Source organism: Rickettsia tamurae, assembly GCF_000751075.1.
In the GTDB taxonomy this organism is placed as follows: Bacteria; Pseudomonadota; Alphaproteobacteria; order Rickettsiales; family Rickettsiaceae; genus Rickettsia; species Rickettsia tamurae.
In genome coordinates, this window is sequence record NZ_CCMG01000008.1 from 57,672 (window position 1) to 114,356 (window position 56,685).

The window sequence follows — 56,685 nt, forward strand, 5'->3', positions numbered from 1 at the left end:
ATAATATACAATATAAAACCATCCAAAAAATCCATGAATGATAGCCTATAATATTGATTTGTTAACATTAAACAATATTACTATTGCAAGGTATTGTTCCAAGAGAAATACCACCGTATCCTAAGTAATTCATATATTTTACCCTTAATATTTTTTAATATTATTGTAGGATATTTATTATGTTTTATTAAGATATTTTATGAATTAAAAATAATTAATTTATATATTATTGCTTAAAAACTACTTTATGGGACTGTTAACAAAATAGCTTTAATTGATAATTAATAAGATTTTTGAGAGGATATATCCTATTTTAAAAAAATCTTATAATTTGCAGCTAAAAAGAACAAGGAATCAACAAGACGAGGAACGACAGCGGTTATTAAATGTTCAGCATTCGAGAACTTAAAAAAACATTGCTGCCAATTTTTTAAGTTCTATCTGAATATATACGTCCCTTAAAAAAGCAGAACTTTATATATTAATTATTTTTTTGCAGTAAGATTCCAAATTTTCTCTGCTTTGCTTCCAAGCCACCAAAAGCTTATTCCTAGAATTGTAAAAAATACTGCTTTATGAGTTGTATTCCAAAAATATTCAAAAAATCTTGTATATAAATTAATAAATAAAAAAGTAACTCCAAATCCTTTAGTTACCGAATTATCTTGTTTTAAACCGTGATAAATAGCTGCTCCGGACATTAAGGCAAATAATAAAGACCAATGCAATAATTCTATCGGCTTTATCGACTTCAAGTAATAATCTTCAGGGTCATAATTTCCAAATATTGATAATAACCACATTGCAATAAATGAATATAATAAACCAATTACAAGAGTTACTTGAGTAAAGTGATTGAATTTTTTATTTTCCTCTAGTGCAAGAGCAGAGAATGTTAAGATTCCTCCAAATAATATAAAACGTAATGGATAATTCATACCTAAGTAATAGCTCCCCATCCTGACATATACCCGGTTTCTGCTCCCATCCAACTACCTAGTGAAATTAAAGCAAAGCACCAAATTAAATTTGATTTAGAGAAATATCCTAATATGGCATAAACAATAAAAGATAAAAGCAATAAAATGGAAAAATGTCCACTCCCTGAATCAAATGCTTTTCCTAGTTGATAAATAGCACAAGCAGTGGTTAAGACCCCTAAAAATAATACTGCCCATCGCTAAAAATTTTCTCTAGTTTTTGTTGTTGTCTTTTAAAACCAACAAAATAAATTATTCCCGATAAAGTTGATAAGGTAATAAATTTCAGCAGATACGGGGCATTAAGAATATATTCTAATAATTCGCGTAGATAACGATCAGACAAAATAGCATTAATAGCAATAACTATACATATTAAAGAAACCCAAAAAGAATATCCAGCTAATTTCTTCCAATCAAAATTTAATATTTCTATATCGTTTTTAAGTAATATAGTCGTTATCGTCAAGTAAACCGGTGTTATTCCATTCATTTAATGCTGAAAAAAGTATCTTTGCCTGTGATTTAGAAATTTTCATAAGTTAATCTAAATATCTCCAAAATTTTAATAGAAAGATATTATTAATATAAAAATATGTCAAGAATTACTAGATTCTGTGGACAAACTATCTTTAGAAGGAGGATATGCAAGAAGTCTAATGAGTATATAAGCAAATAAGTTTTGTTACTCATTACTTTAATTCTTTCTTTAAAAAAGATAGTATTGTTTTTGAGAAGAGATATAGGAAATTGAAAAAAAGAAAATTATAGTCTTAAAAGCAAACAATTAGTTAAAGATAGTGACAGTAAATATTTGGACTGAGCAATTACTTATATAAATATAAGCAATATACTAATTTAGTCTTTAAGGAGGTAATCCAGCCGCAGGTTCCCCTACGGCTACCTTGTTACGACTTCACCCCAGTCGCTAATTTTACCGTGGTTGGCTGCCTCTTGCGTTAGCTCACCACCTTCAGGTAAAACCAACTCCCATGGCGTGACGGGCAGTGTGTACAAGGCCCGAGAACGTATTCACCGCGGCATGCTGATCCGCGATTACTAGCGATTCCAACTTCATGCTCTCGAGTTGCAGAGAACAATCCGAACTGAGATGTCTTTTAGGGATTTGCTCCACGTCGCCGTCTTGCTTCCCTCTGTAAACACCATTGTAGCACGCGTGTAGCCCAACCCGTAAGGGCCATGATGACTTGACGTCGTCCCCACCTTCCTCTGGCTTATCACCAGCAGTTTTCTTATAGTTCCCGGCATTACCCGCTGGCAAATAAGAATGAGGGTTGCGCTCGTTGCGGGACTTAACCCAACATCTCACGACACGAGCTGACGACAGCCGTGCAACACCTGTGTGTGGTCCAGCCGAGCTGAAGGAAAGCATCTCTGCGATCCGCGACCACCATGTCAAGGGTTGGTAAGGTTTTTCGCGTAACATCGAATTAAACCGCATGCTCCACCGCTTGTGCGAGCCCCCGTCAATTCCTTTGAGTTTTAATCTTGCGACCGTACTCCCCAGGCGGAGTGCTTAATGCGTTAGCTGCGAAACCGAAAGAGAATCTTCCGATATCTAGCACTCATCGTTTACGGCGTGGACTACCAGGGTATCTAATCCTGTTTGCTCCCCACGCTTTCGTGCATCAGCGTCAGTTGTAGCCCAGATGACCGCCTTCGCCACCGGTGTTCCTCCTAATATCTAAGAATTTCACCTCTACACTAGGAATTCCATCATCCCCTACTACACTCTAGATTAGTAGTTTTGAAAGCAATTCCGAGGTTAAGCCCCGGGCTTTCACTTCCAACTTACTAAACCGCCTACGCACTCTTTACGCCCAGTAATTCCGAACAACGCTAGCCCCCTCCGTCTTACCGCGGCTGCTGGCACGGAGTTAGCCGGGGCTTTTTCTGCAAGTAACGTCATTATCTTCCTTGCTAAAAGAGCTTTACAACCCTAAGGCCTTCATCACTCACTCGGTATTGCTGGATCAGGCTTTCGCCCATTGTCCAATATTCCCCACTGCTGCCTCCCGTAGGAGTCTGGGCCGTGTCTCAGTCCCAGTGTGGCTGATCATCCTCTCAGACCAGCTACAGATCGTCGGCTTGGTGAGCCGTTACCTCACCAACTACCTAATCTGACGCGGGCTCATCCATCAGCGATAAATCTTTCCTCCGTAGAGAATATACGGTATTAGCTTTTATTTCTAAAAGTTATTCCGTACTGATGGGTAGATTCCCACGCGTTACTCACCCGTCTGCCACTAACTAATTGGAGCAAGCCCCAATTGGTCCGTTTGACTTGCATGTGTTAAGCATACCGATAGCGTTCGTTCTGAGCCAGGATCAAACTCTCAAGTTTGATTCTGTCAGTTTTACTTTAAAAAATTGACAGGTTTAATTATCACTTTTGTGATATGTACATGTTTACTGTCACTATCTATATCTAATTATTTACTTTTAAAAACAGCTGCGACTTTTTTTCATTTATCGCTTTAGATTAGGTGTAGTTATATGCAATATAATCAGACCTGTCAACTACAATTTTGAAATTATTTTATTTTTTTATTAAGAGCCTGTTCACAATCTTATTTTAATTGATAACTAAACAGATTTTTAAGCGAAAATTAATAAGATTTTTGTAGGAATAGTACTCCTATTTCAAAAAAATCTTATAATTTGCAGCTAAAAAGATTTTCATTAGCTTTAAAATTAAGATCGTGAACAGGCTCTTAAGCTTATTTATTTAGCAAATCCTCTAACAATTTTTCGGATGGAGTGCTACCGTTTAATACTAAATTAGGATTATTTAAAACCTCATTATCTAAAGGGTTCAAACCTCCCTCCGAGATGTTTTGCTAAAAACCGTTCTGCAATAGCATAAAAGGAAAGTTTATTTGATTCATTTAAAAAGAAATGTATTTCATTTTTATATAAAGTATAAATTACCGGAATATTATGCTTGTTCATTGCTTCTACCATTTGGTCTGATTCAGCTTGCGGCACTCTTGTATCTTTTGCTTCTTGCATTACAAGTAAAGGCTTTGTGATATTAGTAACGTGCGTTAATGGAGAGTACCGGTATAATTTCTCAGCCGTTTCTAAAAGACTCAATTTTACTTTATCTAGCCTATCTAAACGAGCATCTTGAATAAAGTAATTTGAAATTGTTGCTAAATTAGGTGGACCGGCAATATCCACACTGCAAGCAAAAAGTTCAGGCGTAAAAGTTAATCCGGCAAGTGCCGCATATCCACCGTAACCGACTCCCATAATAGCAATTTTTTTAGGTTCGGCTATTTTATTTTTAATAGCCCAGTTAACGGCATCAATTAAATCGTCTTGCATTTTCTGCCCCCATTCTTCGTAACCACTACTTAAAAACTTCTTTCCGAATCCTTCCGAGCCTCTAAAATTAACGCTTAGAACCGCATAACCACGATTTGCAAGCCATTGATGATTGGTGTTCATACCCCCTTTATCTCTTTGATCAGGTCCATCATGCACTAAAAGTACTAACGGTAATGGATTCTTTGGATAAATTTGCTTATTTAACTCAGTATTTTTAGGGAAAGTAATATAACTAACTAAATCTAAACCGTCTCTAGATTTAATAATTACCGGATTGATAGAGAATATTACTCTAATGCTTTATAACGTGCAAATAAATGTTTTACTTCTTTGTTTTTCCTATCATATTTATAGTAGGGCGGGTATCACTATAAAACATTACAAACCAAGTTTTGTCATCTACTGTACGATGCATAATTTCTAATTCCCCTAAATTTAAGACCTCAAGGAATTTAATATCATCTCTAATAGCATTATCAATTATACGATATTTAGGTTCATCGTAATTAGTTATAACCGCTTGGACTTTATTGGTAATCGGATCAGAGGTAAAGCTGTAAGAATCTGTCTTTCCATCTTCAGCAATTAATTCTGATTTACCGTTTGCTAAATTGACTAATTTAATAGCTATATTATCACGGTCTCGACTATCATATAAATAAGAACTGTTATTTTGAGAATTACAATTAAAAATTTTGTATCATAACTATCCTTAAGAGGTATTTTGGTAAAAAGCTGCCATTCATTATCTCGCCAATATTCTTTTTCACCTTTCTCATTCATAGCCATCCCAAAACAAATTTGTAAATTATTATCAAAAAGAAAATTCCAAAATTTATCACTCTTCAATACTAATTTTTTACTGTAATCAGTAAGATTAAATGAATAAATATCAAAATATGTTTGATCAGTTTGTTTTAAGCCAATCAATACTTCATTAGGATTTTTAGTACTTGCTTCTCTTTCTAAGTAAAGTATATGATTATTATAGCCCCAAGCATAATTACAATTACCGCACTTTATATCTATGGTCGTTATAATATTGTCAGGATCATCACTATTATATATACGATTTATTATCTTTCTCTGCTATATAACTTATATATTTACCGTCCGGACTAAAATTTAATTCTTTATATTTAGATAAAGCAAATAACGCCTTTCTTGGTATAATATCATCCTTAACATCCATATCTGCTTTAATAGCGGGATTTATTATTATACAAAATATAATTATAGAGATAATTTTTGATAGCATAACAAATATCTTAAAATAATTTATGGTTATTTTGTCACTATAAACATAAAAAATTACTTTATGCAATAAATTTTATAAAATTATCTGGCACAGCATAATTCAGAAAGGTTCAAACAAGATGAGCTTATATGTCATTCCCGCTTCCACGGGAATGACATATAGGGTTTTTCAAAAATTGTCCGATACTATAATTCTAACCTCCCGAACGTCCGACTTTCAAATCTAGCTCTTTTAAATCGAATTTTATATCGATTATTGCTCCCTCTTCTTCTCTGTTCGCTATATCTAGAATGCCGCAATGTTCTTCGACTATTCTTTTGACTATAGCAAGCCCTACTCCCATACCTTTACTGCTGGTCGTAACATAGCTTTCGGTAGCTTTGCCTATTAGCTCAGGCGGGAATCCTTTACCGTTATCTATTACAATAACACTAATAAAATCGTCTTTAGCATCTATAGTAACTTCTATTTTTCCGGATTTTCGCCCTTCTATTGACTCTTCTGCATTTTTCAACAAATTTATCATAACTTGATTTATTTGGGTAGCATCACACATAAAATCAAATTGATCTACGTTAGACTCAAATTTATACAAAATATTATCATTAAGTAATTTACGTGCTTCAACAATATGCTTAACTAAATAAACTAATTCACTCTTCGTAAATTTAGGAGCAGGAAGACGTGCAAAAAGAACAAATTCGGATACTATATTTTTAATATCGTTAGTATGGCGAATAATCATTTTTAAATAACTTTCAAATTCTGCCCTTTCCTTAATTTCAGGACTAAATTTCTTAAGCAGCCTTTCAGAAGCAAGTAAAATAGGAGTTAACGGGTTCTTGATTTCATGGGCTACTTTTTTTGCAACATCCGACCAAGCCATAGCCCTCTGTGCTATAACTAAATCGCGCTGCTGGCGGGAAAGCTGCTTAATCATTCTATTAAATGCCGCATAAAGCGTTCCTATTTCGTCTTTATCTACTTCATTTTCAGGTACTTGCACCGTTAAATCACCGTCTTTAACTTTGTCGGTTGCAGTAACTAATTTTTTAATAGGTTTTACTATTTTAGCAGTAAATATAACCCCGAAACTTATAGCTACAAAAAGAAGTAATAAGGCAATAAAGATAAACATTATAGAGAACTTAATCTGTATATTATCTATTTCATTTTTAAGGCTATTATACTCGGCAGCTGCTCCGTTAGTTGCATCTACATGGTCGATAATTTTATTATCTACTAATCTACCGACTAATAAATACACATCATTATATTCTTTTAATTTAATCAGCATCCTTATTTTGGTTGGATCGGATTTTACTTCCACCGGTTCACCTAAATCCGCTTTTTTAATTAAATGTGCAGGGATAGTTGCAAATGATAATGAAAAACTTAAATAACTATTAGCTACTATAGTATTAGTAGATTTGTTTAAAACTATAGCTTCATCAAGCGAACGCATTTCTGCTTCAGTATTAAGTGTTTTAGTAAATAAAGCGGGATTGTGAATTAAATCGTAATACATATCGCTTAAATCTTCAGCAACGGCTAAAGCCGTTTCTTTTAGCTGTAATTTATGCTCAGCAATATAAGATTCTGCAACTATCACGGATTGGTCAAGAACTGTAGAAATCTTCTTATCAAACCAAGCTTGAACACTAAGATTAAAAAAATAAACAGAAAATACCGAAACAATTATAGTTGGAATAGCTGCAATTAAACTAAAGGCAATTACAATACGATTTTGTAATTTAGAACTATCATTATTATTATTATTTTTAGTAAAAAATTTTTGAGTTAGTAAAACACCTAAAATTAAAAAAATTGCTAAATCAACTAATAAAAATCCAATAATCGTACTAAAATTCTTCGATTCTAAAGATATCACATAAGAAGTAGCACAGGCAAAAATAACGGCAGCCGCTATTAAAGTAAAAATCAGCATTCTACTAGAAAAATAAGAATGTAAATTTTGTTTAAGATAACTAAGCATAGATACTGTTTATATGACTATAACCGTTCTTTATAACATAAAAAAAGTCAATTGGGAATATTTCAAGAAGTACCTTATTGTATTTCTGCGGAGGCGTTGCTGCGTGGGTACTTAATCGTCATTGCGAGCAGGCATTGTTGCGTGGACCGGTAAAACCCACTGTGTCACCTAGTTCGCTTAACCACGGGGTCCATAAAAACAATAAAAAATACTAATAATTTTAGTATTTTTAACTGGATCCCGTGGTCAAGCCACGGGATGACAGAGGTGAAATTGATCCACGCAACAATGCTTTGCGGGCAGCCGTAGGCTTCTGAGATTGCTTCAATTGCTATGCAATTTCCTCACAATGACGGAAAATTACGAAGCAATCTATAGTCAATTCAGCCCCATTTGGTGACAGGCGTGAGAGTAGAGCCTATAATAATAGGCGAAAGGGCGAACAACGTGCTACCTCGTTCAAATCAATTGACTATACATAACAAAAAAGCTAGAAGTATTAATATTTCTAGCTTTATATTTAGTATTTAAATAGTTTGAAATTTTATTCATCAAACATTTTTTTACGAGCAAATTTTCTCTGTCTTCTCGCTGCTTCTTGTGCTTTACGAACACGCTTCGCTGAAGGTGTTTCATAATAACGCTGTTCTTTCATCTTACGAAAATAAAGCTCTCTTTGTAGCTTTTTCTTAAAATTCTTAAGCGTATTATCACAATTACCGGCGTGAACATTTACTAGTATCACTAAAATTACTCTCCTTAAAAGATATTGTGGCTTATTGAACTATACCCTATAATTAAGTTATATGTCAAGGTTAAAAATATGAGCATTCAAGAAGAACACCATATCAAAAAAATAAGCTTCGTGCAATCTTTATTAGAATTATTACCGTTTAATGAATGGAATAATAAGCTACTCGAAGAAGCAGAAGAAAAATGCGGCTTTGCAAAAGGTTATGCTTTAATAGTTTTTCCGGAAGGTTTATCTGAAATAGTAGAATTCTTTGAAAGCTACTTAGATAATATTATGTTAGAAAGCTTAAACACAATAAAAGAACCAAAAAAAATAAGAGAGAAAATATTTTTAGCCGTAAAGATCAGAATCAAAACCGTGCTTCCTATTATTCATAGTAAGAATGCCGCTTATTTTGCATTAAACCCAATGCAAGGCACTCAAGTTGCATTCCGTAGTTGTGATGCTATTTGGCGTTATGCCGGCGATAAATCTCTTGATTTTAACTATTATACCAAAAGAGGCTTATTACTCTCGGTTTATGTCTCATCTATTCTTTTTTATATCCAAGACGAATCGGAAAATTATATTGAAACTGATAAATTTATTGAGACTGCCGTAGAAAATATAGTAAAAACTTTCTCACAGATGAAAAAATTACTTGATCCTTCAAATATCCCCATAGTTAGAATGTTTACGTAGATATACTTAAATGGGGTAAAATATATTTTTGTGTAATATTAATTATTTGGTAGGCTTTAAATAAATACATGATTAATAATTGACACTATATGTATATTATAATATTCTACTTTAGAATTTATTAAGTGATATAATTATGAAAGCTTTACATAGTAGCATTGATAAAAACGGTAGGTTATATTAATTCCTCATCAAATTAGAAACGCTATGAAACTTAAAGCCGGCGATTCTTTCATTATAAATAAAGTTAATAATGAACTACATTTAGTAACTCTTCATAAGGCTGTAAAAGAAGCTCAAGCATTGTTTAAACAACATGGCTCTAAATCAGAATTATTTGTTGATGAATTTTTAAAGCAGAAATATCAAGAAGCAAATAAAGAAAATTCTAAGTTTTAATTTGCGGTTCGATAATGTCTTCTCATAACGATAAATCTGTGATTCTAGATATCTCTTCCTTGATAGCTTTACTTGCTGAAGAAAAAGGACAGGAAAAAATTAGTACTGTAAATATTGCAGAAGTAGTAAAATTCTTGATAGACCGAAAAGGTTTAACAAGAGAGCAAACACATAAGCTAATACCAAATCTTATTCCAACAATTTTACCGTTTGATGAGGAGCAAGCTTTTTTAAGCGGAGAGCTAATAACTAAAACTAAACAACTAGGATTATCACTTGGTGATAGAGCTTGTCTTGCTCTTGCACTATCAAAAATTATCCCGTATATACAGCAGATAAAGCTTGGGCTAGCTTGCAATTAAGTTGCAATATTGTTTTGATTCGCTAATTTTTATCAAAAAAATATTTTTATAGAGCTTAAATGCTTCATTTAAAAAACTTTTCTGATTCTTTTGCTGATAACCACTGTAGTTGTTGTTCAATATTTGCCGCTGTTTTCCCCCAATAATTATCTTTAAGATTTTCTATCCAAGCTTTATCTCTTATTTCTTCAAAAGAAAGCTCATTATTTTTCTTATATTTTGAAAATATTCCTCCCACATCCAGAATAGGAGATAACATAGCTTGGTTATTATTAATTTTCTTATTAATAATATTAATGTTAAAAGGTTCTCTGATTTTCATTTGTTCATTAAAATTAAATAGTTTAGTACAAATTATGTATTTATCTCTTAGTCATTATCTATTATTATAGACCAAACTATTATAATAATTTCTAAAATAATGACAAATACTAAATATTATCCTGAAGTTAGTTCGAATGCTGATTTTGCAGGCTTAGAGCGAGAGATACTAAAATTTTGGCAAGACAATAATATATTCCAAAAATCTATTGACGATAGGAATGGAGAGGCGGAATTTATTTTTTATGACGGTCCACCTTTTGCAAACGGTTTGCCGCATTACGGTCACTTGCTTACCGGCTTTATTAAAGACGTGTATGCTAGATACCAAACCGTAAAAGGTAAGAAAGTCGAGCGTCGCTTTGGCTGGGACTGCCACGGTCTACCTGCTGAAATGCAATCAGAGAAAGAACTTGGTATTTCAGGACGTCTTGCAATAACTAATTTCGGTATAGAGAAGTTTAATGCACATTGCAGAGCTTCGGTAATGAAATATGCTAGCAATTGGGAAGAATATGTAACTAGTCAAGCAAGATGGGTGGATTTTAAAAATTCTTATAAAACGATGGATAAGAATTTTATGGAATCCGTCCTTTGGGCGTTTAAAGAACTATATAATAAAGGGCTATTATACGAGTCAATGCGGGTAATGCCTTATTCTTGGGCATGCGAAACACCGCTTTCTAATTTTGAAACAAGGCTTGATAATTCTTATCGTGAGAGAGCAGATAAAGCAATAACGGTGAGTTTTGTACTATGTCATCCCGTGGCTACGACCACGGGATCTTTTAAAGAATACCGTATACTCGCTTGGACGACTACGCCTTGGACATTGCCGTCGAACCTAGCCCTCACAGTCGGTAGTGATATAGATTATGCATTAGTCCCAAAAAATGGTGTTTGTTATATTATAGCTGCTTCTTCCGTCTCTAAATATGCTAAAGAATTAGGACTTAGCGGTGAGGAAAATTTTGAGATAATTAAAGGCTCAGAGCTTCAGGGATTAAGTTATAAGCCTTTATTCGACTATTTCGAGAATCATCCAAACAGCTTCAAGATATTTGCAGGTGATTTCGTGGTTGAGGGTGACGGCACGGGCGTTATTCATATGGCTCCAGGCTTTGGTGAAGATGACCACATACTTTGTGAATCAAAAGGGATCTCACTTGTTTGCCCTGTTGACAATAGCGGTAAGTTTACCAAAGAAATTCCTGATTTAGAGGGTTTGCAAGTATTTGACGCAAATGACAAAATAATTATCAAACTGAAAGAGCAAGGAAATTGGCTAAAAACCGAGCAGTATATTCATAATTATCCTCATTGCTGGCGAACAGATACACCTCTTATATATAAGGCTGTTCCGTCATGGTATGTAAAGGTTACACAGTTTAAAGATAGAATGGTAGAATTAAATCAGCAAATAAATTGGATTCCATATCACGTTAAGGATAATTTATTCGGTAAGTGGCTTGAAAATGCCCGTGATTGGTCAATAAGCCGTAATAGATTCTGGGGAACACCGCTGCCTGTATGGAAATCAGACGATCCAAAATATCCACGCATAGATGTTTATGGCTCTATAGAGGAATTAGAGAAAGATTTCGGAGTTAAAGTTACTGATTTACATCGCCCGTTTATCGACGAACTTACTAGGGCCAATCCTGATGATCCAACCGGTAAATCAACAATGCGTAGAATCGAAGACGTGTTTGATTGCTGGTTTGAAAGCGGCTCAATGCCATATGGGCAAGCCCATTACCCTTTTGAAAATAAAGAATGGTTTGAGGATCATTTTCCGGCTGATTTTATAGTTGAGTATTCAGCTCAAACACGCGGATGGTTCTATACTTTAATGGTGCTATCTACCGCTTTATTTGATCGTCCACCATTTTTAAATTGTATATGCCACGGCGTAATTTTGGATGCTACAGGTCAAAAACTTTCAAAGCGTCTTAATAACTACGCCGATCCGCTGGAGCTATTTGATAAATACGGCTCAGATGCCTTAAGAGTTACGATGTTATCTTCAAACGTTGTTAAAGGTCAGGAGCTATTAATTGATAAAGACGGTAAGATGGTGTTTGATACGCTTCGTCTATTTATCAAACCTATATGGAATGCTTACCATTTCTTTACGATGTACGCTAATGCCGATTCACTTAAAGGCGAGCTTAATTTTGCTTCCGAAAACGTGCTTGATGTTTATATATTATCCAAGCTTAAAATAGCCGTACAAAAAATTGAAGAGAGCTTAGATAATTTCGATACGCAAACGGCTTATCATGCAGTTTCAGAATTTTTTGAAGTATTGAATAACTGGTATATAAGGCGAAGTAGAGCTAGATTTTGGAAAAGTGAAAAAGATACAGATAAGCAAAATGCTTATAATACTCTGTATTCATGCCTTGAAACTATGGCTATTGCGATGTCAGCACTAGTGCCTATGATTTCGGAGGCGATATATAAGGGATTACGTCATTGCGAGGACACTCTGTCATCCCGTGGCCCTAGTGGCTTGTCATCCCGTGGCTTGTCCACGGGATCCAGTAAATCAATAAACAACAACACTACAAGTTGTTTTTTGGATCCAGTGGTCAAACCACAGGATGACACCCCATCAGTGCCTCGTAATGACGAGATTAGTGTGCATCTCTGCAACTACCCTACTCTCTCAGACTTTGAAATAAATCACGAGCTAGTTGCTACTATGGATAATGTGCTTGATATTTGCAGTAATAGCCTGTTTATCCGAAGCACTGAAAATATCAGAGTAAGGCAACCACTAGCTAGTATAACTACCATTAGTAAACATAATGATAACCTTAAAGATTTTGAAGATTTAATTAAAGATGAAATTAATGTTAAGGCGGTAATTTATCGTGACGACCTAGAGAATTACGCAAGCAAAAAACTATCGATTAATTTCCCAATGCTTGGTAAACGTTTGCCGCATAAAATGAAAGAGATTATAGCCGCTTCTAAAAAAGGTGAGTGGGAAGCTATCGCAGGCGGTTTAGCTATATGCGGTGAAACCTTAAATAGTGACGAATATAAGCTAGTTTTAGAACCATATTCACATATTAAAGGAGCAGCAAGTTTTGAGAATAATAGTAGCTTGTTAATACTTGATTTAGAGCTAACACCTGAGTTAATAGAAGAAGGATACGCAAGAGACATTGTACGCTTCATACAACAGGCTCGAAAAGATGCCGATTTCTCTATAACTGACAGGATTTTAATTGAGATAATAAGCGAGTTTGATTTATCCAAGATAATTGATAATTATGGAGACTTTATTAAAGAACAAACTTTAGGCGAGTTTGCTAAAAATTTCACGCCTGATTATGTAAGTAAAGTAGAATTAGAGAACCATCAAATACAACTTAAAGTTAAGAGATCGTAAATTATTTTACTATCAATTAAGATATTGATAATTTACTTAGATTAATCTATAGTACGCACGCTATAAATTAATTTAAGGTAAATTATGCATAAAAGCTTCTCTTTTAAAGCTCTAAGAGATTCTTTGAAAACTGAAAAACAAAAATGATAGTCTTTATGAAGAGGTTCTTCAAGGTCGTTTAGATTTAGTTAAATATTTTAAAAGGGTTTGATGTTAATACTACAATTGATGATCCCTATATTAAGTATTGCTACTATGGAGGAGCATACTGATGTAATGGATTACCTCTAACAAAAGGTGCTATCCCATCTCAAGGTGTTATATCCGCAATAATAAAAGTTAATGTCAAAATTCTAGAAAAGTTGTTTGAATATGGTGCAACAGCTCGTGGTGATTATTCAGAAGATCCTGTTGCTTTAGTAGTATGCGGTGCGATCGAAGCCTATGAACCCAATTATAATAAAGCCCCACCTAAAGAACAAGATCTGCTTAAGTATGTAGAAATGCTTAAATTTTTATTAGAGCATGATGGCAATCCTAATGCTCTAATTTTAGAAAGAGGTATAGTAGTCCTTGTAGCATTAAATGCACTTATAGATAAGCCGGAAAATCCTATATATAAAGATATTTGCAAATTATTAATTAAGCATGAAGCTGATACTTCTAAGCATAATAATGATAAGCATAAGAAATATATAGCAATTATAGAAAAGTTAAAAGCAGAAATAATACAAGAAACAAGCATAAATAATGTAAATGTTTCTGAGGCTAATATTGAAACTAAAACAGGTTCTAGATTAGGAGAAACTGTTAAATCAAAATTCTTTTTACTTGATGAAATTAACACACTTAGTGAAAGTCAAACTCCTTTAGGCGGTGATATAAAAAATATATTTAATTCTGAGCTTGAATAATGTTATTCCTACGGAGACAGGAAAGTATTGTTGAGTAGATACCCAATTCGTCATTGCGAGGAAAATTACGAAGTAATTGACGAAGCAATCTCAGGAGTTTGTTATTATTTTATGAGATTGCCACGCAGCCTACGGCTTGCTCGCAATGACGATTTGCTATCCATGCTGGAGTGATATCAACTACTTTATGCAAACTCCAATAATACCTGCCCTCTTACAACACTATCCTTTTCATTAACAAAAATTTTAGCTATTTTTCCGTCTCTTTCGGCTAAAATAAGATTTTCCATTTTCATAGCAGTTAAAATCATAATTTCTTGTCCTGCCGTCACTTCCTGCCCTTCTTTTACCTTTATTGCAGCAATCTGACCGCTTAGAGGAGCTTGTAGTTCGGAGCTTTCTTCCACCACTACTTTTGAGACCATCAACGCTTCAAGTTCTGATATACGAGGAGAGCGTACAAAGGCTTTTACGCTAATACCGGCATGCGATAATAAATAACCGGTTCTGATATTTTCAATTTTAACATTTGTCTTTTTACCGTTAATGATAGCCGTGAAAAGTTCATTACCTAAATTCCAGTTACTACGAATATATATTCTATCGCTTTCGTGACGTATATTATAGCCGTTTTCAACAGGTGTAATTAATACGGGGAATAGTTTATCATCGATAGTTACTACCCACCTTGTACCTATTTTGTTAGCCTGATTGTTAATATTGCCGGAAATTAAAGAAGCACGTCTTTGCTCCGATATATAAATAAAAATAGCCGTTGCTAAAAATACGGTAGTTACTTCTGAAGTTAGACTAGCCCCGGAAAAACCGTCAGGATATTCTTCTTGAATAAAGGCAGTAGAAATATCACCACTAACAAAACGTGGATGTAGCATTACCGCTTCTAAGAAACTGATATTATGAGCAATACCGTTAATTATATAAGAACTCAAAGCAGAACGCATTACTTCAATTGCCTGCTCTCTTGTTTCACCGTAAGTACATAACTTCGCAATCATTGAGTCATAAAACATACTTACTTCACCGCCAAGCCCAATCCCTGTATCTATACGGATATTAGGACTCTTTGCAGGTTCAGAATAAGCTATAATTCTACCGCTAGAAGGTAAGAAACCTCGGCTTGGGTTTTCGGCACAAATTCGTGATTCAAATGCCCAACCTTTTAATTTTACATCATCTTGTGTAAATGATAATTTCTCGCCGGCTGCGATTTTTATCATCTCTTCAACGATATCTATACCGGTAATTAGCTCAGTAACAGGATGCTCGACTTGCAACCTAGTATTCATCTCTAAAAAATAGAAATTTTTATTGCTATCTACTATAAACTCAACGGTACCAGCCGAATAATATCCCACTTTTTGAGATAAGGATATTACCTGCCGATACATTTCTTGCCTTATATCTTCGGTAATAAAAGAACTTGGTGCTTCTTCAATTACTTTTTGATGGTGACGCTGTATTGAACATTCCCGCTCTCCGAGACATACACTATTGCCGTATTGATCGGCAATTAGCTGAATTTCGATATGACGGGGAGTTTGAATTAACTTCTCAATAAATAATCTATCGTCACTAAAACTATTGGCTGCTTCAAGCTTTGCCGACTCAAAAGCATTTGCCATTTCAGCGGGATTATTCACTACTCTCATACCACGTCCACCGCCGCCGGCAGCCGCTTTTACTATTACCGGAAAACCAATCTCTTTAGCAATATCCACCGCTTGCTTAACATCGTTTATAGTTCCCATATAACCCGGAACGGTGCTAACTCCGGCTTCTATCGCTATCTTTTTTGCTTCAATTTTATCGCCCATTTTTTTAATAGTTCCGGCACTCGGTCCTATTAAAACAACACCTTCTCTTTTAAGAATATTAGCAAAATTTGGATTTTCCGATAAAAAACCGTAACCTGGATGTACTGCACTTGCTCCACTTTCACGAATCGCCGAAATAATATTTTTAATAGATAAATAACTTTCCGTTGCAGGGGAATCACCTATATAATAAGCCTCATCTGCATGCTGCACATACATTGAGTTTGTATCTGCTTCAGAATATACTGCAACCGACTTTATCCCCATCTTTTTTAAGGTACGTATTATCCTAACGGCGATCTCGCTACGATTAGCAATTAAAATTTTATCAAATAATGGTTTATTCATAGTTTTTTGTTACAATTTTAGTTTTTGTCATCGCGAGAAAAATTACAAAGTAATTTGACGAAGCAATCTCAGGAGTTTGTTATTGTTTCATAAGATTGCCACGCAGCCTACGGCTGCTCGCAATGACGATTTGGTATCCACACAGGAATAACGGTTATAACGGCAAGTTATCATGTTTCTTCCAAGGCAGTTCTACTTTTTTAGTACGCAGGAAATTTAATGCCTTACATATTCGCCATCTAGTATTTTGCGGTCTTATAATATCATCTAAATATCCCCTAGATGCCGCAACAAAAGGCGATGTTACTACTTTCCTATATTCACCGATTTTTTGTTTTTTAGCTTCAGGATTTTTACATTCTTCCTTAAATATTATCTCGGCTGCTCCCTCTGCCCCCATAACGGCGATTTCTGAATTAAACCAAGCATAGTTTATATCGCCTCTAAGATGCTTGGAGTTCATAACTATATAAGCACCTCCGTAAGCCTTACGGGTAATTACGGTAATCTTCGGCACTGTAGCTTCCGCATAAGCGTATAACAGCTTAGCCCCGTGCTTAATAATACCATCATGCTCTTGAGATGTACCAGGCAGAAATCCAGGCACATCAACAAGGCTTACTATAGGAATATTGAAAGCATCGCAAAATCTAATAAATCTTGCTGCTTTTCTCGAGGCGTTTATATCTAAACATCCTGCTAAATGCAAAGGCTGATTAGCCACAAATCCTACCGGATAACCTTCCATATAACCAAAACCAATAATGATATTCTTAGCAAAATCAGGTTGTAGCTCAAAAAATTCTCCCTCATCAACGATACGCTCAACAAGCTCTTTCATATCATAAGGCTTATTAGGAGTGTTAGGTATTAACGTGCTAAGAGACATATCGACTCTATCGGCAGGATCAACAGTCGAACGAACAGGGAGAGGACTACGATTGGATGACGGAAGGAAATTAAAGAACTTACGAATTTCGAGCAATGCTTCTATATCATTGTTGAATGCAAGATCGGCAACGCCGCTTTTAGTGGTATGCATCCTAGCACCGCCGAGCTTTTCTTGGCTTACTTCTTCACCTGTAACGGTTTTTACTACATCGGGACCGGTTACAAACATATAAGAACTATTCTTAACCATAAATATAAAATCGGTTAAGGCAGGAGAATATACCGCACCACCGGCACAAGGTCCCATAATTAGGGTAATTTGCGGGATAACACCCGAAGCTAAAACATTACGCTGAAATAATTCACCGTATCCGGCAAGAGCATCAACCCCTTCTTGAATTCTTGCTCCCCCTGAATCGTTAATACCGATTACGGGAGCACCGGTTGCTATAGCTTGATCGATAATATCGCAGATTTTCTTAGCATGATATTCGCCTAGAGAGCCGCCGAGTACGGTAAAATCTTGGCTATAAATAAATACCAATCTACCGTTTATCGTACCGTGTCCCGTTACAACACCGTCACCTAAAAACTTTTTATCCTGCATCCCCAAATTATCACATCTATGGGATACAAACATACCTGTTTCGGTAAAGCTATTCGGATCTAATAATACTTCTATGCGTTCTCGTGCAGTTAACTTACCTTTTTGATGTTGTGCGTTGATCCTAGCTTCACCGCCCCCTTGCCTTGCAATATTTTTTCTCTCATCCAGTAACTCAGGAGAGATTATATTACTTTGATTCATAGATTATTTATAGTTTTATTTTCCAAAATATCCATAATATAATATAATAATGCTAATGTGAAAAGATAATTATTTATGTCATCTACCGAAGATACCAAAAAAAAACCTTCAATAGCCAAACCGGCAGCTAAATTTAATAACTTATCAACTGCTTTAAAAAAGAATTTACAAAGAAGAAAGAAAGTACAAAAAGAAAAGAATAATAAAGAAAAAATTGATACTAGGCTCTGTGAACATTTCTAATTGATTTGTTATTTTGAGGAGAATAAAATATGAATTTACATGAAGTAATAATTAAAATTAGTAAAATTTTTCTCTTTTTATTCCCAAACAAGATATAGAGGAATCTAATAATAATATTCCTGCTAATAGAGAAGCAATGCGCGATTATTATGAAGATTTAAATAATCCTCATTAAAAAGTATTTATCTATATGCAATTTGACATATTAATATAAAAATTGCTAATATTATTTGACAAAAACCTTAGGTTAGGGTAATAGTTAGGAACTATGACATAATTAAAGTAATATGACAAAATGGTAATTTATGCAAACTATGCGTACTAAACTTGGAGAAGGTGGCAGAATTGTTATTCCTGCATCATTCCGTCAGAATCTTCACCTACTACCAGGTGATGATATAGTATTACATATGAAAGAAAATATAATCTATATTACAACCCCAAATCAAGCTCTAGCTGAACTACAAGCAATGGTAAAAAATTACACTGATTCTACAGGAGAAAGAATCTCTCTTGTAGATGAATTAATAAAATCAAGACGTTTAGAAGCAAGTCATGAGTAATAGAGTAGTACTTGATACTTCAGCACTTTTAGCCTTACTACAAAATGAACCAGGTAGCACAATAGTTAAGCCTTTGATACAATTTTCTTGTATGTCTACAGTAAATATTACAGAAGTATTAACTTCATTGCAACGTATGAAAATTACTATGGATACAGCTTACACCTTAGTTACAGAAATAATACCGTCTATTATTCCATTTGATCTAGAGCAAGCCGCTCATACAGCCCAATTACAACCATACACCCAACCCAAAGGCTTATCACTCGGTGATCGAGCGTGTATTACTTTAGGTATCAAACTACAAGTTCCTATATATACCGTAGATAAAATATGGGCAGAATTAAAATTAAATAATGCTGATATTAAATTGATTCGTTAATTGTAAGTATTAAAATAGAGTATTATATAATATGGACACAAACAAATTATATCTTTTCAAAGATAGACGATTTTTACCAAATTTTATAGTGCAGTTATGCGGTTGTCTTAATGATAATATATTAAAAAATGCTCTAGTAATCCTTATAACTTACGGTATTACCGGTTCTTTAAGTAAATATAATAATCTACTTGTTTTAATTGCTAATGCTACTTTTGTACTACCTTTCATAATATTCGCAAGCATAGCAGGACAAATTGCCGATAAATACGAGCGTGCAAATCTTATTAAAATTATTAAGATTTGTGAAATCGGTATAATTGCCTTTGCAATTTATGGATTTCATCATAATAATCTGCTAATTCTGTTTTGTTCTATTTGCTTAATGGGTATACACTCTACTTTTTTCGGTCCAATCAAATATAGCGTATTACCTGATCACCTAAATAAAGACGAACTACTTGGAGCTAACGGCTTTGTTGAAGCCGGAACTTTTATCGGTATTCTTATCGGTACTATAATCGGCAGCTATTATAATACAATCAGCAATAATTTTATAATTTATTCCTTAATTACCATCGCTTTTCTTGGCTTTATTACAAGCCTTTTTTCCCCAAAATCTAAAAACGCAAATCGTGATATTAAAATAAATTTTAATATTATAGATGAAAGCATAAATATGATTAAATATACCAAAGCAAAAAAACATATATATTTAGCTATATTTGGTATTTCATGGTTTTGGTTTATTGGAGCTGCTATAATTTCTCAAATACCTTTACTTGCTAAGATAACTTTTAAAGCCGATGAGAATGTTGCTAATTTATTTTTAGCGGTTTTCTCGCTTGGTGTTGGGGTCGGTTCGTTTTTATGTAGCAAAATATTTGAAGATGAGATTACCGTTAAATATCTATTTATTTCAGCCCTAGGCATTAGTATTTTCGGTATTGATTTATTCTTTGCAAGTAGAATTAGCTCAGTTAACTACGAACCTACTCAGCTAAAAAGTATTTTAGTATTTTTATCGAAAAGACATAATTGGCGAATAGTTATAGATTTATTTTTCTTAGCGGCAATAGGCGGTTTATATATCGTTCCTCTTTTTGCGATATTACAGCATTACGCAAACCCTGCTCATCGTAGTCGAATTATTGCCGTTAACAATCTTATCAATTCCATTTTCATTGTGGGATCAACAATTATTTTATCTTTATTATTTTATCTAAATTTCACTATACCTTGGATTATATTATTTATTAGCCTAACTAATATAATCGTTACTATACATATTTACCGTTTAATACCTGAAGTTAAAATTATTCCGTTTAAGCTATTGCGAAGAATATTCCAAATCTGTTTTGATCTTATGTATAAGATTGAAGTTAAAGGATTTGAAAATTTTCAAAAAGCAGGTAAAAAAGTAGTAGTTGTCGCTAACCATATTTCATATCTCGATCCGCCGCTAATTGCTACTTACTTACGAGAAGAAATGACTTTTGCAATTAGTCCCGATATACAAAAAATATGGTGGATTAAACCGTTTTTACGTATGGCAAGAACTTTGCCGGTTGATCCAAGTAACCCAATGGCAATAAAGACTTTAGTAAAAGAAGTACAAAAGGATCAGAAAGTAGCAATTTTCCCTGAAGGTAGAATAAGCGTTACCGGCTCTTTAATGAAAATATACGAAGGACCGGGAATGATTGCCGATAAAGCCGGTGCTACCGTTTTACCGGTTAGAATAGACGGTACTCAATTTACTCATTTATCAAAATTAAAAAACATATTAAAAAGAAAAATATTTCCTAAAATTACTATAACCGTTTTACCGCCGGTAAAATTCGCTAATATGGATGCTGCAAGCAATCAAGAACGACGCAGTTATATATCTAGGACTCTTTATGATATCATGGCTGACATGATGTTTGAGAGTTCAGACTATAAAAATACTTTATTCTCATCTCTTATAGAAGCTGCTAAAATTCATGGATTTAAGAAAAAAATAGTTGATGATTTTGAAAATAATGCGGTTACTTATCGAGATTTAATATTAAAATCTTTTATCCTAGGTGATTTAATCAAAAAGAATAATATCTTTGGCAGAAATTTAGGCTTAATGTTGCCTAATACCACGAATACGTTAATTACTTTTTACGCTATGCAATCTAGCGGTTATGTTCCTGCTATAATTAACTGGAGCAGAGGCATAAGTACTATTATTAACTCCTGTAAACTTGCACAAATTAAAGTAGTTTACACTTCAAAACAATTTATCGAGAAAGCAAATTTACATGAATTAATAACTAACTTATTAGATTTCGGTATTAAAATAATATATTTAGAAGATTTTAAAAATCAGATTGGTACAGCTCTAAAACTAAAAGCAAAAATAGGAAGTTATTTTGTCCAAACTTATTACAATTATTTTTGTCGTAATCGTGATGACGAAAAACCGGCAGTGATAATTTTTACTTCGGGTACTGAAGGTGAACCTAAAGCCGTATTATTATCTCACAGAAATTTACAAACTAATAGATATCAAATAACTGCTAAAGTACCTTTTAGCCCTGAAGATATAGTATTTAACTCATTACCTTTATTCCATTGTTTTGGTCTTGGTGGTGCAATTATTACAACTTTAAACGGTATTAAGCTGTTTCTATATCCTTCTCCACTAAATTATCGCAGCATTCCTGAAGTTATATACGATATTGGAGCAACTATATTAATTTCTACCGATACTTTTTTAAACGGTTATGCTAATTACGCTCACCCATATGATTTTTACTCATTACGCTATATATTTGCCGGTAGCGAGAAATTAAAAGAATCTACAAGACAATTTTGGCTTAATAAGTACGGCATACGTATTTTTGAAGGGTATGGGATTACAGAAGCCGCACCTATTATAGCTTGCAATACCCCTATGCATAATAAAGCAGGCACGGTAGGAAGATTATTACCGAAAATTGATTATAAGCTTGAGAAAGTAGAGGGAATAAATGAAGGGGGACGTTTATTCATTAAGGGTCCTAACATCATGCTTGGTTACTTAGACTTAGAAAGCAACTATACTTATAAAGAATGGTATGACACCGGCGATATAGTCAAAATAGATTCTGAAGGATACATAACAATTTTAGGACGTTTAAAACGCTTTGCTAAAATAGCGGGAGAAATGATATCTCTTACAAAAATTGAAGAACTTGCAAGCGAAATTGATCCTGATTCCTTACACGCTGCTATTTCTATCCCCGACAAAACACACGGAGAAAAGATTATTTTACTTACTATCGGTTCCGATATAAATAGAGAGAATTTTGCAGATGCCGTATCTAAAGCTCAAATTTCTTTACTACATTTACCGAAAGTAATTATTACCGGTTCAGAAATACCTCTGCTTGCAAACGGCAAAATTGACTATCTTGAGATTATGAAAAACCAACAACGTCATCACATGGCTTGACCGGCATTGTTGCATGGCTCGAAAAACCCGTTCATTGTCATCCCGTGGCTTTGTCCACGGTATCCAGAAAAATAACTAAAAATACTAATAATATTAGTATTTTTAACTAGACCCCGTGGACAAGCGAACTAGGTGACGGTGGTGAAACCGATTCACACAACAACACCGGCTTGACCACGGGGTGACATTTATTTTTTCTTTTGACTATTAATATCAGCATTCAAAGCTAATTTAAACCACTTGCCTAATAACTCTTGATCCTCCATAATTTCAGGTAACACCTTCCAATATGATAGAGTTACAAGTTTACCTTTACTTTGATATACAAATGGCTCAGAACCGAAAGATTGAAAATATTCATAAGTGCTTAGGTCTGACTTAAAATATAATTCATTGCTCTTAATAATTCCTATCATAACACCACCCTTATATACCATATCCACCAAACATTACACGAACGGCTACTGAACCATATGGTTCTAACAATTCTTTGACATATTCAGTAAATTCATTTTTGTTCATAATAATCGCTTTAAATACAACAAACCATAAATAAACGTACCTAATATAATAAACAATGGAGTTAAAGGTAAATCAAAGTAGAAAGAGCTAAATGCGGCACAAAAATTAATAAATAAAGATATAAGAATTGATATTATAATCATCTGGGAGGGGCTATATGCTACAAACCGTGCAATCATTGCAGGAATAAGTAAAATAGCAGTTACCATAAGTACTCCGACAATCTTTATAGCAGAAAATACCGATAATGAGAGAAGAAGTAAAAATATTAGCTCAATAATATTAACCTTTAAACCTTTTATGACTGCAATATCTCTATTGATAATGATAAGAAGAATTTGATTATAAAAATATACTATAAAGCCTATAATAGTTATTAGGACTACCCCTAGTATAATCAAATCATTAAAAGACACGGATAAAATATCCCCAAACAACAAATTCACTATATTATTCTGCAAAGAAGTAAAATAATTAATAACTAAAGCAACAGCTAGCATAAAGCTAGAAATCAAATTAATAACTGCGTTTTTTTCAGAATTATTTTTAAAAATAAACACAAAAAACGAAAAAAGAATTGCAACTATTATGCCTGAATATATTAATGGAAAATGTGCTATAATACTTATGCTAGCCGCTAAAAAACTACTATGAGCAAGCCCATCGCCGAAATAAATATATCTCTTCCATAGGGCAATACAGCCAAGGGGAGCAAATATGCAGCTAATTAAAATTAAGGCTAGTATTATTAAAGTCATCTGAGTATATTATATATGTTTGTTGTATGGCCTCTTGTCATCCCGTGGTCAAGTCACGGGATGACATTGGAAAGAATCATAGACTATGTCTTCAATCGATAAAAAAGAATTAGAAAAATTTGAGAAAATTTCTCACAATTGGTGGAATAAGGACGGGGAATTCGGTATCTTACACCGAATAAACCCTATTCGCCTTGAATATATAATAGAGAAAATAACTACGCATTACAATAGACACCTTTCCAAACTCGCTTATAGAGAGGAATTTGTAGGAAACACGCAGCACAGCACCGCAGCGTACATAGAAGTACGTGAGGATGCGAGCAGCGGATTGACGCACAAATTACCTCTAGAAGTAGAGTTTGAGAAGATGTCTAACGATATTTCTAAATTAGAAATATTAGACGTCGGTTGCGGTGGAGGATTAATTGCAACGCCTTTAGCGGCTCAAGGTTTTAACGTTACAGCCATTGATGCATTGCAAAGTAACATTAAAACGGCAACTGCTTATGCTAAGGAAAACGGCGTAAAAATAAATTATTTACAATCTACTATAGAAGAATTACAGAGTGACAAACTATATGATGTGGTAATTTGTCTTGAGGTTATTGAGCATGTAGAAAACGTGCAGCAATTCATACTGAATTTGGTGAAGCATATTAAGCCCAACGGTATGGCAATAATTTCTACGATTAACCGCACTAAAAAAGCTTATGTACTTGGAATAATAGTTGCTGAATATGTTTTAGGTTGGGTGCCTAAAAACACTCATGATTATAGCAAATTCCTAAAACCATTGGAAATTTACGAAATGCTTACGGATACCGATATTGAAATTAAAGAGCTAAAAGGCTTGGTATATGATCCGATTAAAAATGAATGGACATTAAGCGATGATATAGATGTAAATTATTTTATGTGTTTGGGGAGAAAGAGTATATGTCATCCCGCGACTTGATCGCGGGATCCAGTTAAAAATACTAATAATATTAGTATTTTTAGTTGTTTTCCGGATACCGTGGTCAAGCCACGGTATGACACAGTTCTTAGTATATATTTAAAAAAGATAATAAATGACTAATAGCGTAATTACTAGATTTGCTCCGTCACCGACGGGGTTTTTACATATAGGTTCGGCAAGAACTGCCCTTTTTAACTACTTGTTCGCAAAGCATCATAACGGTAAGTTTTTGCTTCGCATTGAAGACACTGATAAAGAAAGATCAACGAACATCGCAGTAGAAGCTATATTCTCAGATCTAAAATGGCTAGGGCTTGATTGGGACGGTGAGGTTATATTCCAGTCTAAACGTAATAATCTTTACAAAGAAGCTGCACTAAAATTACTGCAAGACGGTAAAGCATATTATTGTTTTACTAGCCAAGAAGAAATAGAAAGACAGCGACAAAAAGCTTTAGAAAATAAACAGCATTTTATTTTTAACAGCGAGTGGCGTGACAAAGAACCATCTACCTACCCTACTGATATTAAACCGGTAATACGTCTAAAAACTCCAAGAGAGGGCAGCATAACAATTCATGATACCTTACAAGGCGAGGTAATAATTGAAAACTCTCATATAGACGATATGGTACTATTAAGAGCAGACGGCACTGCTACTTACATGCTAGCCGTTGTAGTAGACGATCATGATATGGGTATAACTCATATTATTAGAGGTGACGATCATTTAACCAATGCAGCAAGGCAAATCGCTATTTATCAGGCTTTCGGCTATGAAGTACCTAGCATGACTCATATACCGTTAATTCATGGAGCAGACGGGGCGAAATTATCCAAAAGGCATGGAGCATTAGGCGTTGAAGCTTATAAGGGTATGGGATATTTACCGGAAAGTTTGTGTAATTATTTATTGCGTCTTGGATGGAGTCACGGCGATGATGAAATTATCTCAATGACTCAGGCTATAGAATGGTTTAATCTTGATTCACTCGGTAAATCACCTTCTAAGCTTGATTTTGCTAAGATAAATAGCCTTAACGCTCATTACTTAAGAATGCTTGACAATGATAGCTTAACTTCAAAGACTGTAGAGATATTGAAACAAAACTATAAGGTTAGCGAGAAGGAAATAAGCTATATAACCCAAGCAATGCCAAGCTTGTTAGTTAGAAGTGAAACATTACTAGAACTAACACGCCTTGCTCAAATTTATCTCGTAGATTCGCCTATCATCTACAACCAAGATGCAAAAGAAATTATAGAAAATTGTGATAAGGATTTAATCAAACAAGTTATAGAAAACTTAAGCGAACTTGAGCAGTTTGATAAGGAATCCGTACAGAATAAATTTAAAGAAATAGCAACAGCAAACGGCTTAAAGCTGAATGACATTATGAAACCAGTAAGAGCTTTAATAACAGGTATGACGGCTTCACCTAGCGTATTTGAAATTGCAGAAATTTTAGGAAAAGAAAATATTTTAAAAAGGTTAAAAATTATATGAAAGATTGTATAAAAAAAATTGCTTTTGTTTTTAGTGGGTTATTTATAATAACCGGCACTTTTGTTTTGTATAGCATAGAAAACGTCAACGCATCAACGGCACCAAAAAAGTACGGAGCTTGGACTTTAAATTGTACTCTTAATAATGAGAAAAAACAACTTTGCTTCTTATCACAACAAATTAATAATCTAGAGAAAGATAAAGAAAAGGAAATATTAGCCATTTATCACATAGGTTATTTCAATGGGGAGCAAGAAGAACAGGAATTAAAGATAATCGAAATAGTCCCATCAAATGTTCAAATTCCAGCAGGTACAGTTATTAATAGCGGTGACAAACGAATATCAGCCGGAAAATACGTAAATTGTACGGTAAACGGCTGTCAGGCTTTAGCTATTATTACAAAAGATGATCTAGACATGATTTTATCTAATGATAATTATTTAGAACTAATCACCACTGACGGTAAACAAGCTAAAATTTCATTTATAAAAGACGGTCTAAAGGAAGGTCTAAAAGCTTTGAGTAGATAGTAACGGAATTTAAGTGCTGTTGCATGAAATGCTTTTCATCGTGATTGCGAGCAAGCATTGTTGCGTGAATACTAAACCGTCATTGCAAGCGACTGAAAGAAGCGTGGCAATCTCAGGATTTTGGCACGAGATTGCTTCGTCAAAATTTTCAATTTTTCCTCACACAATGACGACTTGGGTATCCACACAATAACACCTTGCGTCGCTTAACCCATGACGATACGCTATTAAGTTGCTTTAAAGCTTAATTAAGCATCGTGATGATGGTGTCCATGTCCCCAGGTCCCTTACCACCTAAACTTGCTTCATATTCAAGAACCCATGATTGATGAAATGCCATGCCTGTATCATCAAGAACATGAAATCCTGCTTCTCTTTCCGGAAGAATTATTGAGTGATCCGTAGAAGCAGGTAATTGATGACTCCAAAATGGTTTTTCTTGGCTTATATTTTCAAAAAATGTCTTAAACTCATTAAAAAAGTCAGTAGGATGATCAGTGATCGCATATGTATAACCACGTGTTTTATGTGCCATGGTATAATCCCAATGTATATCAAACTTGTCACCAGCTTTTACTTTATGAACATGATGGTACTTGCTTCCATCTCTCCAATCAAATGTTTTGTCAGATGAAAATTGTCGCATTTCTGCATCAGTATAATTAACAGAATCTCTCTCATCTTCTTTTCCACCGCTAAGAAGATGTCCCTCTTTAATTGCCGGTGCACTTAGAGTATCATCAGGAAAGTCAACATCACCAGGAAAGGATTTTTTTCCTCCTTCCATCTCATTTTTCTGTGAGCTATCTTAACAACTTTAACTCTTCGCAAACTAAAGCCATTGTCTTCGGTAAGGTTACTGCCCCATGATATGGGGTAACATCTAAGATATGCGAAAATTTCTTATCGTACTCTGCTTTATTAGGAGCTATTTTGTTATCAACTAGTTTTTTAGTCATAATTTACCTATTAATTTAAACAGTAAAAGAAACTATAGAAAGCTTCTTACTCATAGCAACTTATTTAGAAATACGAACCATAGAACAACAACTATTAAATGTTTGCACTAATTTTATCAAGCAACACTTCCCTTCAGAATAAAAAGAAATATTTCAAAAAGTCGGTTTACGAAATTTCTTTTTAAAACTTCAAAATAATACAAAATAAATTAAAGAGTATGCAATACTACTTTAGAAAGAAAAAAAGTGTATATCAGCTAAAAATTATTTTTATATTTCCAGTGTGCAGCTTCACCGCTCTCTGCATGATAATGCATCTTATGATCACGTATTTGTATCTCTATTTTATAATTATTCTCAGTTGTAATAATAGTATGTAAAGATTGATAGCCGTTTGGTTTAGGATTAAGAATATAATTTTTAAATTTATCCTTTTCATGCTCATAAAGATCATGAACTACTTTTAAAGCTTTATAACATTTCTCTTCATCTATTACTACTATTCTTATCGCAAAAATATCTGTTAATTCTTCTAACTTTATACCCTTACGATATAATTTATATAAAATTGATATTGGATGCTTGATCCTACCTGTTATTTGAGCAGCAATATCATGTTTAGATAAATTATGATTTAAATGTTTAATAACCCTTTGGAGCAAAATTACCTCCTTAATTTATACTAATTCAGTTAATAGCTATACTTACGAATAACTAAACACCAATTTAAGCAATAAACTTATTAAGTTCTATTAATATTTCTAATTAATTTGCTATTTTTAGTAAATATTAATAAAGCCTAGCTTTAGTTGCATATTAATAAGAAAAATTAAGCTTGTGGCGAGCTTCGCACTACCCTACCCTATTATCTTATCTTTTATCCTAAATTCACATTATTTAGATTTCTTTTAGAACCTAATTTTTTAAGTTTTATATATAAAATTTAAATTATCTTATTTTAGTCTTTCTTAACTGTATAAATTATAAGATTTTTTTAAAACCTTACTAATTTTAGTTAGCATAGCTTAACCGACCAAAAGCTAGAAACTTTTATTACTAATTTTTTAAATTAAACGAATATATACACTATAGATTAACCTTGCCTATAGCTTCAACAAGAAATCTATTCTTATTTAAACTTTTGATCATCCTATGAGACTGTTAACAAAATATTTACAATCATTTATTAAAATAATTACAAGAAATTCTATATTTTATTTTTTGAGGAAGAGAGGAAGAGTTTTATTAAAGAATTTATTTTCAAATTAAGCAAAGAATCGCTTTAAAACCCATTTGTTGCATAAATCAGTTTTTCAGTGTCCCTGCTGCGACTTGATAATGTGTTGTACGGCACGTTGTTAAAATCGTCATTGCAAGCAGGCATTGCCTGCGTGGACCAGTTTCTTAATTGTCATCCCGCGAGCTTGTAGCGGGATCCAGTTTAAAATACTAATATTATTAGTATTTTTAGTTGTTTTCTGGATACCGTGGTCAAGCCATGATATGACATTGAACAGGTTTTTCGGTCCACGCAACAATGCCTCCTCGCAATGAGGGGAACGAGCAATACAACAAAACGGGTTTATTAGACCTATTGCATAACCTATCTTATGGGGAGATATAGACTTAGAAATCCATACCTCCCATACCTCCCATACCTCCCATACCGCCACGCATTGGCATTAGCTCTTTCTTATCAGAAGGTTCGTCAACAATTAAAGTTTCCGTGGTAATAATTAACGAAGCAACGGAAGCAGCATCTTGAAGTGCAGTACGCACTACTTTAGCCGGATCAATAATTCCTGCTTTAATCATATCGACATATTGCATATCTTGAGCATTAAAGCCATAATTTTTATCCTTATGTTCTTCTAGTAATTTACCAACTACTACGCCACCATTTTCACCGGCATTTTCAACAATCTGTTTTAGCGGATCCTTTAAAGCTTCTATTACTATTTCAATACCTGCTTGTTGATCCTTATTCTCTACTTTAAGCTTTGTTAAAGTTTGTGATGCATGAAGTAATGTTACACCGCCACCGGCAACAACACCTTCCTCAACTGCCGCTCTTGTAGCAGCAAGTGCATCTTCAACACGATCTTTACGCTCTTTCACTTCAACTTCCGTAGCACCACCAACCTTTAATACGGCAACACCGCCGGAAAGTTTAGCTAAACGCTCTTGTAGTTTTTCTTTATCATAATCAGAAGTAGTTTCAGCTATTTGAGATTTAATTTGTAATACTCTATCTTCAATATTTTTCTTATCACCATTACCATCAACAATTACGGTATTTTCTTTAGAAATTGTTACTCTTTTTGCCGTCCCTAAACTCTTAATACTCACATTTTCAAGCTTCATACCTAAATCTTCAGTAATAAGCTCACCTTTAGTTAGGATAGCAATATCTTCCATCATTGCTTTTCTTCTATCGCCAAAACCAGGAGCTTTTACTGCCGCAACTTTTAAACCACCACGTAATCTATTGACTACAAGCGTTGCAAGAGCTTCGCCCTCAACATCCTCAGCAATAATTAATAGTGGGCGTTGTGATTGCACTACAGCCTCAAGTATAGGTAACATCGGTTGTAAATTTGATAATTTTTTCTCAAATAGTAAGATGAAAGGGTTTTCAAGCTCAGCAACCATTTTCTCGGAATTCGTTACAAAATACGGAGATAGATAACCTCTATCAAACATCATACCTTTAACTACTTCAACATCGAAGCTAAAATTCTTTGCTTCTTCAACGGTTATCACACCTTCTTTACCGACTTCCTCCATTGCCTCAGCAATTTTCTCACCGATTTCCTTATCACCGTTTGAAGAGATAGTACCGACCTGTGCGATTTCCTCTTGGCTATTAATCTTTTTACTAGACTTTTTAATTTCCTCTACTACTGCATTTACCGCTAAATCCATGCCACGCTTTAAATCCATAGGATTATAACCGGCAGCTACTAACTTATTACCCTCACGAGCTAACGCTCTAGCAAGTACCGTAGCTGTAGTAGTACCGTCACCGGCTACTTCTGCAGCTTTTGTAGCAGCTGATTTTAATAGCTGAGCTCCTGCATTTTTAATTTTATCTTTTAACTCAATCGATTTTGCAACCGTCACACCGTCTTTGGTAATTTTCGGTGAACCGAATGATTGCTCGATAAGTACATTTCTGCCTTTTGGACCTAAAGTAACTTTTACTGCATCTGCAAGTATACCAATGCCCTCTAGCATTTGCTCACGAGCTTTTGAACCGTGTTTAATAAGTTTTGTTGCCATATTTAATTTCTCCTTAAAACAAATAATTAATTAATAATACCAAATACGTCGCTTTCTTTCATAACGATCAGTTTTTCGCCTTTAATTTCAATTTCGGTGCCTGCCCATTTACCGTATAAAACTTTATCGCCTACTTTTAGCTCTAAAGGATGAATTTCGCCTTTTTTATTACGAATACCGTTACCTACGGCTACTATTTCACCTTGCATCGGCTTTTCTTTTGCGGTATCCGGAATAATAATTCCACCTTTAGTTTTTTCTTCGCGTTCGATAGGCTTTATTGCAATTCTATCATGTAATGGTTTAAAAGACATTTTAACCTCCAATTATTAAATCTTTAAATGTACATACTATATATATTCTATTTTTGTTAATTCAAGGGGCAAGAATAAAAATTTTTTTATTAGAGGTCTATTCTTTCTCAAAATCCTCTAAACTAGTGCCGTGTTTAGTTTTACTCCATTTGAAAGGATAAAAAATTATTTCAAATACTGCTTTATATGAAGCTACAGTATATAATATAAAATAACTAGCCCATAAGATCAAAGCTACTATATCCTGAAATTTTACTTTTCCGCTTTTTAAAGAATTTTTTAATATATACGAGCAGTACTATAAAGATATAAAAGCGAAAAAATACTATTAATAAGCCATAAATAATTAATTATAGAATTTTTATTTATAACAATAGAAAATATTATAAAGGGTAAACTCCAAAAATTATAAGTAGATAAGCCGATGAAAAATGTAAATTGTTATTACTTGCAATAAAGTAAACTTTTGGTATTTATCTTTTTGTGCTTTAAATACAAAAAATGTTTGCAAAAAGCCTTTAATCCAAAGTGATCTTTGATTTAGCCAATTACCTAAACTATTCGGAGCTTCTTCTAGAGTATAGGAATTAAGGATAGCTACTTTATAGTTCTGTGAGTAAATTCTTACACCAAGCTCGGCATCTTCTGTTACATTATAAGCATCCCATCCGCCAAGCTTATTTAATATGTCCGTTTTAAAATGATTACTAGTACCCCCAAAGAGGTGTAGGAAGTTTTAGCAAACTCAATCCTTTCAAGATATATTCAAACCATAAACTATATTCTATATTAAACATTTTGGTTAAAATATTCTCATTTTTATTATAAAAATTGAGCTTAGCTTGAAGACAAACATATTCATCAGATAAACTTCTAAACATTGTTAGAGCTTTAAGTAGCTGTTCAGGTTTATCTTCAGCATCATATACTACTAGATACTCACCACGTGAATATTCTAGAGCATAATTAAGGGCTTTGGCTTAGTTCTTGGTAAACTTTTCGGAACAGATATAACATGAAAATAAGACGGTAAATTATATAAGGCTACTTCTTTAATCATTAGATAATCGTCATCTTCGATAATAATTTTAACGTCTAGCTTATCTTTTGGGTAATTAATTAATGAAATATTTTTAATTATTGACCTTAATTTACTTAATTCTTTATATAACGGTACTAAAACTGTATAAACTGGTAAAGCTTTTTCCTCATTCTGAGAAATTTTTGGTTTCGCCTGATAATCTTGGATACTACTTGCTTTGTCGTCTATGTAAGGTCTCATGTCATTCCCACGAAAGCGGGAATGACATAGAAGAGTGTAGGAATGACATTTGTACCGAAGGCAATTCCCTTACTGCCCTTATAAATAACAGAGATTTTAAAATATTTTGCAAACAATAGCTTATATTATTAGCAACATGAAATAAAACCGGCAGATAAATCAATGTGGATATAAACACGACGAAAAATATTATTATTTTATTGGTATAATTAATATTCTTAGCAATAATCGGTCTGACTTTAAATTCAAGAGCATATTTTGCTTTGATACTAGTTAAATGGGCGAAATTTTTTTCTAATAATTTATAAAAATAATATTTCTTGATCAGCATTATAGATCTAAAAATATTATTATTACTAAACAATATTTTTAGATCATTTATAGCAGTTATTTTATTACCGTGAACATCTTCATATATAAAATAACCATTCACTACATAGGCTTGTATATAAGAATAATTATAAATTTTAATATAAGAAATATTGCTTATTAGCGGCAATATTTTATTTTCATATAATATATCAATCATTATCTCATTATCGATAATAGCTTTTAAATTAGTAGCTTGTTTTTTACCTAATAAGTTTTTATCTCTGATTATCTGTAATATTATATCTTCATCTATACATCTAACCATGCTAAAAAACTTATACCTGATATTTTATATTTCTTATTTGAAAGGCTGCGATCCCAAAAATAACCGATTTGAGTAGTGATTGAATTTTTATTTTCCTTACCGAAATTAATTATCTTTGCAATTCCTAGCTGCTCATAAACTGAACTATCACATACATAGCCGTAATTTTGCCGAGTATGGTATTTTGTAAAACTTGTAAACATTATGCCATTTTTTAATTTAATCCCCTCACAAGTAGAAAAATCATAATACATTTTCTTAGAACCGAGATTATTAATTGAATGTCCAAGGCTAAATATATTTTGATTAAAGATAGTAATAGAACGGATATTTTTAGACATTCCCATTAATAATGATACTTCCTCTAAAAAATCTTCTTTAAGTTTTTTACTCTTACTCATTAAAATTTTAGGCTGAGCCGAAATAACAAAATCGTTATCTTCAAATAGCTTCAATTTATAGTAAATAGAAACATCCGTGCTTATGTTTATCCGTGCTTATGTTTATCCGTGCTTATGTTTATCCGCGCTTATGTTTTTTTCATTCAAAAATTTATCTTCTTTGTACAAAAAATGTACTCCAATATTTTGATTATCGGTAATACCGTATTCTACAGTACTACTTACAAATTGCTCTCTTGGTAAGATGATAATTCTACTATCTTCTGCTCTAATCTTTTTATTTGTCGTAAGATTTTTGCATGAAGACTCGGCTGATCACTCACTTTTTTGAGGTATTTCCATAGATAAGCTACTCTTTCTCTTATGTATAAAACGGCTTTTTCTCGTTTTTTGATATCTTATTAACTTTATTACCCCCTACAATATATCTATATCTTCCCTGCTCTAACAACCATGCCGAGACATGCACCTTATTAATATTTAAAATAATTATAAGACATATTAGACAATAATATAATCTTAATGCCATAGACGCTTAAATTTGAAAAAAATACACTATAATAGTAATTATAAATTGAGTAAAGAGCTAAATTAAAAAAATTTTTAATTGAAGTAGTATATGGCATATTGTAGTAATGATTTTACAACTTAAAATTCATTCAAAGAGGAAAATATGAACGATCCGAAATATGGAACTATTACTTTTACCAAAGAAAGTAGAACAGCAAATATTAATATATCCCGTGATAAAATAACAATTGGAGCTAATCAGCGTGTTACGTTTGAAACCATAGGTGATATTAAGGAATTGATCTTAGGACCACATAGTAATGTTAAAGTAACAGACCTTAATCATAAGGTATTTATAAATAATACCAATCGAGATAAGATAATTACATTATCAGGTGAACATATTGCTTTTGATGACAATCTATACGCTTAATAAATATGTTATTACTGTGGAAGCTTGATTGCGTGGATACATGAACCGTCGTTGCAAGGAGGCATTGTTGCATGGACCGGTAAAACCCACTGTGTGTCATCCCGTGGCTTAACCACGGGATGACACAGGTGAAATTGATCCACGCAACAATGCTTTGCGAGGAGCGAAGCGACACGGCAATCCAGAAAAATAACAAAAAATGCTATAAATCAGCATTTTTTACTGGATTGCTTCGTCAATAATGACGGGAAAACTGATCCACGTAGCAACTTTCTAAGACCCAAGTAGTACTTGATTTTGTAGTTTAAACAATTCTGCCACGCCGCCTTTGGCAAGTTTTAACATTGCTAAAAACTGCTCTTTGGAAAAAGGATTTTTCTCTGCCGTGCCTTGTACTTCGATTAAATTACCGTTACCTGCAAACACAAAATTACTATCCACTTCGGCATCACTATCTTCCAAATAATCCAAATCTAGTATTGCCTCACCTTTATATATACCGCAAGAAATAGCTGCAATTTGACTAATTAACGGGTTCACCTTTAAAACTCTCTTTTTCATCAAGGATCTAATAGCTAGGTGCAATGCTACATAGCTCCCTGTTATTGATGCCGTTCTAGTACCGCCGTCAGCATTAATAACATCACAATCTATGATAATTTGCCTCTCCCCTAGTTTCTTCAAGTCAATTATACATCGCATCGCCCTACCTATCAAACGCTGTATCTCTTGCGTTCTTCCGCCTTGTTTTCCGAGTGCTGCTTCTCTTTTAATACGCTGTGATGCAGAACCGGGAAGCATACCGTACTCGGCAGTAATCCAACCTTGATTTTGTCCCCTCAAGAATGACGGTACGGTAGTTTCACAAGTAGCACTACACATAACATGCGTATTACCGATTTTAATAAGGCATGAGCCTTCCGCATTAACAAGCGGGGATAATTCTAATGAAATAGGACGTAATTGGTTGCTTTTTCTTCCTGACTGTCTCATAATATTAATTTACCATTGAAAAAATTTTTATTATATCTATATAATATCTCAAAAAAGAATATAAATATAAAGTAAATAATATGATAGATGATAATATAGAAAATAATGAACAAACAATAAATGATATTGCTGAAGAGATAGTTGAAACAGCAAATCCAGAGATAACAGCGTTAAAAGCAGAAATTGAAGAGCTAAAAGACAAGCTAATTAGAACTACTGCCGAAATAGACAATACAAGAAAGCGTTTAGAAAAAGCACGTGACGAAGCAAAAGATTATGCAATTGCTACATTTGCTAAAGAACTACTAAATGTTAGTGATAATCTTTCAAGAGCATTAGCACATAAACCGGCAAATTCTGATATAGAAGTCACAAATATTATTGCAGGCGTTCAGATGACTAAAGATGAGCTGGACAAAATCTTTCATAAACATCATATTGAAGAAATAAAGCCGGAAATAGGTTCAATGTTCGACTATAATTTACATAATGCAATTTCACAGATAGAACATCCTGATCATGCACCGAATAGCATTATTACTTTAATGCAATCAGGATATAAAATTAGAGATAGACTACTTCGTCCTGCTACCGTACAAGTAGCTAAAAAATCTTAATACTAAGATAGAGCTTCAAAAATTGGCTCAATGTTCTACAAGAGCTTCGGTTCGAACTATATTAAGTATACGCAGCTCACCTTGCCTTGTGAACTCCTAGCTCTTTTTGAAGTTGATCTTCGTATAGAAAATGGGAAAAATAATATGAATAGAACCGCTATATTTTGGCTAGTTTTTTTAGGGCTTTTTATAAGCGGTTTTATGCTAATTTCAGACACAGTAAAACCATTTTTTATCGCATTTATAATATCTTACTTACTACAACCTGCTATAGGTTTTATCGCATCAAAATTTAAAATATCAAATAAATTTGCATCAAGCATAATTTATCTGATATTTTTGAGCATATTTTTCTTAAGCTTAACTATTTTAGTGCCGATAATTTATGGACAAATTTTTACTTTTATAAATAATATTCCAAAATATAAAAATTATTTACAAGCAGAAATATTACCGCCTATAATGGCAAAAATTTATTCGATAGAACCTGATATTGCCGGTAAAATCAAGAATTCTTTAAGCAATTTTATAAATAGTATATTTACTATACTTGGCAGTATTGCTAATAATTTTTGGCGTTATACCATTATTACCATTAACATATTTGTTTTATTTTTACTTATACCTATAATATTATTCTATTTCCTACGTGATTGGGCTAAAATTATTGCAAACATGAAATCATTATTACCTATAAAAACCCGACCGAAAATCCTTGAAATATTATCGGCAATTAATAATCTGTTATCTGCTTACATAAGAGGACAGCTAAATATTTGCTTATTATTATCTACTTATTATAGTATTGCATTTACCGTAATAGGTATTGATCTCTCTCTTTTACTTGGCATTTTAACGGGATTTTTAGTTATTATTCCTTTTATCGGTACTTTTATATCGTTTCTTTTGACTCTAATTATCGGTTATTTAACTTTCGGCATGACCGCAAAATTATTATATATAATGATAATTTATTTAGTTGGGAATATTTTTGAGTCTTATATTATAACTCCTAAAATTATCGGTGATAAAATAGGGTTGCATCCTCTTTGGATTATATTCTCGATTTTTGCCTGCGGCAGTTTATTTGGAATTATTGGAATATTTTTTGCTATACCGATTGCAGGGATTACAAAAATTTTACTCCTGAATCTAATTAAATTTTATAAATCTAGCAAATTCTATCGAACAGACGGCTAAAAAATTCTTATAACAGTGCAGCAATATATATTTCGTTTTACTACTTCTAATAAATATCATCCTGATGAGTTTATTGTTTCTAGTTCTAACGATCAAGCTTATAATATTATAAAAAATTGGCAGTGCGGCTTTGGCGTTAATCCTTATAAATTTACTTTATTAATTAAAGGACCTTCTTCGTCAGGCAAAACTTATTTAACCAAAATATGGCAAAATTTAAGCAATGCCTATATTATTAAAGATATTTTTTTTAGTGAAGAAATTTTAGAAAAATATAATGCTTTTATCATTGAAGATATTGAAAACTGGCAAGAGCCGGCATTACTTCATATATTTAATATTATTAACGAAAAACAAAAATATCTTTTACTTACCTCATCTGATAAAAGCAGAAATTTTACTTTACCCGATTTATCTTCACGTATTAAATCAGTACTTAGTATTGTGTTAAACTCACCTGACAATGAATTAATCAAAATTCTAATATTTAAGCATTTTTCTATTTCTTCGGTAACAATATCCAGACAAATAATAGATTTTCTTTTAGTAAATTTGCCTAGGGAATATTCTAAAATTATAGAAATATTAGAAAATATTAACCATTTTGCTTTAATTTCCAAAAGAAAAATAACAACTTCATTAGTCAAAGAAGTTTTAAATAACTATAATCATAAAATATTGTAACTTTTTCCTTGACTTTAAATCTTCTCAATATAACCTTTCTATAAATTAACTTTTTAGAAAAAATTGTGTTGGGATACGAAAAAAACAAAAAAGTTTAAACAGAGAACAAAAACGGGCTATAGGCTTACTATCCATAGGTACTTTTTAGAGTATTTTGATCTTATGCTATATGTTCATATGGCAGTACTACTTAATGAGCTTTTCTTTCCGCAATATGATAATCACGTTAATCGCCTTCTTGCAGCTTTTTCTTTTTGTTCTACTTTTATTTTTAGACCCTTAGGAGCTTTATTATTTGGCTGGATAGGCGATAATATAGGTCGGAAATCTACAGTCATTATTACCACTATTTTAATGTCGTTTTCTTGCATCGTTATGGCTAATGCCTAAGTAGGTGCTAGTGCTGCTTGGATAGTAACCATATGCCGTATAGTGCAAGGTATGTCATCCATGGGAGAAAGAGTAGGAGCAGAATTATATTTAACAGAATCTGTCGGAGTTCCTAAACGCTTTCCTGCCGTAGCATTTGTAGGAGTATGTGCTAGCTTAGGATTAACTGTGGCCCTTGGCGTAGCAACCTTAGTTACATCCTGTGGCTTTAATTGGCGTATCGCATTTTGGGTAGGTGCAGGAATTGCATTAATAGGTAGTGCTGCTAGGACTACTTTACGTAAAACACCGGATTTTGTTGATACTAAGCGTAGAATACAAGAAACTATAAAAGATAGTAATATAATTGATGTAGCAAAGATAAAAAATAATCCTGTATGGCAGGAAAAAGTTAATAAGAAGACTGCAATCTATTATTTTTTAATACAACTAGCACAACCGGTGTGGTTTTATTTTGCTTATATTCATTGTAGTAATATACTTAAAGATTCGTTGCACTATACCGCTGAAGCAGTAATACATCAAAATTTTATTATTTCTTAGTAGCTATAGTAGAATTTTTTGTAGCACTAGCACTTACGTGTTTATGCTATAAATTTCATCCACTAAAAATTTTAAAAACGCAATTAGTAATATTTTTAACTTTTCTTCTATTTAGTCCATTAATATTAGATAATATAACGCAAGGCTGACAAATTCTCTTAATTCAACTAATTGTAGTTACTTTTTCTCCAAGTGAATTTCCGGCAATTCCAATATTTTATAAAAGTTTTCCGGTTTTTAAACGATTTACCTATGCTAGCTTTATATATGCTTCTTCAAGAGCCGCTATGTATGTAATTAGTTCCTTCGGGCTTGTTTATTTAACAGAACGTTTTAATAATTTAGGGTTATTGATGATAGTAATTCCTATTATTATAGCGTATAGCCTCGGTATATCACATTTTAAAAAGCTAGAAGTTGAAGCAGGAAATTATTATTGAATATAAAAGGCGAAATGCGGCTTTCACCTTTTATATAAATTAAATTAGTTATATACTTTATCTTCTTCAGCTAGTTCGATTTTAATTATTTCAAGCAGAGAAAAAACCTTACAATATTCTTCAAGCTTTTCGTTTATTTTTTGTAGTTCGCTTAAAGCACTACTAACATCTTCTTGTACTAAATAGGTTTCTACAGTTTTATTCTGTTCTAATGTTTTAAGCATGATATCTTGTAACAATTTATTATAGTGATTTTCTAACTTAGATGTATTTGACATAATGATTAATAAATAACTTTGTATTTTAATTAATATATGAATTTTTTAATAATACAATAACTTTTAGTTAGTTTATGTTATTATTTATTTCTCTTTGCTCTATTAACACTAATTCACCACAAATATTTACTCTAAATTTGTATTTTAAGTAATTTAATTATAGATAACTATTAACAAATTTTAATAATTATCTATAATGCACCCTAAAACAGATTAAAGGCATACAAATAGAGCGAATAGAATGGCGAGACCTATAGAAGAAGAAAATAAATATGCACAATTACTAGAAAAAGATTTAGATATTGTAAAGGAACAGAGAAAAAAGGCATAATCCAATAATATAAACACAGTACCTAAAAAGCAGCCTCCAATATTTAGAAGTATGGATGATATAGAAATTATACAAAGGCGTAACTTGAGCGTATAATTTCTCAAGAAACAGTAAAAAGTAAAGATGATTTATATATAATAGAGCAAGAACAGATACAAAAATTAATGAGTAGAGGCACAAACGCCTTAAAAAACCATGAACAACACCCAAATACTATTTATAAAAGTGAGCATAAAGCACAAACTAACTCAAGAACATCCAATATTATAATATTATAAATAGTATTAAGACCTCAAAAACATGTGGTAATAAAGAAAATAAGCAACGTAACAGGAAAGATTCTTTTTAATAAAACCACAGCTAGCGTACTCGATAGCAAGTAGTATTATGCTGGCAACTATAGCACCTGCAACAGCTCCATTTATGTTTGTATCAGCTACTGCCATGGCAACATCTATAGTAGGTAAAGCAATAATAGATGTAGTACATACTCGAAAGATACGTCTTCTTACACAAGAAAATAAATTATTAGAAAAACATCGTGATGATTTGAGTAAACAACAAGCCCTTTTAAAAATTGATCCAAAGTTAAAAGATGATTTACATATACATAATGATAAACAGCAAACGAAAGACAAAAGTAATAAAGGTACCAAATCATTATTTATAGCATCGGTTATAACAAATGGAATAAGTAATATAGTAAACGTGGCGGGGATATCTGCAGCTATAGTCGGTAATAATGTAGCACAAATAATTTCATCAATAAATATAGGATTGCAATCATTAAAAGGTTCTAAAGATTCGGTAAATCAGATCCAGGATAGGATAAAGTTAATTAAGGAGCTAAACCATAATATTAATCAAGAAAAACAAAAAGCAGATATAGGTAATTATAAAAATATACAAGCATTAGCAGAGATAGGGTATAAATAAACTATTCAAACCGAAGCATTAACCGCTTTATTACAAGATAAGAATTACTTTAAATTTACCGATCAAGAAAAACAACAGAGATTTAATCAGCTTAGTAAAGAAATAACATTAAGACAGCATCAGAATATGCTGATACAAAAAAATAACATCACAAAATATAATAGTAGATATACTGAAAGATATAGGTAGAACACATAGTCCTTTTTATAAACAACCGGAACAAATAACTACTCATAAAAGCGTGTTAACAAAAGCAGTTGAAAATGCAAATACTAACGATCATAAGAAATATAAAACAATACAGTTACAAAAGAAATTAGAACTAAGCGGCACAGAAAATATAGTAAATAGAATCGAGAAACAATTAATTAATAACAATACTATTTCTAATAAAAATACAGGTACGCCAAATAATTATATAAAAAGAATTGCAAAAAAAGATTTAGGGTTAATAAGGTAAAATAGGAAACCATCAATAGACCTCTTGCATAACCTAATCTTATAAAGAGGAAACACTCACCTCACACTGCAGTATACAAAAAATATGTGAGGATATGAGTACCGGATTGACGTACAAATATTTTTTTCTCTCAATTAGTTTATTATCATATCATTAAGTCATTATGAATAGGCAAAAATAAGCTAATAGTAAGTTGCACTTCATTTTCTTATTTATCGTATAAAGCGAAATTTCCTATTGACTTTTATATAAAACAGTATAATTTCTTTACAATTTAACTTTTGTAAAGAAATTATGCTCGGCTATGAGAAAGAACAAAGAAGTTTAACACGTAATCAAAAAGAAGCAATAGGATTAATATGTTTTGGAACATTTTTTGAGTATTTTGATTTAATGCTATATATACATATGGCAGTAGTTATCAATGAATTATTTTTTCCTAAAACTGATCCTCAAGTTACTTCGCTTTTATCTGCTGCCGCATTTTGTTCTACTTATTTATTAAGACCATTTGCAGCTTTGGTACTTGGATGGATAGGTGATAATATAGGTCGTAAATCAACCGTTATTATTACCACATTTATAATGGCTATATCATGTTTTATTATGGCTACTTTACCTACTTATGCAGAAAAAGGCATCGTAGTTTCGTGGATTATGATAATTTGTCGTATGTCTCAAGGCGTATCTTCTATGGGAGAAATAGTAGGAGCAGAGTTATATTATATGTTACTGAGACTACTAAACCGCCAGTTCAATATACCTATGTTGGTATAATAAATATAGCTGCTCAGTGGGGTGGCATTATGGCATTAGCATTTGGTATTATTAGTATTACTTATCTTTTTAATTGGCATTATGCCTTTTGGGGAGGAACTAATAATAGCTTTAGTAGGTTTTATAGCAAGAACTAATTTACGTGAATCAACGGAGTTTATAGATGCAAAACGTCGAATAAAAAATACTTTAGAAAATTTTGGAATAAATGATAAAGAATTATCATTTAAAGAATATGTAGAAGAGAAAATTAATATAAAAACTATTTTAGCTTATTTCTTTCTTGTAAATTCTGGTTCTGCTTGTTCTTATCTTACTTATATTTATTGTGCATCATTATTAAAAACAAATTTTAATTATACTGCACTCGAAATTATGAAAAATAATTTTTGTCTTGCTATTGCTCAATTAATCTTAATGATTACATTAGTTTTGTTAACAAAAAAATTTCATCCTCTTAAATTATTAAAAGTTAGAGCAATTATATTTTTAATTTGTATGCCTTCTAGTATTTATTTACTAAATAATATAACTACTTCTTCAAGTTTATCTAAAATTCAATTACTATTAGTTATAACAAGTATAACTACCAGTACTGCTGCATAAATACTTTATAAAAACTTTCCAATATTTAAAAGATTTACGTTTACTACTCTTAATTTATGCATTTTCATCAATTTTTATATACGTAGTTACTTCGTTTGGCATAGCTTACTTAGTAAATATATTAGGAACTTACGGAATTCTTCTTATTATGATACCGGTAGGTATAGCGTTCCACTGGGGAGTGACACATTTTGAATCACTTGAAAAAGTTCGGTATAATTATTAGAGTTAAAAATCTGTTCCTTCAAATTTAATTCGCTTAAGTTAGTTTGTTGTTTAAATATATTCCAACAAAGTTGAACCAATATATATTCTATTTTATATATCTCAAGATATGCACAAACTTGTAAAAAGCTCATTAAAGTTTCTTTTATTATTTTTTTAGCTTTCTCAGGTGATTTAGCTCCTAAAGTCTGTATATTATGGACTCTATCAAAAAGTTTTATAAGTGCCGTATTATATCTTTTCTGTTTAATTAATAGATTTAAGCTTTCTTCAGCAGTGATTTTCCCGTAAGGTTTAATCTAGTTAGGCCTTCTACATGTTTCGCTACCTCTGCTCCAAAAATGCCGTTAATCATTTCTTCAGTTAATTCTGTATCCTCAACAGTATCATGAAGTAAAGCAGCTTGTAGCATTATGGTCGTAAAAAGCTTAGGAACTTCTTCAGCTACAAACTCCGCAAGCATAATCGTCACCTCAATCGGATGAGAATAATAAGGATCACCTGATTGACGCATTTGAGAACCATGATATTTACGAGCGTAGTAAATGCCTTTTTTAACCTCCTCTATATCAATAGGATTTTCTACTTTAGTGTTTAATCTTCGAGTTTATCAAGTAATTTTTTAGCGTAAACGCATACTTCAAACTTTTTTTTCCAAGAGCTTATATCTTCCATAAAAGTTATTTTTTATTTTTGTTAATAATAGTTGATTACAATTAAAGCAAAAATTAAAAAATTGCAATAACAAACAATTTTTTAACTTTAAATATATTAGCAACTTTTGGTTATTTTGTATTTTAGCAACTATCATTTTACTTTATTAGCTGCTTTAATTTCTACTTCCTCTTGCAATTTATACTTTGCTATTTTTTCCTCTACATTTGAAAAGCTAGCAAAAATAATGGCAAAAGTAATAAATAATGCGGAAAAGAGTTACAGTAGAATTCAGAAAGGTTCCGACAAGGTAAATTTAAAGGCGAGAGTACAAAATTCGCTTGTATCAAGCTTTATGAATTACGCTGTATATGAAAGATTCTAAAAACTCGTATGGATCAGGAAACTCATTCAGTGTCATATCGTGGCTTATTGACCACGATATAGCATTATTACGTGAATCAATTCATCCTATCATCCTAGCTCGCTTGGCATTGTTGCGTGGATCGAATCCACTGTGTCACCCCAAAAATAATACAAAATACTGATAATTTTAGTATTTTTAACTGGATCCCGTGGTCAAGCCACGGGATGACAGAGGTGAAATTGATCCACACAACAATGCCAGCTCGCCTGACCACAGGTTCCAAAAAAAATAGCCAAGTAATGTAATATTATAATGAAATACGTAACTATCAATCTCTAAATGGATAATCTCCTCTCGTTTTCTTCTTGTCAACAAATTGCGTAAACTTTATAGGCCTCTCTTCGGAAATGAGGATTTAGAGAGGAATTTGAACCTCAAACCGCAGCATATATACTTAGTACGTAAGGATGAGGGGTAAGGATCGACGTACAAATTACCTCTAGAAGTAGAGTTTCCGAAGAGGTATATTGTATGACACTGAAAGTGTCTCCTGACCCACACAACAAAAAACTATAGTAAATCACCTTAAATTAGGTGAAAGATAAAATAGAAATCGCACCTAATTTAAGGTGACTTACTATACAACTATAAAGAACATGGGAATTTAGAAAAAGTAATAAAAAATGCTAAAATTTAGTATTTTTTTACTGGATTGTCTCGCCAATTACTTCGTAATTTTCCTGCAATGGCATTAAATTATTAACTAATATATACTTAGTTAGAAATGCCATTTCACAAAAGTACTGTCTTTCTTGATAGGTTTAACTATTGTAACATTTAAGACTGAAAAGCTTGAGTTTAAGCTTCATGCATTGTTTGATGTTTTCGTTGAAATACTAAAAACTTTTGATTGGTGGGCGATGACGGACTCGAACCGCCGACACTCTCGGTGTAAACGAGATACTCTACCAGCTGAGCTAATCGCCCATATTTTTTATTAATTAGTAAAATAACATTATTTATAATTTAGCAAAATTTTATTAGTTTTTGCTTTTAAATTACCTATAAAGTGTTATTTACTTTCATTCAAACTTTTTATTTGTCTTGATAATCTGCTGATTTTCCTTGAGGCGGTATTTAATTTAATTATATTTTTTTTTACACCTTGCATTATTTTAGACTGAGCAATAGATAAAGCTAAGTTAGCATTTTCTTTATTACCAAGACTGATTTCATGTACAACTTTCTTTATAAAAGTTTTTATTGCACTAGATCTTTTTTTATTGATTAGAGTTCTTTTTACTGTTTGTCTAGCAGCTTTTTTTGCTGAAGAATGATTAGCCATTACCGAGTCCCTTATATTTTAATTTTTAATTTCTTCATTAGCATCTTGCTGTATATTTCCTTTAGCATTAATATCTCTATCTACAAATTCAATATATGCTATCGGTGCTAAATCACCATAACGGAATCCGGCTTTTATTATTCTAGTATAACCGCCAGGTCTATCTTTATATCTAGTACCTAAAATATTTATAAGCTTTTCTACTGCTTTTTTATCTTTTATTTTTGATAAAACGCTTCTTCTTACCGTTAAATCAGCTTTTTTAGCTTTAGTAATTAGAGTTTCAATGTAAGGTCTTAATTCCTTAGCTTTTGGTAAAGTAGTTTTAATTTGTTCATGGGTTACAAGTGCTACAGCCATATTAGCGAGCATTGCTTGCCTATGACTACTTGTTATATTTAACTTTCTACCTTTAATTTTATGTCGCATTTTTATTAGTCCTTAATTATAAGAATCTTCATAACGTTTAGATAATTCCTGAATATTTTCCGGTGGCCAATCCGGTACATCCATACCGAATCTTAAATTAAATTTTGCCAATATTTCTTTAATCTCATTTAAAGATTTTCTACCGAAATTTGGAGTTCTCAGCATATCGGATTCCGTTCTTTTTACTAGATCCCCTATATATATTATATTATCATTTTTTAAACAATTTGCCGATCTAACCGATAATTCCAATTCATCAACTCTCTTAAGTAAATAAGGTGAAAACGTTAAAGCATCAGTTTTAACTTGCTTATCTTCTTCCTGTTCTTCAAAAGAAATAAATAATTGTAATTGCTCTTGTAAAATACGTGCAGCCAAACCTACAGCCATTTCAGGTAATAAATCACCGTTAGTTTCTACAAACATAATTAATTTATCATAGTCAGTAACCTGACCTACCCTAGTATTTTCTACCTTATAAGTAACACTCTTTACTGGGTTAAATAAAGCATCTATAGCTATTTCACCAATAGGTAAATTATCCTCATAACTATTTGTGCTAAGTACATATCCTTTACCAACCTTACAAGTTAATTCCATTTCAAACTGCTTGTTCTTAGCTAGATTACAAATTACATGATCCGGATTCAGTATTTCTACATCATGACCTGTTTCAATCATACCGGCCGTTACAACACAAGGTCCTGTTGCTTTTAATTTCATGATACGTTTTTCCGCAACATGCATTTTTACTTCAATACCTTTAATGTTTAAAATCACTTCCGATACATCTTCTTTTACACCGGGTATAGAAGAAAATTCATGTTCTATAGCAGGGATCTTTATAGAAGTGATAGCTGCTCCTTGTAAAGAAGAAAGTAATACTCTTCTCATAGCATTACCGAGTGTTAAACCAAAACCTCTTTCTAAAGGTTCAACTACAATTTTAGCTTTATTATTGGTTTCCGGAAAATTTTCATAAGCGACTTTATTTGGCTTTATTAAAGTATTCCAATTTTTACTTAACGATAACATTTAATACCTATGATTCTCTTATACTCTTCTTCTTTTTGGCGGTCTTACTCCATTATGAGCAATTGACGATACATCTAAAATTGATGTAACCACAAAACTTTGTCCAAATAAAGCTCTCATTGCTGATTCACGCTGAGCTCCCGGTCCTCCAATCCTAATAGAAATAGTTTTTAGACCATATTCTTTTGCTTTTTCCGACGCTCTATCAATTGTTACTTGAGCTGCATAAGGTGTTGCTTTTCTTGCCCCTTTAAACCCATTACCTCCTGCCGATGCAGAAGAAATAGTATTACCTTGGATATCAGTAAATGTTACTATAGTATTATTAAATGATGCTCGGATATGCACAACACCAAGAGTGATAGTTTTTTTCTTTTTCTTAACTTTAACCGTCTGATTCATTATTTATACTCTATACTTAAACTATTATTTTACAGCTTTTTTCTTTCCGGCTATCGCAATAGCTTTACCTTTTCTAGTTCGAGCATTAGAATGCGTGTTCTGTCCCCTCACCGGCAACTTACGTATATGTCTAAGCCCTTGATAACATCTTATATCTTTCTTTTTCTTAATATTAAGCGTAACTTCTCGTCTTAAATCACCCTCAACTTTATACTCGCTTTCAATAATATTACGTAAGCTTATTAACTCTTGATCCGTAAGTTCTTTGACTTTTTTATCTTTCGATATTTTTGCTTTATTACAGATCTCTGCTGCCATAATAGGTCCAAGACCATAAATGTAAGTTAAACTCACAACTAAACGTTTATTATCGGGAATATTAACACTTGCAATTCTTGCCACAAATAATCTCCAAAATTTTACTGGTAACTAGAAAATAATATAAAAATCTTTAATAAAGTCAATTTATTTTTAGTATTTTCTGTATATCAATTTCTATTTCTTGTTCATTTTTACTTCCATTAACTATATAAAAATTACCACTATTTTTATAATAATCTATTAACGGATATGTTTCTGTTTTATATACTTCAATTCTTTTTTTTATTACTTCTTCATTGTCATCTTTTCTATAATCAAATGTACTTGAACCGCAAACATCACATACATTATCAGTTTTAGGCTGCAAGAAGTAACTATTATATATTTTACCGCAATTTTTACAACTATATCTTCCTAAAACTCTTTTAATTAATAATTCATCTGAAACATCAAAATATATTATTTTAATTTTTTCTTTAATAAATGATTCAAAGAATTTCGCTTGCTCTAAATTACGCGGATATCCATCTAATATATAGCCGTTTTTATATTCAGAGGATAATAAAAAATTTTTGATTACTTGATTAACTATTTCATTAGGGATAAGCTCCCCTTGCTTAACATAATTATTAATTAACTCAGCTTCACTAGTTGATGTTTTAATAATTGTTCTAAATATATCACCGATTGCTATATGTGGTAAATCAATTTTTTTAGCTATCTTTTTTCCTTGTGTTCCCTTTCCAGCTCCTGGAGGACCTAAAAAAATTACTATCACTATTTAAGCTCATTTTTAATTTTTTAATTTTACTTTCTTCATTAAACCTTCATACTTACTACTAAATAAGTAAGTTTGAATCTGAGTCATAGTATCAAGTACCACATTCACTACAATTAAAAAACTCGTACCTCCTAAAGAAAGAGAGATTACATACTTATTCATTAATAGCTCCGGAATTACACATATTACACTTAAATATATCCCACCTATAACCGTAAGCCTTGTAAGTATATAATCAAAATAATCAGACGTATTTTTCCCTGGTCTTTTACCCGGAATATAAGCACCGTATTTTCTTAAATTATTAGCAGTTTCTTCAGAATTAAATACTATTGCAGTATAAAAAAAACTAAAAAACATAATTAATGCTACATACAATAAAATATATACGGGTTTTCCATGCCCTAAGTAATAAGTAAGCATGCCCATAGTTTCTGAATTACTATTAGAAAAATTAGCAAGCGTAGCAGGAAATAGTAAAATTGAACTAGCAAATATTGGAGGTATTACACCAGAAGTATTTAACTTGAGAGGCATATGCGTTGCTTCTCCTCCATAAATTTTATTTCCTACTTGTCTTTTAGGATACTGCACCAATAATTTTCTTTGGGCTTTTTCAAAAAATATAATTATAGCTATTAATACAACTACTCCAATACAAACAGCTACCGCTATTAAAGGCGATAATGCTCCTTTTCTTGATAATTCAAACATACTAATAATAGCACTAGGTACTCCCGAAATTATACCTATAAATATAATTAAAGACGTACCGTTACCTATTCCACGTTGTGTAATTTGTTCTCCTAACCACATTAATAGCATAGTACCTACAACCAAAGTAATTACGGTTGTAACTCTAAAGAAAAAACCCGCTAAAATTACTACAGGACCGGTATTTGTTACAATTGACTCTAAACTTATAGCAACTCCATAAGCCTGAAAAGAAGCAAGCAGAACCGTTAAATATCTCGATAGCTGATTTACTTTTCTTTTGCCGACTTCCCCTTCTTTTTTTAAATTTTCCAAAGGTTTATATGCAACTGACATTAATTGGATAATAATTGAGGCGGTAATATACGGCATAATTGCTAAAGCAAAAATGGACATTCTACCTAGCGATCCTCCGGATAGCATATTGAACATTCCGAGTATTCCGGATTGATTCTTTTCAGCCACACTACTTAAAGCAATTGAATCTATACCGGGCATAGGTATAAAAGACCCAAATCTACATATTATAAGAATGAGAATAGTAAAAACAATGCGACTAACTAAATCATTACCGGATTTTTTAGAAAAATTCTGCCCCATATACTATAATAACTTTCCACCTGCTTTCTCGATTAAATCCTTAGCTTTAGAAGAATAAGCATCTAATTTTAATGATAGAGGAGAAGCGAAATCATCACTACAAATAGATAATAATTTCACTAATTTCCTATTATTTTTATTATTAACTACTCCGGCTTCTACCAATTTTTCTTTCGTAATAGTATAATCAGCACTTAAACGCCCATCGGCTAATGCTTCTTCAATATTATAAATATTTATTATATTGTATTTTTTAGTCGAAATACAATTAAATCCTCTTTTAGGTAGTCTTTTGATCATAGGTGTTTGACCACCTTCAAAACCTTTTATTGCAACGCCGGATCTAGATTTTTGACCTTTAATTCCTCTACCACCGGTTTTTCCTTTACCGCTACCAATACCGCGTGCTATTCTTTTCTTATTTTTTTTAGCACCTATATTATTATATAATTCATTTAATTTCATTTAAAAACTCTAATTACATATTTTCTATTTTTAACAAATGCTTTACTTTTTCAACCATCCCTTTGATTGAATTAGTATTTTCAAGAATAACGGTCTTATTAATTTCGTTTAAACCAAGCCCAACTAATGTCAATCTTTGATCATACTTACGACCTATAGCACTTTTAACTTGAGTAATTTTTATATTATTGATCTTATTATTCATAACTTCACCTTACTTACGCAACATTATTCATTAACTTGAATATCAGAAGATTTTACAGATATTTCATTTACTTTTTTATCTCTTCTCATAGCAATAGATTTTGGTGATGCAAGTTTATTTAATGCATCAAATGTTGCAGAAATCATTGCGTAAACATTCGTTGAACCTATTGATTTAGCAACAATATCATGAACGCCTAAAGAATCAAAAATTGCTCTCATAGACCCTCCGGCTATAACGCCTGTACCTGCTTTAGCTCTTCTTAAAATCACTTCAGCAGCTCCACTTTTACCCACAACATCATGGTGAATAGTCCTATTTTGATATAAAGGCACTTTTATCATTCTCTTTTTAGCGGCTTGTTTTGCCTTTCCTCGAGCTTCGTTTACTTCTTTAGCTTTTCCGTGTCCCGCTCCAACTCTGCCGACTTTATCACCGACAACTACATAAGCAGAAAAAGCAAATCTTCTACCGCCTTTTACTACTTTTGTAACTCTATTTACATCAACTAAAACTTCACTTAAAGTCTCTTCATTTTTTTTAACTTTAGACATTACTACAACCTTATAACCTAAAATTTTATTTTCTCTCTAGCTGCATCAGCTAGAGCTTTTACAACACCGTGATACTTATATCCGCCTTTATCAAATACTACTTCTTTTATCCCTGCAGAATCAGCTTTTTTTGCTATTTCTTCACCTACTTTGATAGCATTTTCAATATTACAATGAGATTTTTTTAATTTCTCATCTAAAGTTGAAGCAGAAGCAATTGTTATAGACTTAGAATCATCAATAATTTGTGCATATATATGTCTACCTGACTTAAATATCGATAATCTAACTCTATTAGATGTTTTAGATATTTTATGTCTTATTCTACTTCTTCTTTTTTCAAATTTTAGCTTAGCACTACGCATATTTAACTCTTAAATTTAATTTTTCTTACCTTCTTTACGCGGTATAAATTGATTTTCAAATTTAATCCCTTTTCCTTTATAAGGCTCAGATGGTCTCTGTTTTATAATAATTGAAGCAAATTGTCCTAACTTTTCTTTATCTGTTCCCTCAAGAATAATAATATTTTGCTTAGGCACCTCTATTTTAATATCTGAAGGTATTTCAATTTTTGTATTATGGCTTTTAGCAAGCATTAAATTTAAATATTTACCTTTTATCATTGCCCTGTAACCGACTCCGTTAATTTCGAGTTTAAGCTTAAACCCTTCTTTAACGCCGGTAACCATATTTGATATTATGCTTCTTGCAGTACCCCACATAGCACGTGCATTTTTATTTGCGGCTAAAGGTTTTACTAAAAGCTCATTTTCTACCAATGAAATTGCTATATTACCTTTAAAAGTTTTTGATAATTCGCCTTTAGGTCCGGATATTTTTACTTCTAAATCATTTAAACCAACTTTTACACCTTCAGGTATAGTAATCGGTAATTTTCCAACACGTGACATTTTTTTACCTTAAAATACTTTACAAATTACTTCGCCGCCAACATTTTTAATATGAGCTTCTCTATCAGACATAACACCGTAAGGAGTAGAAAGAATATATATACCCATATTATTATAATATCCTTTCAAATCTTTAATAGCAGAATATACTCTTTTTCCGGGCTTTGATACTCTATGAACTTCGCATATAGAAGCATCACCGTTAACAGAGTATTTTAAAGCTACTTCAGTATAACTAATATTATTTTTTTGAGTAGTTACATAATCTTTTATATAACCTTCTTTTTGCAAAACATCTAAAATTGAAGTTTTAATTTTAGAACTAGGAAAAGAAACATTTATTAATTTACTTTTATAAGCATTTCTAATTCTAGTTAACATATCTGCTACATTATCCGTCATTGACATATTATTTACCTATCGACTTTTACCAACTTGACTTAACTACACCAGGAACTAAGCCTCTACCTATTAATTCCCTAAGCTTATTCCTCGATATACCGAATTTTCTTGTAACACCTCTTGGTCTACCTGTAAGCTCACATCTATTTCTTATTCTAGTAGATGATGAATTTCTAGGTAATTGTGCAAGCGACATTACCAAAGAAAAACGCTCTTCTAATGAAATATTTTTATCATAAATTTTACTTTTTAACGCTAAACGTTTATTATGTAAACTTTGTGATTTTTTTTTCCTACTTTCGTTCTTTTTTATAGAACTTACTTTTGCCATTATATATATTCCTAAAAATTAATTATAAAAAGGTAAATTAAACCCTGATAACAAAAACTTACTTTCTTTATCTGTTTTAGCAGATGTAACGATTGTAATATCCATACCCCTTATTGTGTCGATTTTATCGTAATTAATTTCAGGAAAAACTATCTGCTCTTTTAATCCAAAAGTAAAATTTCCTTTACCATCAAAACTTTTATAAGAAAAACCACGAAATTCTTTAACACGAGGTAACGCAACAATTACTAGCCTTTCTAAAAAATCATACATTCTATCTTTACGTAATGTAACCTTGCAGCCTATTTTCATATTTTCGCGTAACTTAAAGGTTGCAATAGATTTTCTTGCTAACGTTACAACCGGCTTTTGAGCGGAAATCAAAGTAAGATCATTTACTGCATTATTAATTACTTTGGAATCGGCTATTGCTTCCCCTACTCCCATATTTATAACAATTTTCTTAATTTGCGGTATTTCGTGTTTATTTTTATAAGAAAATTCTTTTTGTAAGTATTCAATAATTTTTTGCTGATATAATTCTTTAAATCTTAACATTATTTACCTTCCTTACCGATAATTTCCCCTGATTTCTTTGCTACTCTAACCTTAGAACCGTCTTCTAAGAATTTAAAAGCTACTTTGGTAGGGTTACCAGTTTTTGGATCGATGTGTGCAATATTTGAGATATGTATAGGTAATTCTTTAGTTATTATCCCGCCTTCACTCATTTGATTAGGTTTAGTATGCTTTTTTACTAAATTTACTCCAGAAACAATTACTTTACTGTCCTCAGGAAAAACTTTTAATATTTTACCTTTTTTTCCTTTGTGCTTTCCGGTAATAACAACAACTTCATCACCTTTTTTTACTTTTAATTTAATCATTTATAACACTTCCTCTGCAAGCGACATTATTCTAACATATTTTTTCGCTCTGAGTTCTCTTGTAACAGGACCGAAAACTCTAGTACCGATAGGTTCATCTTGTTTATTCAAAAGCACTAATGCGTTTTTATCAAATTTTATTGTACTACCGTCAGGTCTTACTACTCCGGTTTTTGTACGAACAATCACGCCTTTATAAACATCACCCTTTTTAACCTTACCACCGGGTATAGCTTCTTTAACAGATACAACTATAACATCACCCAGCTTTGCCACCATATGGTGAGAGCCACCTAAAACTTTAATACACATAACTTTTTTAGCACCGGAATTATCTGCAACTTCCAAGATGCTCTGCATTTGAATCATAAACTACTTCCAATTTTTTATACATGAGAGATAAAATAAACAATCTACCTTATAAAGTCAAAGATTAAAAAACTTTATTCCCCATTTACCACTATCCATGTTTTGGTTTTTGAGATAGGAAGACTTTCAATTATACTAACTTTATCTCCTTCTTGATATTTATTTTCTGAATCATGAGCAGCATATTTTTTAGATACTTTCACGAATTTTTTATAAATAGGATGCTTAAACTTTCTTTCTACTTTTACTGTAACCGTCTTATCAGCTTTTGAACTTATAACCACACCTTGTAACACTCTTTTCGGCATTTTAATATTCCTCACTATTAGATCTTTTTGTTAATTCAGTTTTAATACGTGCTATAGACTTTTTGACTAACGAAAACCTACTAGTATTTTTTAACTCACCTAAAGCTTGTTGAAATCTTAAATTAAACAATTCTTTCTTTAAAAGATTAAGGCTTTTATAAAGCTCTTCTATTGTTTCAGTAGATAACTTACTTCTTAATAATTTCAAATCATTCATAACGTCTCACTATCCTTGTTCTAACAGGTAATTTTGCACTTGCAAGCTCCAAAGCTCTAAGTGCAACATTTTCTTCTACTCCTTCAATTTCAAACATAATTCTTCCAGGCGAAACTCTAACTGCAAAAAATTCAGGAGAACCTTTACCTTTACCCATTCTTACTTCGGCAGGCTTTTTAGAAACAGGAACATCCGGAAAAATGCGAATCCATAATCTTCCTTGCCTTTTCATACATCTAGTAGCAGCTTTTCTTCCTGCTTCTATTTGTCTTGCAGTAACACGCCAACCGTCTATAGATTTTAGACCAAATGATCCAAAAGCAAGCGTCGTACCTGCTTTTGCTTTTGAAGCAACTCTACCCTTATGAGCTTTTCTAAATTTTTGTTTTTTCGGAGCTAACATTTTAATACTTAAAATTAATTATATCTTTTATTTTCTGTATATTCACCTTTATAAATCCACACTTTAACCCCTATAACTCCATAAGCAGTTATAGCCTCAGCTGTTGAATAATCAATATCAGCTCTTAAAGTATGTAACGGCATTCTTCCTTCTATATACCACTCGGTTCTAGCAATTTCAGCACCTCCAAGTCGTCCTGAACAATTAACTCTTATACCTTGTCCACCTTGTTTAAATGAAGCCTGAATTGCTGTTTTCATGGCTTTTCTAAAAGAAACTCTTTTTTCAAGCTGTAGTGCTATAGTTTGAGCTACTATAGCAGCATCTATATTAAACTTTCTAACTTCGTGAATATTTATATAAACTTCTTTTAAAGAAGTCATTTTCTCGATAGCTTTTTTTAGCTTATCAATTTCACTACCGTTTCTACCAATAATGACATTTGGTTTTTTGGCATTAATATTAATTATAATACTTTTATTAGAAGGACGTTCGATTAAAACTCTGCTAATTTGAGCTTGATTAAAACCCTTATTTATTAAATCCCTAATTTTTAAATCTTGTATAAAAAGAGTTTTATAATGTTTTTCTGCATATAATACGGAATCCCAACCTTTAATTAAAGTCGGCCCAACTCTAAAACCATGTGCACAAACTTTCTGCCCCATTTTAATTATCCTCTTTTTCTGTAACAGTTATATAAAGATTACTAAAAAACTTATTTATTCTAGTTGCTCTTCCTTTTGCTCTTGGCATAACTCTTTTCATTACTAAAGCCTTACCTACAGTCGCTTTAGTAATAACCAATCTATCTATATCTAGACCTAAATTATTTTCAGCATTTGCAACAGCAGATTGTAAACAATCTTTTACAACTTTTGCAATTCTTTTAGGAGAAAAAGTTAATTGTACCAATGCTTCAGATACTTTCATATTTCTAATAAAGGCTGCAACTAAATTTAGCTTCCTTGGACTTACTCTAATAGATTTAGCTTTTGCCGTAGCAAAATTTTTATTTTCCTGTACCATATAAATCTTTACTTTCTTTTGACTTTTTTATCTGCTCCATGACCGTGAAATGTTCTAGTAGGAGCAAATTCACCTAATTTTCTTCCAACCATTTCTTCATTTACAGAAACCGGAACAAATTTATTTCCATTATGAACAGAAAAGGTAAACCCTACAAAAATAGGCAAAATCGTTGATCTTCTAGACCAAGTTTTAATCATTTCAGATTTACCTGATTCCATTAATTTTTGAACTTTCTTTATTAAATAACCGTCTACAAAAGGCCCTTTCCATATTGAACGTGCCATACTAATACCTAATTAATTTAAAATCTATTTTCTTTTCTTTATGATAAATTTTGAAGTACGTTTATTTTTACGTGTCTTCTTACCCTTTGTTGGGAATCCCCAAGGAGTAACAGGATGGCGTCCTCCTGA

At 32.3% G+C, this 56,685-nt stretch carries 70 protein-coding genes, 1 tRNA gene, 1 rRNA gene and 5 pseudogenes (1 of these 77 cut by a window edge); 26 read left to right on the plus strand and 51 right to left on the minus strand.

The window, feature by feature from the left end; all coding sequences use genetic code 11:
• Window positions 1-485: 485 nt before the first annotated feature.
• From MB29_RS11300 to MB29_RS02125, 7 genes are all read right to left on the minus strand, one after another.
• Window positions 486-959 carry a hypothetical protein gene (locus MB29_RS11300; RefSeq protein WP_233418864.1) on the minus strand — a complete coding sequence of 158 codons (474 nt, stop codon included), beginning with the start codon at window positions 957-959 and terminating at the stop codon, window positions 486-488.
• Between the two features lie 199 nt (window positions 960-1,158).
• Window positions 1,159-1,473, minus strand: a complete 315-nt coding sequence (locus tag MB29_RS08140; RefSeq protein ID WP_233418865.1) for a hypothetical protein — start codon at window positions 1,471-1,473, stop codon at window positions 1,159-1,161.
• Between the two features lie 373 nt (window positions 1,474-1,846).
• Window positions 1,847-3,345 (minus strand): 16S ribosomal RNA (locus tag MB29_RS02110).
• A 458-nt stretch (window positions 3,346-3,803) separates the two neighbouring features.
• Window positions 3,804-4,490, minus strand: coding sequence for an alpha/beta hydrolase family protein (locus MB29_RS12450; RefSeq protein ID WP_233418866.1), 687 nt, complete (start codon window positions 4,488-4,490; stop codon window positions 3,804-3,806).
• Window positions 4,491-4,961: 471 nt separating this feature from the next.
• Window positions 4,962-5,264, minus strand: coding sequence for a hypothetical protein (locus MB29_RS12455; protein ID WP_233418867.1), 303 nt, complete (start codon window positions 5,262-5,264; stop codon window positions 4,962-4,964).
• A 130-nt stretch (window positions 5,265-5,394) separates the two neighbouring features.
• On the minus strand, window positions 5,395-5,592 hold the full coding sequence (locus tag MB29_RS12460) for a hypothetical protein (RefSeq protein WP_233418868.1): 198 nt from the start codon (window positions 5,590-5,592) through the stop codon (window positions 5,395-5,397).
• A gap of 193 nt (window positions 5,593-5,785) precedes the next feature.
• Complete coding sequence (locus tag MB29_RS02125) at window positions 5,786-7,588, minus strand: sensor histidine kinase NtrY-like (protein ID WP_032138862.1); 1,803 nt, start codon at window positions 7,586-7,588, stop codon at window positions 5,786-5,788.
• A 125-nt stretch (window positions 7,589-7,713) separates the two neighbouring features.
• Here MB29_RS02125 and MB29_RS14050 point away from each other — a divergent pair.
• Window positions 7,714-7,879 (plus strand): annotated as a pseudogene (locus MB29_RS14050) (tRNA lysidine(34) synthetase TilS); the annotation flags it as partial.
• Window positions 7,880-8,132: 253 nt separating this feature from the next.
• On the opposite strand, the gene rpsU reads toward MB29_RS14050, so the two are convergent.
• Window positions 8,133-8,333 carry a 30S ribosomal protein S21 gene (gene rpsU, locus MB29_RS02130; RefSeq protein WP_012148483.1) on the minus strand — a complete coding sequence of 67 codons (201 nt, stop codon included), beginning with the start codon at window positions 8,331-8,333 and terminating at the stop codon, window positions 8,133-8,135.
• Window positions 8,334-8,411: 78 nt separating this feature from the next.
• Here rpsU and MB29_RS02135 point away from each other — a divergent pair, with 78 nt between their 5' ends.
• The 3 genes from MB29_RS02135 (at window position 8,412) to MB29_RS08150 (ending at window position 9,784) form a co-directional block, all read left to right on the plus strand.
• Window positions 8,412-9,023 carry a COQ9 family protein gene (locus tag MB29_RS02135; protein WP_032138863.1) on the plus strand — a complete coding sequence of 204 codons (612 nt, stop codon included), beginning with the start codon at window positions 8,412-8,414 and terminating at the stop codon, window positions 9,021-9,023.
• A gap of 207 nt (window positions 9,024-9,230) precedes the next feature.
• Window positions 9,231-9,422 (plus strand): hypothetical protein, encoded by a 192-nt coding sequence (locus tag MB29_RS02140; RefSeq protein WP_032138864.1) that lies wholly within the window; start codon window positions 9,231-9,233, stop codon window positions 9,420-9,422.
• A gap of 14 nt (window positions 9,423-9,436) precedes the next feature.
• Entirely contained in the window at window positions 9,437-9,784 is a 348-nt protein-coding gene (locus MB29_RS08150; protein ID WP_051965284.1) for a type II toxin-antitoxin system VapC family toxin, read from the plus strand.
• A gap of 64 nt (window positions 9,785-9,848) precedes the next feature.
• Here MB29_RS08150 and MB29_RS02150 read toward each other — a convergent pair whose 3' ends face one another.
• Window positions 9,849-10,106 (minus strand): hypothetical protein, encoded by a 258-nt coding sequence (locus MB29_RS02150; RefSeq protein WP_032138865.1) that lies wholly within the window; start codon window positions 10,104-10,106, stop codon window positions 9,849-9,851.
• Between the two features lie 99 nt (window positions 10,107-10,205).
• On the opposite strand from MB29_RS02150, the gene ileS reads away from it, so the two are divergent.
• The 3 genes from ileS to MB29_RS11305 all read left to right on the plus strand — a co-directional run bounded on the left by ileS (window position 10,206) and on the right by MB29_RS11305 (window position 14,596).
• The gene (gene ileS, locus MB29_RS02155) at window positions 10,206-13,508 is read left to right on the plus strand and encodes an isoleucine--tRNA ligase (protein ID WP_032138866.1); all 3,303 of its coding nucleotides are present in this window, start codon (window positions 10,206-10,208) and stop codon (window positions 13,506-13,508) included.
• Window positions 13,509-13,870: 362 nt separating this feature from the next.
• On the plus strand, window positions 13,871-14,422 hold the full coding sequence (locus MB29_RS08155; protein ID WP_051965285.1) for a hypothetical protein: 552 nt from the start codon (window positions 13,871-13,873) through the stop codon (window positions 14,420-14,422).
• Window positions 14,423-14,452: 30 nt separating this feature from the next.
• A complete protein-coding gene (locus MB29_RS11305; protein ID WP_215426204.1) occupies window positions 14,453-14,596 on the plus strand; it encodes a hypothetical protein in 144 nt (47 codons plus the stop codon).
• Between the two features lie 11 nt (window positions 14,597-14,607).
• Here MB29_RS11305 and MB29_RS02165 read toward each other — a convergent pair whose 3' ends face one another.
• Together MB29_RS02165 and MB29_RS02170 are read right to left on the minus strand one after the other, a co-directional pair.
• Window positions 14,608-16,605 (minus strand): acetyl-CoA carboxylase biotin carboxylase subunit, encoded by a 1,998-nt coding sequence (locus MB29_RS02165; RefSeq protein WP_032138867.1) that lies wholly within the window; start codon window positions 16,603-16,605, stop codon window positions 14,608-14,610.
• A 154-nt stretch (window positions 16,606-16,759) separates the two neighbouring features.
• Entirely contained in the window at window positions 16,760-18,304 is a 1,545-nt protein-coding gene (locus tag MB29_RS02170; protein ID WP_032138868.1) for an acyl-CoA carboxylase subunit beta, read from the minus strand.
• Between the two features lie 75 nt (window positions 18,305-18,379).
• On the opposite strand from MB29_RS02170, the gene MB29_RS11310 reads away from it, so the two are divergent.
• The 4 genes from MB29_RS11310 (at window position 18,380) to MB29_RS02185 (ending at window position 22,958) form a co-directional block, all read left to right on the plus strand.
• Complete coding sequence (locus tag MB29_RS11310) at window positions 18,380-18,547, plus strand: hypothetical protein (protein ID WP_215426181.1); 168 nt, start codon at window positions 18,380-18,382, stop codon at window positions 18,545-18,547.
• A 305-nt stretch (window positions 18,548-18,852) separates the two neighbouring features.
• Window positions 18,853-19,110, plus strand: a complete 258-nt coding sequence (locus tag MB29_RS02175; RefSeq protein ID WP_032138869.1) for an AbrB/MazE/SpoVT family DNA-binding domain-containing protein — start codon at window positions 18,853-18,855, stop codon at window positions 19,108-19,110.
• A complete protein-coding gene (locus MB29_RS02180; protein WP_032138870.1) occupies window positions 19,103-19,492 on the plus strand; it encodes a type II toxin-antitoxin system VapC family toxin in 390 nt (129 codons plus the stop codon). The genes MB29_RS02175 and MB29_RS02180 overlap by 8 nt, the downstream gene beginning before the upstream one ends.
• A 31-nt stretch (window positions 19,493-19,523) precedes the next feature.
• Window positions 19,524-22,958 (plus strand): acyl-[ACP]--phospholipid O-acyltransferase, encoded by a 3,435-nt coding sequence (locus MB29_RS02185; protein ID WP_032138871.1) that lies wholly within the window; start codon window positions 19,524-19,526, stop codon window positions 22,956-22,958.
• Window positions 22,959-23,146: 188 nt separating this feature from the next.
• Here MB29_RS02185 and MB29_RS08160 read toward each other — a convergent pair.
• Together MB29_RS08160 and MB29_RS02195 are read right to left on the minus strand one after the other, a co-directional pair.
• A pseudogene (locus MB29_RS08160) lies at window positions 23,147-23,480 on the minus strand (TfoX/Sxy family protein).
• Complete coding sequence (locus MB29_RS02195) at window positions 23,477-24,238, minus strand: metal ABC transporter permease (RefSeq protein ID WP_008580849.1); 762 nt, start codon at window positions 24,236-24,238, stop codon at window positions 23,477-23,479. Before MB29_RS02195 ends, MB29_RS08160 begins: the two are co-directional and overlap by 4 nt.
• An 85-nt stretch (window positions 24,239-24,323) precedes the next feature.
• On the opposite strand from MB29_RS02195, the gene ubiG reads away from it, so the two are divergent.
• The 3 genes from ubiG (at window position 24,324) to MB29_RS02210 (ending at window position 27,239) form a co-directional block, all read left to right on the plus strand.
• Complete coding sequence (ubiG, locus tag MB29_RS02200) at window positions 24,324-25,196, plus strand: bifunctional 2-polyprenyl-6-hydroxyphenol methylase/3-demethylubiquinol 3-O-methyltransferase UbiG (protein WP_032138872.1); 873 nt, start codon at window positions 24,324-24,326, stop codon at window positions 25,194-25,196.
• A gap of 115 nt (window positions 25,197-25,311) precedes the next feature.
• Entirely contained in the window at window positions 25,312-26,706 is a 1,395-nt protein-coding gene (gene gltX / locus MB29_RS02205; protein WP_032138873.1) for a glutamate--tRNA ligase, read from the plus strand.
• Window positions 26,703-27,239, plus strand: a complete 537-nt coding sequence (locus MB29_RS02210) for an invasion associated locus B family protein (protein ID WP_032138874.1) — start codon at window positions 26,703-26,705, stop codon at window positions 27,237-27,239. The genes gltX and MB29_RS02210 overlap by 4 nt, the downstream gene beginning before the upstream one ends.
• Before the next feature lie 244 nt (window positions 27,240-27,483).
• On the opposite strand, the gene MB29_RS02215 is transcribed toward MB29_RS02210, so the two are convergent.
• From MB29_RS02215 to MB29_RS02245, 10 genes and pseudogenes are all read right to left on the minus strand, one after another.
• Window positions 27,484-28,026 (minus strand): lytic polysaccharide monooxygenase, encoded by a 543-nt coding sequence (locus MB29_RS02215; RefSeq protein ID WP_084686750.1) that lies wholly within the window; start codon window positions 28,024-28,026, stop codon window positions 27,484-27,486.
• A gap of 16 nt (window positions 28,027-28,042) precedes the next feature.
• On the minus strand, window positions 28,043-28,198 hold the full coding sequence (locus MB29_RS11320; protein ID WP_173400495.1) for a hypothetical protein: 156 nt from the start codon (window positions 28,196-28,198) through the stop codon (window positions 28,043-28,045).
• Window positions 28,199-28,455: 257 nt separating this feature from the next.
• Window positions 28,456-28,860, minus strand: coding sequence for a bifunctional (p)ppGpp synthetase/guanosine-3',5'-bis(diphosphate) 3'-pyrophosphohydrolase (locus MB29_RS02220; protein ID WP_032138875.1), 405 nt, complete (start codon window positions 28,858-28,860; stop codon window positions 28,456-28,458).
• 708 nt (window positions 28,861-29,568) lie between these two features.
• Window positions 29,569-29,733, minus strand: a pseudogene (locus tag MB29_RS14445) (MFS transporter); the annotation flags it as partial.
• A gap of 91 nt (window positions 29,734-29,824) precedes the next feature.
• Window positions 29,825-31,480 carry a chaperonin GroEL gene (gene groL, locus MB29_RS02225; RefSeq protein WP_032138876.1) on the minus strand — a complete coding sequence of 552 codons (1,656 nt, stop codon included), beginning with the start codon at window positions 31,478-31,480 and terminating at the stop codon, window positions 29,825-29,827.
• 26 nt (window positions 31,481-31,506) lie between these two features.
• A complete protein-coding gene (locus MB29_RS02230) occupies window positions 31,507-31,794 on the minus strand; it encodes a co-chaperone GroES (protein ID WP_032138877.1) in 288 nt (95 codons plus the stop codon).
• A 406-nt stretch (window positions 31,795-32,200) separates the two neighbouring features.
• Window positions 32,201-32,482 carry a glycosyltransferase family 2 protein gene (locus MB29_RS12470; RefSeq protein WP_233418909.1) on the minus strand — a complete coding sequence of 94 codons (282 nt, stop codon included), beginning with the start codon at window positions 32,480-32,482 and terminating at the stop codon, window positions 32,201-32,203.
• Between the two features lie 267 nt (window positions 32,483-32,749).
• Entirely contained in the window at window positions 32,750-33,076 is a 327-nt protein-coding gene (locus MB29_RS12475; protein ID WP_233418871.1) for a glycosyltransferase family protein, read from the minus strand.
• 1 nt (window position 33,077) lies between these two features.
• On the minus strand, window positions 33,078-33,713 hold the full coding sequence (locus tag MB29_RS02240; RefSeq protein ID WP_051965286.1) for a hypothetical protein: 636 nt from the start codon (window positions 33,711-33,713) through the stop codon (window positions 33,078-33,080).
• The gene (locus MB29_RS02245; RefSeq protein ID WP_233418872.1) at window positions 33,698-34,168 is read right to left on the minus strand and encodes a hypothetical protein; all 471 of its coding nucleotides are present in this window, start codon (window positions 34,166-34,168) and stop codon (window positions 33,698-33,700) included. Before MB29_RS02245 ends, MB29_RS02240 begins: the two co-directional genes overlap by 16 nt.
• Window positions 34,169-34,787: 619 nt before the next feature.
• Between MB29_RS02245 and MB29_RS02250 the strand changes: the two genes are divergently transcribed.
• Window positions 34,788-35,057: a hypothetical protein gene (locus MB29_RS02250; RefSeq protein WP_023507710.1), complete on the plus strand. Its 270-nt coding sequence runs from the start codon at window positions 34,788-34,790 to the stop codon at window positions 35,055-35,057.
• A 119-nt stretch (window positions 35,058-35,176) separates the two neighbouring features.
• Window positions 35,177-35,299 carry a hypothetical protein gene (locus MB29_RS13375; protein WP_267881719.1) on the plus strand — a complete coding sequence of 41 codons (123 nt, stop codon included), beginning with the start codon at window positions 35,177-35,179 and terminating at the stop codon, window positions 35,297-35,299.
• A 31-nt stretch (window positions 35,300-35,330) separates the two neighbouring features.
• Here MB29_RS13375 and rph read toward each other — a convergent pair whose 3' ends face one another.
• Entirely contained in the window at window positions 35,331-36,050 is a 720-nt protein-coding gene (gene rph, locus MB29_RS02255) for a ribonuclease PH (RefSeq protein WP_032138879.1), read from the minus strand.
• 80 nt (window positions 36,051-36,130) lie between these two features.
• On the opposite strand from rph, the gene grpE reads away from it, so the two are divergent.
• The 5 genes and pseudogenes from grpE to MB29_RS13665 all read left to right on the plus strand — a co-directional run bounded on the left by grpE (window position 36,131) and on the right by MB29_RS13665 (window position 39,924).
• Entirely contained in the window at window positions 36,131-36,667 is a 537-nt protein-coding gene (grpE, locus tag MB29_RS02260; protein ID WP_008581003.1) for a nucleotide exchange factor GrpE, read from the plus strand.
• A gap of 144 nt (window positions 36,668-36,811) precedes the next feature.
• Window positions 36,812-37,867, plus strand: coding sequence for an AI-2E family transporter (locus MB29_RS02265; protein WP_032139044.1), 1,056 nt, complete (start codon window positions 36,812-36,814; stop codon window positions 37,865-37,867).
• 15 nt (window positions 37,868-37,882) lie between these two features.
• Window positions 37,883-38,551: an HdaA/DnaA family protein gene (locus tag MB29_RS02270; RefSeq protein WP_032138880.1), complete on the plus strand. Its 669-nt coding sequence runs from the start codon at window positions 37,883-37,885 to the stop codon at window positions 38,549-38,551.
• Window positions 38,552-38,728: 177 nt separating this feature from the next.
• A pseudogene (locus tag MB29_RS13660) lies at window positions 38,729-39,484 on the plus strand (MFS transporter).
• A 287-nt stretch (window positions 39,485-39,771) separates the two neighbouring features.
• Entirely contained in the window at window positions 39,772-39,924 is a 153-nt protein-coding gene (locus MB29_RS13665; RefSeq protein WP_032138882.1) for a hypothetical protein, read from the plus strand.
• Between the two features lie 44 nt (window positions 39,925-39,968).
• On the opposite strand, the gene MB29_RS02285 is transcribed toward MB29_RS13665, so the two are convergent.
• Window positions 39,969-40,202 carry a hypothetical protein gene (locus MB29_RS02285; protein WP_032138883.1) on the minus strand — a complete coding sequence of 78 codons (234 nt, stop codon included), beginning with the start codon at window positions 40,200-40,202 and terminating at the stop codon, window positions 39,969-39,971.
• 718 nt (window positions 40,203-40,920) lie between these two features.
• On the opposite strand from MB29_RS02285, the gene MB29_RS08175 reads away from it, so the two are divergent.
• The 4 genes from MB29_RS08175 to MB29_RS09040 all read left to right on the plus strand — a co-directional run bounded on the left by MB29_RS08175 (window position 40,921) and on the right by MB29_RS09040 (window position 43,312).
• Window positions 40,921-41,469, plus strand: a complete 549-nt coding sequence (locus tag MB29_RS08175; RefSeq protein WP_233418873.1) for a hypothetical protein — start codon at window positions 40,921-40,923, stop codon at window positions 41,467-41,469.
• Between the two features lie 241 nt (window positions 41,470-41,710).
• Window positions 41,711-41,929 (plus strand): hypothetical protein, encoded by a 219-nt coding sequence (locus tag MB29_RS02300; protein WP_032138884.1) that lies wholly within the window; start codon window positions 41,711-41,713, stop codon window positions 41,927-41,929.
• 294 nt (window positions 41,930-42,223) lie between these two features.
• On the plus strand, window positions 42,224-42,706 hold the full coding sequence (locus MB29_RS11330; protein ID WP_051965287.1) for an MFS transporter: 483 nt from the start codon (window positions 42,224-42,226) through the stop codon (window positions 42,704-42,706).
• 81 nt (window positions 42,707-42,787) lie between these two features.
• Entirely contained in the window at window positions 42,788-43,312 is a 525-nt protein-coding gene (locus MB29_RS09040; protein WP_051965288.1) for an MFS transporter, read from the plus strand.
• Between the two features lie 146 nt (window positions 43,313-43,458).
• Here the strand turns inward: MB29_RS09040 and MB29_RS09840 are convergent.
• Window positions 43,459-44,212, minus strand: a pseudogene (locus tag MB29_RS09840) (HD domain-containing protein).
• A gap of 480 nt (window positions 44,213-44,692) precedes the next feature.
• Here MB29_RS09840 and MB29_RS11335 point away from each other — a divergent pair.
• Window positions 44,693-44,863, plus strand: coding sequence for a hypothetical protein (locus MB29_RS11335; RefSeq protein ID WP_215426182.1), 171 nt, complete (start codon window positions 44,693-44,695; stop codon window positions 44,861-44,863).
• Window positions 44,864-45,469: 606 nt separating this feature from the next.
• Here the strand turns inward: MB29_RS11335 and MB29_RS02320 are convergent.
• From MB29_RS02320 to rplB, 25 genes are all read right to left on the minus strand, one after another.
• Window positions 45,470-45,545: transfer RNA gene (locus tag MB29_RS02320), tRNA-Val, on the minus strand.
• Between the two features lie 85 nt (window positions 45,546-45,630).
• Window positions 45,631-45,903 (minus strand): 30S ribosomal protein S20, encoded by a 273-nt coding sequence (gene rpsT, locus MB29_RS02325; RefSeq protein WP_032138886.1) that lies wholly within the window; start codon window positions 45,901-45,903, stop codon window positions 45,631-45,633.
• Between the two features lie 18 nt (window positions 45,904-45,921).
• Entirely contained in the window at window positions 45,922-46,332 is a 411-nt protein-coding gene (gene rplQ / locus MB29_RS02330) for a 50S ribosomal protein L17 (protein ID WP_032138887.1), read from the minus strand.
• Window positions 46,333-46,344: 12 nt separating this feature from the next.
• On the minus strand, window positions 46,345-47,367 hold the full coding sequence (locus MB29_RS02335) for a DNA-directed RNA polymerase subunit alpha (protein WP_032138888.1): 1,023 nt from the start codon (window positions 47,365-47,367) through the stop codon (window positions 46,345-46,347).
• 18 nt (window positions 47,368-47,385) lie between these two features.
• Window positions 47,386-47,769, minus strand: a complete 384-nt coding sequence (gene rpsK, locus MB29_RS02340; RefSeq protein ID WP_032138889.1) for a 30S ribosomal protein S11 — start codon at window positions 47,767-47,769, stop codon at window positions 47,386-47,388.
• Between the two features lie 24 nt (window positions 47,770-47,793).
• Complete coding sequence (gene rpsM, locus MB29_RS02345; protein ID WP_032138890.1) at window positions 47,794-48,171, minus strand: 30S ribosomal protein S13; 378 nt, start codon at window positions 48,169-48,171, stop codon at window positions 47,794-47,796.
• 58 nt (window positions 48,172-48,229) lie between these two features.
• Window positions 48,230-48,868 (minus strand): adenylate kinase, encoded by a 639-nt coding sequence (locus MB29_RS02350; protein WP_032138891.1) that lies wholly within the window; start codon window positions 48,866-48,868, stop codon window positions 48,230-48,232.
• A gap of 15 nt (window positions 48,869-48,883) precedes the next feature.
• A complete protein-coding gene (gene secY / locus MB29_RS02355) occupies window positions 48,884-50,185 on the minus strand; it encodes a preprotein translocase subunit SecY (RefSeq protein WP_032138892.1) in 1,302 nt (433 codons plus the stop codon).
• Window positions 50,186-50,188: 3 nt separating this feature from the next.
• Entirely contained in the window at window positions 50,189-50,650 is a 462-nt protein-coding gene (gene rplO, locus MB29_RS02360) for a 50S ribosomal protein L15 (RefSeq protein ID WP_032138893.1), read from the minus strand.
• Window positions 50,651-50,663: 13 nt separating this feature from the next.
• Window positions 50,664-50,855, minus strand: a complete 192-nt coding sequence (gene rpmD, locus MB29_RS02365) for a 50S ribosomal protein L30 (RefSeq protein ID WP_008580929.1) — start codon at window positions 50,853-50,855, stop codon at window positions 50,664-50,666.
• Window positions 50,856-50,878: 23 nt separating this feature from the next.
• Window positions 50,879-51,409, minus strand: coding sequence for a 30S ribosomal protein S5 (rpsE, locus tag MB29_RS02370; RefSeq protein ID WP_032138894.1), 531 nt, complete (start codon window positions 51,407-51,409; stop codon window positions 50,879-50,881).
• A 17-nt stretch (window positions 51,410-51,426) separates the two neighbouring features.
• Complete coding sequence (gene rplR, locus MB29_RS02375) at window positions 51,427-51,774, minus strand: 50S ribosomal protein L18 (protein ID WP_032138895.1); 348 nt, start codon at window positions 51,772-51,774, stop codon at window positions 51,427-51,429.
• A 15-nt stretch (window positions 51,775-51,789) separates the two neighbouring features.
• Complete coding sequence (rplF, locus tag MB29_RS02380; RefSeq protein WP_032138896.1) at window positions 51,790-52,323, minus strand: 50S ribosomal protein L6; 534 nt, start codon at window positions 52,321-52,323, stop codon at window positions 51,790-51,792.
• Between the two features lie 9 nt (window positions 52,324-52,332).
• Entirely contained in the window at window positions 52,333-52,731 is a 399-nt protein-coding gene (gene rpsH / locus MB29_RS02385; protein ID WP_032138897.1) for a 30S ribosomal protein S8, read from the minus strand.
• Between the two features lie 19 nt (window positions 52,732-52,750).
• The gene (gene rpsN, locus MB29_RS02390) at window positions 52,751-53,056 is read right to left on the minus strand and encodes a 30S ribosomal protein S14 (protein ID WP_008580947.1); all 306 of its coding nucleotides are present in this window, start codon (window positions 53,054-53,056) and stop codon (window positions 52,751-52,753) included.
• 18 nt (window positions 53,057-53,074) lie between these two features.
• Window positions 53,075-53,614, minus strand: coding sequence for a 50S ribosomal protein L5 (rplE, locus tag MB29_RS02395; protein WP_032138898.1), 540 nt, complete (start codon window positions 53,612-53,614; stop codon window positions 53,075-53,077).
• Window positions 53,614-53,943 carry a 50S ribosomal protein L24 gene (gene rplX / locus MB29_RS02400; protein ID WP_011270638.1) on the minus strand — a complete coding sequence of 110 codons (330 nt, stop codon included), beginning with the start codon at window positions 53,941-53,943 and terminating at the stop codon, window positions 53,614-53,616. The genes rplE and rplX overlap by 1 nt, the downstream gene beginning before the upstream one ends.
• Window positions 53,944-54,312 carry a 50S ribosomal protein L14 gene (gene rplN, locus MB29_RS02405; protein ID WP_008580952.1) on the minus strand — a complete coding sequence of 123 codons (369 nt, stop codon included), beginning with the start codon at window positions 54,310-54,312 and terminating at the stop codon, window positions 53,944-53,946.
• Between the two features lie 74 nt (window positions 54,313-54,386).
• Window positions 54,387-54,620, minus strand: coding sequence for a 30S ribosomal protein S17 (rpsQ, locus tag MB29_RS02410; RefSeq protein ID WP_032138899.1), 234 nt, complete (start codon window positions 54,618-54,620; stop codon window positions 54,387-54,389).
• A gap of 1 nt (window position 54,621) precedes the next feature.
• Complete coding sequence (rpmC, locus tag MB29_RS02415) at window positions 54,622-54,837, minus strand: 50S ribosomal protein L29 (RefSeq protein WP_032138900.1); 216 nt, start codon at window positions 54,835-54,837, stop codon at window positions 54,622-54,624.
• Window positions 54,830-55,240 (minus strand): 50S ribosomal protein L16, encoded by a 411-nt coding sequence (rplP, locus tag MB29_RS02420; RefSeq protein WP_011270636.1) that lies wholly within the window; start codon window positions 55,238-55,240, stop codon window positions 54,830-54,832. The genes rpmC and rplP overlap by 8 nt, the downstream gene beginning before the upstream one ends.
• Before the next feature lie 14 nt (window positions 55,241-55,254).
• The gene (rpsC, locus tag MB29_RS02425) at window positions 55,255-55,908 is read right to left on the minus strand and encodes a 30S ribosomal protein S3 (RefSeq protein WP_032138901.1); all 654 of its coding nucleotides are present in this window, start codon (window positions 55,906-55,908) and stop codon (window positions 55,255-55,257) included.
• A gap of 1 nt (window position 55,909) precedes the next feature.
• Window positions 55,910-56,269: a 50S ribosomal protein L22 gene (gene rplV, locus MB29_RS02430; RefSeq protein WP_008580961.1), complete on the minus strand. Its 360-nt coding sequence runs from the start codon at window positions 56,267-56,269 to the stop codon at window positions 55,910-55,912.
• 8 nt (window positions 56,270-56,277) lie between these two features.
• Window positions 56,278-56,556, minus strand: a complete 279-nt coding sequence (rpsS, locus tag MB29_RS02435) for a 30S ribosomal protein S19 (RefSeq protein ID WP_032138902.1) — start codon at window positions 56,554-56,556, stop codon at window positions 56,278-56,280.
• A 24-nt stretch (window positions 56,557-56,580) separates the two neighbouring features.
• A protein-coding gene (gene rplB / locus MB29_RS02440) for a 50S ribosomal protein L2 (protein ID WP_032138903.1) crosses the window boundary here: on the minus strand, window positions 56,581-56,685 show its final stretch. Its footprint extends 717 nt past the window's final position; the window shows 105 of its 822 coding nt (coding positions 718-822); the start codon falls outside the window, past its right edge; the stop codon is at window positions 56,581-56,583.

Coding starts and splice junctions, on each gene's coding strand:
- MB29_RS11300 (WP_233418864.1), bottom strand. CDS start 959: ATGGGGAGCTATTACTTAGGTATGAATTATCCATTACGTTTTATATTA.
- MB29_RS08140 (WP_233418865.1), bottom strand. CDS start 1,473: ATGAATGGAATAACACCGGTTTACTTGACGATAACGACTATATTACTT.
- MB29_RS12460 (WP_233418868.1), bottom strand. CDS start 5,592: ATGCTATCAAAAATTATCTCTATAATTATATTTTGTATAATAATAAAT.
- MB29_RS02125 (WP_032138862.1), bottom strand. CDS start 7,588: ATGCTTAGTTATCTTAAACAAAATTTACATTCTTATTTTTCTAGTAGA.
- MB29_RS02135 (WP_032138863.1), top strand. CDS start 8,412: ATGAGCATTCAAGAAGAACACCATATCAAAAAAATAAGCTTCGTGCAA.
- MB29_RS02140 (WP_032138864.1), top strand. CDS start 9,231: ATGAAACTTAAAGCCGGCGATTCTTTCATTATAAATAAAGTTAATAAT.
- MB29_RS08150 (WP_051965284.1), top strand. CDS start 9,437: ATGTCTTCTCATAACGATAAATCTGTGATTCTAGATATCTCTTCCTTG.
- MB29_RS02150 (WP_032138865.1), bottom strand. CDS start 10,106: ATGAAAATCAGAGAACCTTTTAACATTAATATTATTAATAAGAAAATT.
- ileS (WP_032138866.1), top strand. CDS start 10,206: ATGACAAATACTAAATATTATCCTGAAGTTAGTTCGAATGCTGATTTT.
- MB29_RS02165 (WP_032138867.1), bottom strand. CDS start 16,605: ATGAATAAACCATTATTTGATAAAATTTTAATTGCTAATCGTAGCGAG.
- MB29_RS02170 (WP_032138868.1), bottom strand. CDS start 18,304: ATGAATCAAAGTAATATAATCTCTCCTGAGTTACTGGATGAGAGAAAA.
- MB29_RS11310 (WP_215426181.1), top strand. CDS start 18,380: ATGTCATCTACCGAAGATACCAAAAAAAAACCTTCAATAGCCAAACCG.
- MB29_RS02175 (WP_032138869.1), top strand. CDS start 18,853: ATGCAAACTATGCGTACTAAACTTGGAGAAGGTGGCAGAATTGTTATT.
- MB29_RS02180 (WP_032138870.1), top strand. CDS start 19,103: ATGAGTAATAGAGTAGTACTTGATACTTCAGCACTTTTAGCCTTACTA.
- MB29_RS02185 (WP_032138871.1), top strand. CDS start 19,524: ATGGACACAAACAAATTATATCTTTTCAAAGATAGACGATTTTTACCA.
- MB29_RS02195 (WP_008580849.1), bottom strand. CDS start 24,238: ATGACTTTAATAATACTAGCCTTAATTTTAATTAGCTGCATATTTGCT.
- ubiG (WP_032138872.1), top strand. CDS start 24,324: ATGTCTTCAATCGATAAAAAAGAATTAGAAAAATTTGAGAAAATTTCT.
- gltX (WP_032138873.1), top strand. CDS start 25,312: ATGACTAATAGCGTAATTACTAGATTTGCTCCGTCACCGACGGGGTTT.
- MB29_RS02210 (WP_032138874.1), top strand. CDS start 26,703: ATGAAAGATTGTATAAAAAAAATTGCTTTTGTTTTTAGTGGGTTATTT.
- MB29_RS02215 (WP_084686750.1), bottom strand. CDS start 28,026: ATGGAAGGAGGAAAAAAATCCTTTCCTGGTGATGTTGACTTTCCTGAT.
- MB29_RS11320 (WP_173400495.1), bottom strand. CDS start 28,198: ATGACTAAAAAACTAGTTGATAACAAAATAGCTCCTAATAAAGCAGAG.
- groL (WP_032138876.1), bottom strand. CDS start 31,480: ATGGCAACAAAACTTATTAAACACGGTTCAAAAGCTCGTGAGCAAATG.
- MB29_RS02230 (WP_032138877.1), bottom strand. CDS start 31,794: ATGTCTTTTAAACCATTACATGATAGAATTGCAATAAAGCCTATCGAA.
- MB29_RS12475 (WP_233418871.1), bottom strand. CDS start 33,076: ATGAGACCTTACATAGACGACAAAGCAAGTAGTATCCAAGATTATCAG.
- MB29_RS02240 (WP_051965286.1), bottom strand. CDS start 33,713: ATGGTTAGATGTATAGATGAAGATATAATATTACAGATAATCAGAGAT.
- MB29_RS02250 (WP_023507710.1), top strand. CDS start 34,788: ATGAACGATCCGAAATATGGAACTATTACTTTTACCAAAGAAAGTAGA.
- MB29_RS13375 (WP_267881719.1), top strand. CDS start 35,177: ATGACACAGGTGAAATTGATCCACGCAACAATGCTTTGCGAGGAGCGA.
- rph (WP_032138879.1), bottom strand. CDS start 36,050: ATGAGACAGTCAGGAAGAAAAAGCAACCAATTACGTCCTATTTCATTA.
- grpE (WP_008581003.1), top strand. CDS start 36,131: ATGATAGATGATAATATAGAAAATAATGAACAAACAATAAATGATATT.
- MB29_RS02265 (WP_032139044.1), top strand. CDS start 36,812: ATGAATAGAACCGCTATATTTTGGCTAGTTTTTTTAGGGCTTTTTATA.
- MB29_RS13665 (WP_032138882.1), top strand. CDS start 39,772: ATGTATGTAATTAGTTCCTTCGGGCTTGTTTATTTAACAGAACGTTTT.
- MB29_RS02285 (WP_032138883.1), bottom strand. CDS start 40,202: ATGTCAAATACATCTAAGTTAGAAAATCACTATAATAAATTGTTACAA.
- MB29_RS08175 (WP_233418873.1), top strand. CDS start 40,921: ATGCTGGCAACTATAGCACCTGCAACAGCTCCATTTATGTTTGTATCA.
- MB29_RS11330 (WP_051965287.1), top strand. CDS start 42,224: ATGCTCGGCTATGAGAAAGAACAAAGAAGTTTAACACGTAATCAAAAA.
- MB29_RS09040 (WP_051965288.1), top strand. CDS start 42,788: ATGCCTTTTGGGGAGGAACTAATAATAGCTTTAGTAGGTTTTATAGCA.
- rpsT (WP_032138886.1), bottom strand. CDS start 45,903: ATGGCTAATCATTCTTCAGCAAAAAAAGCTGCTAGACAAACAGTAAAA.
- rplQ (WP_032138887.1), bottom strand. CDS start 46,332: ATGCGACATAAAATTAAAGGTAGAAAGTTAAATATAACAAGTAGTCAT.
- MB29_RS02335 (WP_032138888.1), bottom strand. CDS start 47,367: ATGTTATCGTTAAGTAAAAATTGGAATACTTTAATAAAGCCAAATAAA.
- rpsK (WP_032138889.1), bottom strand. CDS start 47,769: ATGAATCAGACGGTTAAAGTTAAGAAAAAGAAAAAAACTATCACTCTT.
- secY (WP_032138892.1), bottom strand. CDS start 50,185: ATGGGGCAGAATTTTTCTAAAAAATCCGGTAATGATTTAGTTAGTCGC.
- rplO (WP_032138893.1), bottom strand. CDS start 50,650: ATGAAATTAAATGAATTATATAATAATATAGGTGCTAAAAAAAATAAG.
- rpmD (WP_008580929.1), bottom strand. CDS start 50,855: ATGAATAATAAGATCAATAATATAAAAATTACTCAAGTTAAAAGTGCT.
- rpsE (WP_032138894.1), bottom strand. CDS start 51,409: ATGTCTAAAGTTAAAAAAAATGAAGAGACTTTAAGTGAAGTTTTAGTT.
- rplR (WP_032138895.1), bottom strand. CDS start 51,774: ATGCGTAGTGCTAAGCTAAAATTTGAAAAAAGAAGAAGTAGAATAAGA.
- rplF (WP_032138896.1), bottom strand. CDS start 52,323: ATGTCACGTGTTGGAAAATTACCGATTACTATACCTGAAGGTGTAAAA.
- rpsH (WP_032138897.1), bottom strand. CDS start 52,731: ATGTCAATGACGGATAATGTAGCAGATATGTTAACTAGAATTAGAAAT.
- rpsN (WP_008580947.1), bottom strand. CDS start 53,056: ATGGCAAAAGTAAGTTCTATAAAAAAGAACGAAAGTAGGAAAAAAAAA.
- rplE (WP_032138898.1), bottom strand. CDS start 53,614: ATGTTAAGATTTAAAGAATTATATCAGCAAAAAATTATTGAATACTTA.
- rplX (WP_011270638.1), bottom strand. CDS start 53,943: ATGATTAAATTAAAAGTAAAAAAAGGTGATGAAGTTGTTGTTATTACC.
- rplN (WP_008580952.1), bottom strand. CDS start 54,312: ATGATTCAAATGCAGAGCATCTTGGAAGTTGCAGATAATTCCGGTGCT.
- rpsQ (WP_032138899.1), bottom strand. CDS start 54,620: ATGCCGAAAAGAGTGTTACAAGGTGTGGTTATAAGTTCAAAAGCTGAT.
- rpmC (WP_032138900.1), bottom strand. CDS start 54,837: ATGAATGATTTGAAATTATTAAGAAGTAAGTTATCTACTGAAACAATA.
- rplP (WP_011270636.1), bottom strand. CDS start 55,240: ATGTTAGCTCCGAAAAAACAAAAATTTAGAAAAGCTCATAAGGGTAGA.
- rpsC (WP_032138901.1), bottom strand. CDS start 55,908: ATGGGGCAGAAAGTTTGTGCACATGGTTTTAGAGTTGGGCCGACTTTA.
- rplV (WP_008580961.1), bottom strand. CDS start 56,269: ATGGTACAGGAAAATAAAAATTTTGCTACGGCAAAAGCTAAATCTATT.
- rpsS (WP_032138902.1), bottom strand. CDS start 56,556: ATGGCACGTTCAATATGGAAAGGGCCTTTTGTAGACGGTTATTTAATA.